The sequence below is a fragment of the Achromobacter sp. Marseille-Q4962 genome, from assembly GCF_943737005.1.
Lineage (GTDB): Bacteria > Pseudomonadota > Gammaproteobacteria > Burkholderiales > Burkholderiaceae_B > Achromobacter.
In genome coordinates this window covers 110,856-167,014 of the sequence record NZ_CALSFU010000006.1, presented here as the reverse complement: position 1 = coordinate 167,014, position 56,159 = coordinate 110,856, and the positions used below count along the sequence as shown (strand labels likewise).

The window sequence follows — 56,159 nt, the reverse complement described above, 5'->3', positions numbered from 1 at the left end:
TGGTGGAGTTTCCGCACCTGGTGGCGCTGCGCCGCCTGCTGCTGCGCCGCCTCGGGCGGGAAAGCACAGCGGCCGGACTGCTCTTTATTAAAAATAAGTCTCATTTATAATCAGGACTTCCCCTTTCGGGAGTCGTCCATGCAGCACGCTTCCCCGGCCGGCGCGCCCGCGGCCCCGCCATCGGTGCTTTCCAACCCGGTCAGCGACACCCTGCGCATTCCGCTGGCCGCCCGCGCCTTCGGCGACGCCATGTTTCCCGCCCTCGCCGTCAACGACGCCGCCGCCCGGCAGGCATTGCGGCGCCTGGGCGACGACGGCCAGCGCTGGCTGCGCGACCGCCAGAGCGTCTACGGCGTGCTGGCGCGCACCCGTGCCTTCCAGGACCTGGCGCAGGCCTATCTGGCGCGCGAACCCGCGGGCTGCCTCGTCAACCTGGGCTGCGGGCTCAGCGATTACTTCCAATGGCTCGACAACGGCCAGGCGCGCATGGTCGACGCCGATCTGCCGGAAGTGATCGCGCTGCGCCGCGAATGGCTCGGCCAGCCCGGACCGCGCCGCACGCTGGCGGAATTGGATCTCTGCCAGCCCGGCTGGTGGGACCGCCTCGGCCTGCCATCCGGGCCGGGCCAGGCGCCGGTGTTCCTGATGAGCGAGGGCGTGCTGATGTACCTCCAGCCGCAAGCGGTGTCCGCCATTCTCGCCGAGGTCGGCGAGCGCGCGCCGGCCGGCTCGGTATTCGCCTTCGACGCCATGTGCTGGCTGGCCGCCGGACGGGCGCGCCGCCATCCTTCCGTGCGGCACACGCGGGCGGAGTTCGGCTGGGGCCCGCGCCGCCTGGCCGACCTGACACGCCCGCATCCGCGCCTGCGCATGGCCGCGGCCCGCAAGGTCATGGAAGGCTATGGGTTTCCCTATTCCGCCTTCGGGCCGCTGTTCCGCCTGGTCTGCGGCGTGCCTTTCTATGCCGTGTATGAACTGCATGCGCGCGACGGCGCATCGTGAGGATTCCGCCATGAACCACATCATCCGCACCGAACAGGGCCTGCAGGCGCAGGTCGGCGCGCGGCCGGCCGTGGCCGACCTGAAAGTCATCGACCACCTTGATGCCTGGGCGCGGCGCTGGCTGGCCGCATCGCCGCTGGCCTTCGCCGCGTTCTGCGACGAGCGGGGCGTGGACGCGACCCTCGCGGGCGGCGCGGCCGGTTTCGCGCGCGCGGACACGCCGGGCCGGCTCAGCCTGCCCTGGCGTCTGGTCGACGACCCGGACCTTGCCGCGCCGGGCCGCGGCGCGGGCCTGCTGTTCCTGATTCCCGGCCTGGGCGAAACCTTGCGCATCAACGGCGTGGTGGCCCATGCGACGGGAGACGAGATCTTGGTCGATGTCCACGAGTGCTATGCGCATTGCGCCAAGGCGCTCCTGCGCTCGGATTTCTGGCGCACGGAAACCGCGCAGGCGCCGCAAGAAGGTGCGGGGTTGGACAGCCATGATTTCATCTCCGCCGCCCGCTTCCTGGGGCTGGCAACGGCGGATGCCCGCAACCGCGCCGACCTCAGCCCGAAGGGCGATCCGGCGGGAATGCTGGCGCGTCCCTTCGACGGCGGCATACGCTACGCGGACCGCCCCGGCAACCGGCGCATGGACAGCCTGTACAACCTGCTCGCCCGCCCCCGGGCGGCGGCGCTGCTGCTGGCGCCCGGCAGCACGCTGGTGGCCCGCGCACAGGGACGGACGGAGATCACGGCCGATCCCGCCGTGCTGGCGGAGTTCGCCGTGCAGGGCAAGACGCCGCGGCTGGCCGTGAGCCTGTATGCGCCTCGCATCGCGCTGCGCGAAAGCGCGGCGCTGGCGCGGGCGCGGCTGTGGGATGCGCCCGCGCCAGCGCCGGACATCGACCCGGCCGCCGTTTTCGCGGCCCACGTGAAGCTCAATCGCGGCGGGGGATGGCGGGCGGCGCTGGCGCGCGGAATGGTTTCCGTGCCCGGACTGATGCGCAAAGGGCTGGAGGAAGACTACAAGCGCAATCTCTATTGAGCCGGAATGCGGCGGGCGGGATGCCGCCAGGAGCCGGTCCCGGGTTTTCCCGCATCTCCGCGGCCGGTTTGCGTACACTGGGGGCCTTCGGGCGCGACGGGGCGGAAACACGCTCTCGCTTCGCCTCCCGGCATCCCGTCCGCATACGCTGAACCGCCGCAATGATCACCGCCACCCTCAAGCCAGGAAATCCCGCCGATTCCTCCGTCCTGCTGCCCGTCCTGTCGCTGATCGGCGCCATGGCTTCGCTGTGCGTGGGCACCTCGTTCGCCAAGTCGCTGTTTCCGCAGGTGGGCGCGCAAGGCACCACGGCCTATCGCATCCTGGTGGGCGCAGTCATCTTGCTGGCGTTCTGGCGGCCGTGGCGCTTTCCACTGAAGCGCCGCGACGCCGCCAAGATCGCGGTGTACGGCGTGACCCTGGCCTGTATGAACCTGAGCTTCTACATGGCCCTGCGCACGCTGCCGCTGGGCGTGGCGATCGCCATCGAGTTCACCGGGCCGCTGACGCTGGCCGTCGCCATGTCGCGGCGCGCCATCGACTTCGTGTGGATCGCCTGCGCGGCGGCGGGGCTGGTGCTGCTCGTGCCCACCGGGCAATCCGCCCATGGCCTGGACCCGGTGGGCATTGCCTATGCCCTGGGCGCGGCGGTGTGCTGGGCGCTGTATATCGTCTTCGGCAAGATCGCGGGCAATGTGCATGGCGGCCAGGCAACCTCGCTGGGCCTGACGGCCGCGGCGCTGGTGGCCGTGCCGGTGGGCGCGGCGCACGCGGGCGCGGCGCTGCTCGACCCCGGCCTGCTGCTGGCCGGCATCGGCGTGGGCGTGCTTTCCAGCGCCTTGCCCTATTCGCTGGAAATGATCGCGCTGAAGCGGCTGCCCAAGAAGACCTTCGGCGTGCTGTTGAGCATGGAGCCCGCGATGGGCGCGCTGGCTGGCGTGGTCGTGCTGCACGAGCACCTGTCGTCCACGCAGTGGCTGGCCATCGGCGGCATCATCGCGGCCTCGGCCGGCTGCGCGGCCACGGCGCGGCGCCAGGCCCGAAAATAACAGGGCGGCCGGGCCTGCGCGGGGTTCAGCCGCGCGCGGCCCGCAGCCAGCGCAGGCCCGCCGTGGTGCTGTCCGCGGGTCGGTATTCGCAGCCTATCCAGCCGCTGTATTCGAGTTCGCGCAGCACGCCGAAAATCCAGCCGTAGTCGAGTTCGCCTCGGTCGGGCTCCTGGCGCAGCGGCACGCCGGCGATCTGCAGGTGGCCCACCCGGCCCGTGGGCAGGTATTCGCGCAGCCGCGTCGTGACATCGCCTTCGACGATCTGGCAGTGGTACAGGTCCATCTGCACCTTGAGGTTCGGCGCGCCGACTTCCTGCACGATGGCGTGCGCGTCCTGCTGGCGGTTCAGGAAATAGCCCGGGATGTCGCGCGTATTGATGGGCTCGATCAGCACCGTGACGCAGGCCGAGGCCGCCTGGGCGGCGGCCCAGGCCAGGTTTTCGAGATAGCAGTCGCGCATGGCGGCGCGCGAGTCGTCGGGGCCCGCCAGCCCCGCCATGACGTGCACGCGGGGGCACGACAGGGCGGTGGCGTAGGCCAGGGCCTGGTCGATGCCGGCCCGGAACTCCGATTGCCGGCCGGGCAGGGCCGCCAGCCCCCGCTCGCCGCGCGCGGCCACCCCGGCCGGCGCATTGAAGAGCACCTGTTTCAGGCCGTTGGCCTCCAGGCGCTCCCGCACGAAAGCCGCGGGCGCCTCGTAGGGAAACATGCATTCCACGCCCTCGAAACCGTCGGCGGCGGCGGCCGCGTACCGGTCCAGGAACGCGTGCTCCGGGTACAGCATGGACAGGTTGGCGGCGAACTTCAGCATGGCGGACTCCGGCGAGGGTGTGTGACGCCATCAAGCATAGCGGCAAACACCGGCTTCGCGCTCGGGCTCAGTATGTGAGACGCATGCCCAGCAGCACGCTGCGGCCCGGCAGCGGCGCCACCGACGAAATGAACGACGCATGGTTGTACGCCAGCCGGTTCAGCAGGTTGGTGCCGCGCAGATAGACCTCATATCCCGTTGCGCCCGCCTTGCCGCGATAGGCCACCACGGCGTTCACCATGTTGTAGCCGGGCGTGCGGTCTTCGTAGGCGGCGATGTCTTTCTGCGAGAACACGCGGGCGTATTCGATGCTGCCGGACCAGGCGTCCCACTTCACGTTGCCGCGCAGGCCGGCGCGGGCGGCCGGAATGCGCGGCAGGTCGCCCTCCCCGCCCGTCAGGCGGCCGCGCACGTAGTCGCCGAACAGCGCGGCCGAGAACACGGGGGTGAACTGGTGGCGCAGCTCGCCTTCGACCCCGGTGAACTCGGCATCGCGCTGGGCGTACTGGATGAGGCGGAAGTCTTCGTAGCGGTCCAGCGTGTCGGCGTAGATGTAGTTCTTCACGCGGTTGTGGAACACGCTGGCGCTGAAGGTGGTGTCGCCCGCATGCTTGCGCAGCGTCAGGTCGATGTTGCGGGAGGTTTCGCGGCCCAGGCCGGGATCGCCGATCTCGTAGGTGTTGGTGGCCAGGTGCACGCCGCGCGCGTAGAGCTCCTGCGCCGTGGGCAGGCGCTGCGAGCGCGACAGCGACAGCGCCACCGAGTACTGGGGCGCGAAGTTCCAGATGGCCGCCGCCGACAGCGAAGCGCCCGACAGGCTGCTGCGCCGCTGGCCGCCTTCGGGAGACACGCGCTGCCAGTCCTGTCGGGCGCCGAGCTCGAAACGCCAGTCGTCGAGCTTGTACTCTTCGAGCAGGAAAACGCCGTGCGCGCGCGTCTTGCTGCGCGGCAGGAAAGCCTCCTCGCCGTCGGCGCGGAAGTCGCTGTACGAAGTCTGCATGCCGACAACGCCGCGCCAGCCCGCCACGGACTTGTGCTGCAGCTCCAGGCGCAGATCGTAGCCGCGGTTCTTGAAGCGCGTGCCGACCTCGCCGCCTTCGATCTCCTTGTGCTGGTAGTCGGTGTAGCCGCCGCGCAGGCGGATCTTCTCGAAACCGGCGAACGGGTCGGCGTATTCGGCGCGCAGGTCGGTGCGGTTGCTGCGCAGCTTCACGTAGGGCACGCCATGGCCTTCCTCGTGGCCGTGGTGATCGTGGTGCTCGTGCTCGTCGTGGCCGTGGCCGCCGCAATGCAGGTGCGTGCCGTGCGGATGGCAGCTTTCGTACTCGTGGTTGTGGCCCGGCAGGCCGTATTCGCTTTCGAGATGGGTGAAGGCCACGCCCACGTAGCCGCGCGGCGCCACCCAGGACATGCCCACCGACCCCTGGGTGGATTCGCTGTAGGAGCCTTCCAGCTTGCCGCCCGGCCAATGGGGCACGTCGTAGTCGCTGGTGCGGCGCTTCATGCCCTCCACGCGCACCGCGAAAGCGTCCTGCCCCGCCGTGACGCCAACCGCCCCGGCGCGCTCGCGGGTGCCGGTGGCGCCGCGGATCTCCGCTTCGGCCTCGATGCCTTTTTCGGGCACATAGGTGGGAATCTTGCGGTCGACCACGTTGACCACGCCGCCGATGGCCCCGCCGCCGTAGAGCAGCGCGGCCGGCCCGCGCAGCACCTCGATGCGTTCGGCCAGCAGCGGTTCGGTGGTGACGGCATGGTCGGGCGAAATGGCCGAGGCGTCCATGAGCTCGGAGCCGTCGGACAGCACCTTGACACGCGGCGCGGTCTGGCCCCGGATGACCGGGCGGCTGGCGCCCGCGCCGAAGGTGTCGCTGTGCACGCCGGGCAGCCCGTCCAGCGTGTCGCCGAGGGTGCCGGCGCGCTTTTCGACCAGTTCGCTGCCTTCGAGTACGGAAGCGGGCTGTGCGGTGCTGTTCAGGTCCAGCCCCAGGGGGTTGGCCGAGACAGTGATGGGCGCAAGCGCGGCGGGTGCGCCGGCGCGGCGGGTGTCGGCGTCTTCGGCCTGCGCGGCCGACCCGAGCAGCAGCACCGCCATGGCGGCCGGCCGGAGTCGCGCTGCGCGGGACCGCGCGCGGCGGTCGTGCATGACGTGGGGGCGGCGGTGGGAAGCGATCCCGGACATACGGTTTCCTTGAAAACGTTATATCATTACAAAATTGGATATGGATGATATAACGTTTCAATATCGGCCGGCAATGCCGTAATTGCCGCAATCCGCGACCGGACCCCGCGACCGGACCCCGCGTATCATAGGCACGCCGCCGCCATCCGCCGCCGCGGCAGGATCCCGCCGCCATGAGCTTCGCCCGCCTGCCTCCGCCCCCCACGCTTACCGATACCGTCGCCAAGCGCCTGCTGGCGGAGATCGACGCCGGCCGCGTGCGGCCCGGCGAGAAGCTTCCGACCGAGCTGCGGCTGGCCGAACAGTTCGGCGTGAGCCGCACGGTGATCCGCGAGGCCGTGTCCCGCCTGCGCCAGGACGGCGTGGTGGAGGCGCGCCAAGGCAGCGGCGTGTACGTGGCCGCCGGAGGCGGCAAGCGGCCGCTGCGCATCGACGCGGCCGAGCTCGGCTCGCTGCGGGCGGTGCTGCACATCGTGGACCTGCGCCGCGCGCTGGAGACCGAGGCCGCCGGCCAGGCCGCCCTGCACCGCAGCGAAGCGGACATGTCCGACATCGACGCCGCCCTGGCGGAACTGGACCGCGCCGTGCAGGACGGCGGAGACGGCGTGCGCGAAGACGTGGCGTTCCACCGCCGCATCGCGCACGCCTCGGGCAACCCGTATTTCCTGGCCACGCTGAATTTCGTGAGCCAGTACCTCGAAGCCGCCACCCGCGTCACGCGCGGCAACGAAGCGCGGCGTCCCGACCTGATGCGCGCGGTGCAGGACGAACACCGCGCCATCGTGGAAGCGATACGCGCCGGGAACGCCGAGGGCGCACGCGCGGCGGCACGCCGCCATATGGAAAACGCCGCCGGCCGGCTGCGCCAGGCGCACGAGGCCGCGCCCGGCAGGCCGCGCGCGGCAGGCTGAGGCCGGCGCTCAGCGCAGGCGCCGCACCGTGCTGTTGACGTAGACCGGGCCCTGGACGTGATGGCCCGTCATGACGTTGGTCTGGTAGCGCTGCATCGTCCCGTCCAGCGAGCCCGGGTCCAGCACCGCCCGCATGGTGGCGAAACCCGCCGAATCGACGCGGCCGGGCGCCTTGCCTGTGGCGTAGAAACGGCGCTTGCCCGCATCGAGCGGCGCCTGCAGCACGCCTCCGCTGGCGGTGACGTCCAGCACCAGCTTGCCGTCGCGCAAACGCGCCGAGCCATACGCGCCCAGCTCGGCGTCGTCGAGCAGCAGGCTGCCCGCAAGCGCGTAGTCGCCCGAGGGCAGCGGCTGTGCGTAAAGACGCAGCACGTATGATGGTTCGCCGTTGCCGTCATCCACCGTCCAGCGGTACTCGCCCGCAGGCCACGCCGCGGCCTGCACGCTCGCGGCGGACGCCGCCGCGGTTGCCGGCCCAGCCGGCGCGCCGGCCAGCAAGGCGCACCAGCATATGGCGAGGCAGGCCCGGATGATCGAGTTATTCATAATCGTCTCCTTGAATCAATCGATGGCTGTCAGCGCCCCGCACCGCCGCCCGCCCGCGCGGTCCTCCGGGAGCGGGGAAGCCGCTGACGGTTCCTTCCCGGAAGAAGCCCGCGCGGCGGACGGCCGGGCGCTCGGTTTCAGTACTTGACCCGCACATTCAGCATGACGCTGCGCGGCTCGCCGTAGGCGTTGCCCATGTCCGCGTTGCCCAGCCGCTGGTAATAGACCTTGTCGAACAGGTTGTTCACGTTCAGGCCCAGCGAAACGTGGTCGCTCATGCGGTAGCCAATGCGCGCATTCCAGATGGCGTATCCGCCCTGCGAAACGCGAACCGCGCTGCCGCTGACCGGCCCCTGCATCGCGCTTTCGGTGTAGATGCCGCTCTGCAGATTGACGCCGCCGCCCACCGACCAGCGGTTCCATTCGCCCGGTAGGCGGTAGGTCGTCCAAAGCCGGAACAGGTGCTTGGGCGTGAAGGTGCGGAACGAAGCGCCCTGGCTGCTGCTGTCGCGCAGATAGCGCGTGGTGTTGAAGGTGTAGCCGGCGGCAACTTCCCAGCCGGGCGCAAGCCGGCCCGAGACTTCAGCCTCCACGCCCTGGCTGCGCACCTTGCCGCTGGATTCGTAGCAGCAGTCGCCGGTTTCCGGGTAGTCGGGGTCGCGCTGCGCGCGGTTGCGCTCGATGATGCGAAAGACCGCCAGCGAGGTGTTGAGCCGGCCGTCCAGCCATTCGCTTTTCAGCCCTGCTTCGTAGTTGGCGCCCACCACGGGCGGCAGCGCGCGGTCGTCGGCGGTGCGCAGGTCGCTCTGCACGCGGAAGATGTCGGCGTAGCTGGCGTAGGCCGTCCAGTGCGGGTCGATGTCGTACACCAGGCCGGCGTAGGGCGTCATGCGCCCATGCTCGCTGACGGCGGGGCTGGCCGCGCCGGTGACGAGATTGTCGGTCTGCGTGCGCCACCAGCTCATGCGCGATCCCAGCACCAGCGTGAGCGGGTCCGCCACTTTCAGGCGCGCCATGGCGTAGATGCCGGACTGGCGCGTCTTCACTTCGCTCTTGCTGTCCCACTGCGGGTCGGCAGGCTCCGGATAATCGGCCGGGTCGAAGTCGAACACATCCACCGGCCGGGTCGCGAAACCGGGCAGCGCATAAGTGTTGTAGGCGCGGGCGCGACGGTCGTACCAGTTGCCGCCCAATACAAGTTCGTGGCGGCGGCCCAGCGCCTCGAACGCCCCCGACACCATCAGGTCGATGCCCAACTGCTGGTTGCGGTACTGGTTGCCGCCGCCGTAGAGACGCGGGCCGAGCCCGGTCTGGCGGTCCACCCCGCCGCGCACGTAGGCATATTTGAGCTTGCTGGTTTCTTCGGCGCGGTTCACGTTAAGCTGCACGGTCCAGTCCTGCGAGAGGCGATGGCGCAGCTCCGCGAACACCTGGGTGTTCTCGAAGTCCCACCGGTTCCAGTCGGCGCCCAGGTAGGTGCTGCGCTTGCGGTCCAGCGGGCCGCCGTCGGCGTAGCGCGGCTGGTGCATCATGTAGGGCAGCCAGTCGCGCTTCTGGTAGCTGCCGCCCAGGGTAAGCAGCGTGTCGGCGCCCAGGTCCGCTTCCACGATGCCGTAGTAGACCTGCTTCTGCGATTGGGCGACGTCGTAGAAATACTTGCGGTCCTCGTATGCCGTAGCCACGCGGCCGCGCACCGAACCCGAGTCATTGAGCGGCGCGGACAGGTCCAGCTCGCCGCGATAGTTGTCCCACGACCCCGCGCTGGCCGATCCGCTGAACTGCAGGTCGCGCGTGGGACGCTTGCGCACGAGGTTGATGACGCCGCCCGGCTGCCCCGCGCCGTTGAAGAGGCCCGCCGCGCCGCGCAGCAGCTCCACGTGGTCGAACATGAGCAGGTCGGGCTGAGCCCATGAAGCGCCGCCCGTCTGCATGGGCACGCCGTCGTACTGGAAATACTCGATCTGGAAGCCGCGCGAATAGAACTGCGGAATGGCCGCGGTGGCGGCCAGGTCGATGGTGATGCCCGGCATCTGCGCCATGGCGTCTTCCAGCGAAGCGAGGTTCTGGTCCTCCATGCGCTGGCGCGTGATGACGGACACCGATTGCGGGATCTCCCGCATCGGCAGCGGCAGCTTGCCGCCCACGGTGGCGCTGGGCGCGGTGTACGAGCCGCTGCCTTCGGTCACGCCCTCGGCCTGGCCCTGCACCAGCACGGGCGCGAGCACGGCCGCCAGGCCCTGGTCCGCGTCGTCCTGCGCCACGCGGGTTCCGGATTGCGACTGCGCGTGCGCGGCCGCGCACAGGGCAAGCAGCGCCGCGCCGCAGGCCCGGGCGCCGGACGCGGGCCCGCCGCGCCGCCGCCGGCGCGGGCGGGCGCTCCTCTTTTCGATACTCAAGATTTCCCTCCGGTCTACAACCGTTTAATAAGATTGATAATCATCTTCAACGGTCAGGAGCGGAGCAACCGGAAAGGCTTTCGATTTCGGAATTAAGGCTTTCGATTTCTGGCGCGGCGCTCGCGCGCGGCATCAGCAATAGGCACTGGGGCTGGCGCCGAACCGGCGCTTGAAGGCCACCGAGAAATGCGCGGGTCCGTACCCTACGTGCCAGGCGGCCTCGGATACGCTGAGGCCGCCATTGAGGATGAGCTCGCGCGCGCGCAGCAGGCGGGCCTCCTGCAGAGAACGCGCCATGCTGACGCCGAATTCGCGCCGGTAGGCCTCGTCGAGGCGGCGCGTGTGCAGCCCGAGCGAGCGCGCCAGCTCGGCGGCCGAGGGCGGCTGGCGCAGGTCGGAGAGCAGGCAACGGCGGGCCTCGTGGGCGGCGTCGCGCTCGCGGGCCGCCATGCCCGCGGGCGCCGGCGGCGCCTCGCGTCCGGCCTGGACCTGGGCCAGCGCCAGCGCCGCCAGCTCCAGCCCCTTGGCGGCCAGGTAGAGGCTGCGCGCCGCGCCCTGATAGGCGCAGACCCGTAGCTGGTCGGCAACGCGCCGCGCCTCGGGGCCAGCCGGGCCGTACCACAGCGCCGGACCTTCCGCCCCTGCCGGCCGGCCCAGGCGCGCCAGCATGCCCGGTTCCACGCCCAGCTCGGTCCACATTGAGGCCGCCGGCAGAGTCACCATCGCGTAGCGCTGGTCCACGCCCTCGGAAAAGGCATCCGCGCCCCACACCGGCCTCGCGCTCCAGACCAGGCACAGCGCGGGGCCGGACAGCCGCAGAAGCGGCGCGTCCTCGATGCGGCTGTCCACCCTGCCGTCGAGGAAGATCACTTTCAGTCCCTGGTAGAACGGCTCTTCGCGCCACTGCGTGGCCGCAGGGCGGAATACCCCGGCGCGCACGGCCAGGCCGCCAGGCACACTGAAGGCGGCGTCGACGCGGCTGTGCGCCGCCGGGCGTTGCGCAGGCATGGCAGGCTCCAATTTATTGAGAATAATTATTATTCAATAAAATGGCGCGCCGCTCAAACCGCGCGTTCAGGCGCCCGGCCGCTCCCAGCGCCGCTGGATGGCTTTGGCGGCCACCACGCCGTCGGCCATGGACGTGACCACGCAAGGGTGCATGCGGTTGGCCACTTCGCCGATGGCGTAGATGTCCGGCAGGCTGGTCTGGGCGGTGGCGAAATCGGTGCGGATGTAGCCGCGTTCGTCGCGCGCGAGCTTCAGGCTGTCGGCGAAATCGGCCTGCGGCTCCCAGCCGTAGAACACCAGGATCAGGTCGTAGCGGCGGCCATCGACGCTGCGCGCGGCGGGATCGACCTGGTAGGGCCCCACGCGCACGCCCTGGGCGCCCGCCCGCATCACCCATTGCTGCTGGGCGCGCACGCTGCGGGCGTAGAGATGCACTTCGCGCGCGCCCCGGTTGCGCACGTAGACGTAGTTCTCGAAGGCGTTGTCGCCGCCGCCCAGCACCGCCACCGACAGGCCGGAATAGTCCTGCGCCACGATGGGAGAGCCGGGCCCGATGAGCACGCCCGGCCAGCGCTCGCCTGCCGGATATCCCGGCAGGCCCTTGGCGCGCACGCCCGAGGCGATGACCAGGGCGCGAGCGCGCGCCAGCGCCGGGCCGGCGCCCCCGCCGTCGAGCGCCACCTCCACGCCGCCCTTGCACGGACGCACGCCGGTGGCGCGGGTGCCCAGCCGCAGCGGCACGCCCGCCGCGCGCACGCTGGCCTCGATGTTGTCGGCCACCTGCTGGCCGGTGGCGCCGGGCAGGGCCGCGATCCAGTCGTCGGCGAACGGGTTGTCCCGCGTCAGCCCGCCGGGCCGCGCGGCGGCCTCCACCAGCAGCGGCGACAGGCCCAGCCGGGCCAGCCAGATCGCGCAGGACGCCCCCGCCGGGCCGCCGCCTACAATGACCGCATCGTGCATTTCGTGCATTTCACCCCTTGCATCTCGCCCCGGCCGCCCCGGCGGCCGGACATGGCGGAATTGTAGCCAGCGGCGGCCGCGCGCCCGGCCGCCTTACAATCCTGCCTGTCCCACCCTGGTTTTCATCATGCCTACACGCCGCATCATTCTTTCCGGACTGGCGCTCGACGCCCGCATCGGCATCCTCGAACACGAGCTGCGCGCCACGCAGCCGCTGCACGTGGACGCCGAGTTCGACGTGGACATCGCGCGCCCCGTGGACGACCACGACATCCACAGCGTGCTGGACTACCGCCGGCTGCGCGAGGCCATCGTGCAGGAATGCACCCAGGCGCACGTGAACCTCATCGAGACACTGTCCGAACAGGTGGCGGCGCGCCTGCTGGCCGACTTCCCGGAAATCCGCGCGCTGCGCCTGCGCATCAGCAAGCCCATGGCCTTCTCGGACTGCGCCGCGGTAGGCGTGGAAATCCAGCTCGCGCGCTAGGACGCGCCGACTCTTCCGCATCGAGCCGCCATGAACGACATCGCTACTCCCGACACACTCGCCCCGGCCGGCCTCGGCCGGGACGGCGCCGCCCCCGGCGCCCGCGCCCAGGAAAAGGCCCGCCACGAGGGCAACAAGCTCACCAAGCGGCTGGCCCGCGAAACCACGCGCGCCATCGCCGACTACAACATGATCGAGGCGGGCGACCGCGTCATGGTGTGCCTGTCGGGGGGCAAGGATTCCTACTCGCTGCTGGACATCCTCATGCAGCTCCAGAAGCGCGCGCCCTTCCCCTTCGAGCTGGTCGCGGTGAACCTGGACCAGAAGCAGCCCGGTTTCCCGGCCGACGTGCTGCCGGACTACCTGCGCGGGCTGGGCGTGCCCTTCCACATCGAGACACAGGACACGTATTCCATCGTCACGCGGGTGCTCGAAGAGGGCAAGACCATGTGCTCGCTCTGTTCGCGGCTGCGGCGCGGCATTCTGTACCGCGTCGCCTCGGAGCTGGGCGCCACCAAGATCGCGCTGGGCCACCACCGCGACGACATCCTCGCCACGTTCTTCCTGAACCTGTTCTACGGCGGGCGCGCCAAGGGCATGCCGCCCAAGCTGGTGTCCGACGACGGCCGCCACACGGTGATCCGGCCCCTGGCCTATGTGCCCGAGGCCGACCTCGTCGCCTACGCCGAACTCAAGCAGTTCCCCATCATTCCGTGCAACCTGTGCGGTTCCCAGGAGAACCTCAAGCGCAAGGAAGTGGGCCGCATGATCCAGGAGTGGGACCGCAAGCACCCCGGGCGCTCCTGGAATGTGTTCAACGCGCTGTCGCGCGTGGTGCCCTCGCACCTCATGGACCGCGACCTGTTCGATTTCGTGAACCTCAGGCCGGACGGCAAGCCCGACGCCAACGGCGACACGGCCTTCGACGAGGTGGATCCGTCGGCCGACGCCTGCGGCCCGGCCGCCCCCGCCGAAGGCGGGGGCATTGCCGAGCAGAAGCTGGTGTTCCGGCGCGGCTAGGGCGATCAGGCGTTGAGCACGCGCACGGGCTTGCCGTCGCGCCAGGCGCGCACGGCTTCCAGCGCGTTGCGATAGAACGCCTGGAAGTTCTCGCGGCTGACATAGCCCAGGTGGGGGGTGAGGATGACGTTGTCGAGGTCGCGCACCGGGTCGGTGGGCGAAAGCGGTTCCTCGGGATAGACGTCCAGCCCCGCGCCCGCGATGCGGAACTTCACCAGCGCGTCCATCAGCGCGTCCTGGTCGACCAGCCCGGCGCGCGAGGTATTCACCAGGTAGGCCGTGGGCTTCATGGCCGCCAGGGCGGCGGCGTCCACCACGTGGCGCGTGCGTTCGCTCAGGATGAGGTGCAGGCTGACGACGTCGGAGGTGGAAAAAAGCTCGTGCTTGTCGACGCGGGCCACGCCCGCCTCGCGCGCGCGCTCGTCGGTCAGGTTGGGGCTCCAGGCCACCACGTCCATGCCGAAGGCCAGGCCCACCTTGGCCACCGCCGTGCCCAGCTTGCCCAGCCCCACCACGCCCAGGCGCTTGCCGGCCAGGGGCTCGGGCATGTCGGTCTGCCACATGCCCCGGCGCATGGCCGCGTCTTCGGCGGGCAGGTGCTTGAACAGGCCCAGGATGTGCGCCCAGGCGAGTTCCGCCGTGGCCGTGTTGGCGTCGGGGCTGCCCGGCGCGCCGCTGACGACGATGCCGCGCTCGGCGCAAGCCTGCATGTCGATGGCATTGTTGCGCATGCCCGTGGTGACGAGCAGGCGCAGATTGGGCAGCGCGCGCACGCGCGCGGCCGGGAACGGCGTGCGCTCGCGCATGGCGACGATCACGTCGAAGGGCGCCAGCAGGCTGTCCGCCTGGCCGGGCGGCAGCGCGTTGTTGAATATCTCCACCTCGGCATCGCTGCCCAGCGAGGTCCAGTCCGCATAGCGGCGGGCCACGTCGTGGTAGTCGTCCAGTATCGCGATCTTCAATGCTGTCTCCAGGAAAGCCGGCCCTTGCCCGCCAGCCGCCCTGGCCGGCTCCGCGCGCCGGTCAGTTCAAACGCGCCTTGATCTGGTCCAGCGGCAGCGCGCCGCTCACGCGCGATCCGTCGGCGAAAAACAGCGTGGGCGTGCCGCGCACCATGAGCCGCTGGCCCAGGGCCAGCAGCTTGTCCTCGGGCGCGTCGCACTGGGCCGTGGCGGGACGCTTGCCGCGCAGCATCCAGTCGTCCCAGGCCTGGCCAGGGTTGTCGGCACACCACACGTCGCGCACCTTCGTCTTGGAGTCGGGCGAAAGAATGGGGTAGAGGAACGTGTAGATGGTGACGTCGCTCACGTCTTCGAGCGTCTTGCGCAACTGCTTGCAGTAGCCGCAGTTCGGATCCTCGAAAATGGCCACTTTGCGCGCGCCGTTGCCCTTGACCTGCTTGATGGCCAGGTCCAGGGGCAGGTCGGCGAAGGACACCGCCGACAGCCGTTCCAGCGACTCGCGGGTCACGTCGCGGCGCGTCATGGCGTCGATGAGGGTGCCGTCCATGACCCAGGTGACTTTCTCGTCGGTGTAGATCAGGTCCATGCCCAGCTGCACTTCGAAAAGCCCGTAGGGCGTGCGGCGCACGGCCGTCACCGCCATGCCCGGAAAGCGCTGGCCGAGCCGCTCCTTGACGGCCTCGCTCGCCGGATCGGCCGGGGCGACCTGCGAAGTGGAGACGCTCTTGGCGTCGCGGGACGCGGGGGCCTGGGTGGTGGAATAGACCTTGTCCTCCCCGGCCGCCTGCGCGGCCGGAAACGGCGCGGCGGCGGCGGCCGCAATGAGGCTGGCCGCCAGCAGGGAAGAAATGCGCGGTTTCATGCAAGCTCCTGTACGTATTGCGGTGTTCCGCAGGCAAGCGTAACCGATCCGCGGAATCGCCGTCGCCGGCCGCCTCGCCCGCGGTCCGCCTCGCCCGCGGTCCGCCTCGCCCGCGGTCCGCCTCAGTTAGCCGAAGCGCCCGCGATGAGCCGGCGCTTGACGAACGGCGCCTGCTCGACCCAGTGCATGCCGGCGTTGCGCAGCCAGGCCAGCGGCGCAGCCCGGGAGCCGAACAGCTTGTGCAACCCGTCGGTGGCCAGCCGCATGGCGAGCACGGGCTCGGCGCGCGCGCGCTGGTATCGGTGCAGCACCCGCAGGTCGCCCGCCTTGCGGTAGGGTTCGCGCCCGGCCACGATGCGCGCCAGCGCCTCCACGTCGCCCAGGCCCAGGTTCAACCCCTGCCCGGCCAGCGGATGCAGGCGGTGGGCGGCGTCGCCCGCCAGGGCGATGCCGGGCGCCGCCATCTGCGCGCGCTCGAGTGTGAGCGGAAACCCATGCAACGGGCTGCGCACCCGCAGCCCGCCCAGGCGTCCGTGCGTGGCCTGCTCCAGCAGGGTTTCGAGGCGGGCGCGCTGGGCATCGGCCGGCAGGGCCAGCAATTCGGCGGCCAGGGCGCTGCGCATGGACCACACCATGGAAACCTGCGGACCGCCGGCCGTGTCGGGCATGGGCAGCAGCGCCAGCACGCCGTCGTCGCGGAACCACTGGATGGCCGCGCCCTGGTGCGGCCGCCCGGCGTCGAGGTGAGCCACCAGGCCCGTGTCTTCATACGACACCGCCTCGTGCTTCAGCCCCGCGGCCTCGCGCAGCGGCGAGGCCGCGCCGTCCGCGCCGACGAAAAGCTCGGCCTCGATGCGGCCCGAATTCGCGGTTTCGACGGCGCCTTCGGCATAGCCCGCGCAGCGGTCTTCCAGCCACGGGATGCCGAACATGCGCACGGCCTGGATCAGCACCCGCTCGATCTCGCCGGATTCGACGATCCAGGCCAGTTGGGGCAGCGCCGCCTGCCAGGCGTTCAGGCGCACCAGGCCGTCGCCGTCGCCATGGATTTCCATGGATTGCACGGACGCGATCCGGGCGGCGGGCAGGGCGTCCCAGACGCCCAGCCCGGCCAGGAAGCGCTGGCTGGCCGGCGAAATCGCATAGACGCGCGGATGGTACTGGTTGGGGTCGGCCGGCGGCACGGCCGCGCGCGGGGCCAGCACGGCGACGCGCTGGCCCCGGCGGGCGAGCGCCAGGGCGGTGGACAGGCCGACGATGCCGGCGCCGCAGACGACGATCTGGTAGTTCATCTTGCAGAAGGCTCCCCTGCCTGCCTGGGCCACAGCAGCCACATCTGGCCGCGCTGCTTCATGCGCCCGGCCATCTGGCCGGCCTCGTCGCCGTAGCCCCAATAGAAGTCGGCGCGCGCCGCGCCGCGGATGGCCGTGCCGGTGTCCTGCGCCAGCACCAGTCGCTGCAGCGGACGGTCGGACGCGGGATACGTGGTGGACAGGAACACCGGCGTGCCCAGGGGCACGAAGCTGGTGTCCACGGCCACCGAGCGCTGCGGCGCCAGCGGGATGCCGTAGGCGCCCTTGGGTCCGAGCTCGGGGTCCGTCACCGCTTCTTCGCGGAAAAACACCACGGCCGGATTGGCGTTCAGCATTTCCTGCACGCGCCGGGGATTGCGCTGCGCCCAGGCGCGGATGTTCTGCATGGAAGCCTGGTCGGGCGGCAGCTCGCCCCGGTCGATCAGCCAGCGGCCGATGGAGACGTAGGGCTGGCCGTTGTGGTCGGCGTAGGCCACGCGGATGGTCGAGCCGGCGTCGGGGCCGTCGGTCAGCAGCACGCGGCCCGAGCCCTGCACTTGCAGGAAGAAGTTGTCCACGGGGTCGTTTACCCAGACCACCACGGGCGGCCGGCGGCTGGAGGATTCGATGGCGGCGCGGGTGTCGTAGGGAACCACGCGCTTGCCGTCCAGCTTGCCGCGCACGCGCTTGCCCGCCAGCTCGGGATACACCGAACCCAGGTCGACGGTCAGCAGGTCGTGCGGCACGCCGTACAGCGGCCATTGGTAGGGCCCGCCCTGCCGGCGCGAACCGCGCACCAGCGGCTCGTAGTAGCCGGTGACGGTATTGACCGCGGGCTTGCCGTCGGTTCCCGCCAGACGCCAGGGCTGCAGGTAGGTCTGCAGGAAGCGGCGCACCGCCGCGCCGTCGCCGGGGGCCGGCGCGCGCGCGGGGTCGACCGCGGCCGCACAGACCGGCTGCCAGGCCCGCGGCGTGGCGCGGGCGGGCGCGGCCAGGTTGCCCGAAGTGGGACGCATCAGGCCGCGGCAGTCGCGCAGGAAGAGCGGCCAGAAACGGGACAGGTCATCGCTGGTCCAGCCGGGCAGCTCGGACCAGTTCACGGGCTTGTACCGGCCCGCCAGGGTGCGCGGCGCGGTGTCGGGCAGGGCCGACAGCGGCGGCACCACCAGCGGCCCTTCGGCGGCGGGCGCGCCGGGGCCGGGCTGGCCGGGCTCGGGCGGGATTTCCGTCAGGGAGGAACACGCCGCCAGCACGAGCGGCAGCATGGACAGGCTGAGAAGGCGCTTCATTGAAGATGAACGAACGGACGGGGTGCGACAGGCCATTCAGTGCAGGGTGCGCGGCATGGCCAGGACGAATTCGGGAATCGGCACTTCGAACGGGATGCCGTTCTCGCCGACGCAATGATAGGTGCCGCGCATGGTGCCGACCGGCGTGGGCAGCGGACAGCCGCTGGTGTATTCGAACGTTTCCCCCGGCGCCAGCAGCGGCTGCTGGCCCACCACGCCCAGGCCGCGGACTTCCTGCACGCGCTGGTTGCCGTCGGTGATGATCCAGTGCCGGCTGATGACCTGCGCGGGATGCTCGCCGGTGTTGGTGATGCGGACGGTATAGGCAAAGACGAACTGGTGCTCGCCGGGATCGGACTGGTCGGGGACGTAGCGAGGCGTGACGGAGACGCTGAGGTCGTAGGGTTTCACAGTCCTTTCCTGGGTGACGGGAGCGGGCGCCGGCCCCGGGGCGCCCCGGAGGCGGGACGCCGTTGCCGGCGCCGTTGCCGGACATGCCGGCCGGAGCCTTGCCCGGCGTTGCGGCTCAAACTGCAATAATGGCACATTATGCCCTCCCCGATCCCGAACATCATGTCCCGTTCCCAGGCCTCCACCCGCATCACTCCCAGCATCCTGTCGGCCGACTTCGCCCGCCTCGGCGAGGAAGTGCGCAACGTCGTCGCCGCCGGCGCCGACTGGATCCACTTCGACGTCATGGACAACCACTACGTTCCGAACCTGACGATCGGGCCCATGGTGTGCTCGGCCATCCGCCCGCACGTCGAGGTGCCCATCGACGTCCACCTGATGGTCGAGCCGGTGGACCCGCTGGTGCCCATGTTCGCCCAGGCCGGCGCCGACTACATCAGCTTCCATCCCGAGGCCAGCCGCCACGTGGACCGCACGCTGTCGCTGATCCGCGAACAGGGCTGTAAAGCCGGGCTGGTGTTCAACCCGGCCACGCCGCTTTCCTACCTGGACTATGTCATGGACAAGATCGACCTGGTGCTCATCATGTCGGTCAACCCGGGCTTCGGCGGCCAGAGCTTCCTGCCCTCGGCCCTGACCAAGCTGCGCGAGGCCCGCGCCCGCATCGACGCCTGGACCCGCGCCGGCGGCCAGGAAATCCTGCTGCAGGTCGACGGCGGCGTGAAAATCGACAACATCGCCGAGATCCGCCGCGCCGGCGCCGACACCTTCGTGGCCGGCTCCGCCATCTTCGGCAAGCCGGACTACGCCGGCATCATCAAGTCCATGCGCGAACAGATCGCCCTGGGCGAAACCCTCTCGGCCTGACCATGCACACGACCGTCTTCCGCGCCGCCCTCCTCGACCTGGACGGCACCCTGCTCGACTCCATTCCCGACCTTGCCTTCGCCGCCAACGCCATGCGCGTGGAGCTGGGCATGGCCCCGCTGCGCGAGGACGTGGTGGCCACCTTCGTGGGCAAGGGCGTGGACAATCTCGTGCGCCGCAGCCTGGCCGGCAACCTGGAAGGCGCCGATCCCGCGCCGCCCGAATTCGCGCGGGCGCGCGACGCGTTCTACCGTCACTACCATCTCGTCAACGGCGAAAAAGCCATGGTCTACCCCGGCGTGCTGGAGGGCCTGAAGCATCTGCGCGGCCAGGACCTCAAGCTGGCCGTCGTGACCAACAAGCCCACCGAATTCACGCTGCCGCTGCTGCAGCGCACCGGGCTGGCGGGCTTCTTCGAGGCGGTGGTGTGCGGCGACACCTGCCCGCGCCGCAAGCCCGACCCCGACCAGATCCTGCACGCCTGCGAGCTGCTGGGCGTGCGGCCCGCCGAGGCGGTCACCATCGGCGACTCCATCAACGACGCCCAGGCCGGCCGCAGCGCCGGCACCCAGGTGCTGGTGGTGCCTTACGGCTACAACGAAGGCCGCGACGTGCGGGAACTGGATGCCGATGGTATAGTTGACACGCTTGTCGACGCCGCCCAATGGGTTGCGCTCTGGAACCAGAACCGCAACGCCGCCAAGGCGCGCTCCTGACGGGCGCCGCAAGAACACATTGCACCCCCTCATACGAACATCGCACGGCAACCATCCATGTCCGCTTCCCTCCAGAACCAGATGCTCGGCGCCTCGTGGCGCTGGTGGCGTTTGTCTTCCGGGTGGCGATGATTCCCTTCCCGGCCCTGGACGCATAGCCGCCTAGCGCCGAAGCTGTCTGAAACAGCGCCAAGCCCGGAACCAGCAACCTGGACCGGGCTTTTTCGTTGCATGCCCGGTCCCCCGCAAATCACAGCAAGCCACGAGATCCGACATGACCGAAATCGAATTCAAGGCCCTCGCCGCCCAAGGCTACAACCGCATTCCCCTGGTGGCGGAAACCTACGCCGACCTGGACACTCCCCTGGGCATCTACCTCAAGCTCGCCCATGCCGGCCCCCACGCGGGCCGCATGACCTGCCTGATGGAATCCGTGGTGGGCGGCGAGCGCTTCGGCCGCTACTCGTTCATCGGCCTGCCCGCCCGCACCGTGATCCGCGCCAGCGGCACCCTCACCGAAGTGCTGGTCGACGGCAAGGTCGCCGAAACCCACGAGGGCGACCCGCTGGCCTTCATCGAGCAATACCAGTCCCGCTTCAAGGTGGCGCTGCGTCCGGGCATGCCGCGCTTCTGCGGCGGCCTGGCGGGCTACTTCGGCTACGACACCGTGCGCCACATCGAGCCCTGCCTCGGCCCGGCCGTCAAGCCGTTTCCCGCCGGCATGGAAGGCGGCACGCCCGACCTGATGCTGATGCACGTGGACGAGCTGGTCATCGTCGACAACCTGGCCGGCCGCATCTACCTCATGGTGTACGCCGACCCTGCCCAGCCCGAGGCCTACAGCCGCGCCCAGCAGCGCCTGCACGACCTGCGCGCCCGCCTGCGCCGCCCCGTGGACATTCCCTACAGCCACGCCAGCATGCAGACCGAGGAGCGGCGCGACTTCAAGAAAGAGGACTACCTCGCCGCCGTGCGCCGGGCCAAGGAACACATCGCCGCCGGCGACCTCATGCAGGTGCAGATCGGCCAGGTCATCGCCAAGCCCTTCCGCGACTCGCCCCTCTCCCTCTACCGCGCCCTGCGGTCCCTCAACCCCTCCCCCTATATGTACTTCTGGAACTTCGGCGACTTCCAGGTGGTGGGCGCCTCGCCGGAGATCCTGGTGCGCCAGGAGCGCGTGGTGGAGAACGGCGAGGAAAAATCCCAGATCACCATCCGTCCCCTGGCCGGCACGCGCAAGCGCGGCGGCACGCCCGAGGAAGACGCCGCCCTGGCCGCGGAGCTGCGGGCCGATCCCAAGGAAATCGCCGAGCACGTCATGCTGATCGACCTGGCCCGCAACGACGTGGGCCGCGTGGCGCGGGTGGGCTCGGTGAAAGTCAGCGACACCATGGTCATCGAGCGCTACTCGCACGTCATGCACCTGGTGTCCAACGTCACCGGCGACCTGAACCCGGGCATGAGCAGCATGGACGTGCTGCGCGCGGCCTTCCCCGCCGGCACGCTCACCGGCGCGCCCAAGGTCGAGGCCATGAAGATCATCGACGAGCTCGAGCCCGTGCGCCGCGGCATCTACGGCGGCGCGGCCGGCTACCTCAGCTACGGCGGCGAAATGGACGTGGCCATCGCCATCCGCACCGGCGTCATCAAGGACGGCACCCTGTACGTGCAAGCCGCCGCCGGCATCGTGGCCGACTCCAACCCCGAAGCCGAATGGGCCGAAACCGAGGCCAAGGCCCGCGCCGTGCTGCGCGCCGCCGAACAGGTGCAGCACGGGCTGGACGAGCCGATCTGAGGCGCGCCTGCCCGCCGGCGGCCTTTCCATCACGCTCGGCCGGTTCGCGCATCGGGCGCCGCGCATCCCTGGCGGGACCATGCGGCCCGGGCGGCCGGGCCGGCGCAGGTTCAGCCTTGCAGATAGACCATCTGCGTGTGCATGTACTCGTACAGCCCATGCTTGCCGTCCGCGCCGCCGATGCCGGATTTGCGCACGCCGGCGTGGAACCCCTGCATGGCCTCGAAGTTCTCGCGGTTGATGTAGGTTTCGCCGAAGTCGATGTTGCGCACGGCGTGCATGGCCTGGGCCAGGTCCCGCGTGTACACGGACGACGTGAGGCCGTACTCGCAATCGTTGGCCAGGGCGATGGCCTCGTCCAGGTCGTCCACTACCTGGATGGGCAGCACGGGCCCGAAAATCTCTTCGCGCATGATGGGCATGTCGGCCCGGCAGTCGGCCAGCACGGTGGGCAGGTAGTGGAAGCCCTGGCCGAGGTCGGCGCGCGCGCCGCCGGTGACGATTCGGGCGCCCTGCGCCACCGCGGCCTCCACCTTGGCCGCCACCTTGTCCAGCGCCTGCCGGTTGATGAGCGGTCCCATGTCGAGATCCCGGCTGGCGCCAGGGTCGCCAAAGCGCGTCTGCGCCATGGCGGAGGCGATGCGGTCGATGAACGCGTCGGCGATGCGGCGCTCGACGTACACACGCTCGGCGCAATTGCATACCTGGCCGGTGTTGATGACGCGCGAGGCGCGGATGGCGTTGACGGCCAGGTCGAGGTCGGCGTCGGCCAGCACGATGGCCGGCGCCTTGCCGCCCAGTTCCAGGTTGAGCTTGGTGAGGTTGCCGGCGGCAGCGGCCATGATGCGCGAGCCGGTTTCGACGCTGCCGGTGAAGCTGATCATGTCCACGCCGGGATGCGCGCTGAGCGCCGCGCCCACGCGGCCGCCGCCATGCACCACGTTGAACACGCCCGCCGGCAGGTCGGCCTGCGCCGCCAGCTCGGCGAAGGCGTGGCAGTTGTTCGGCGTTTCTTCGCTGGGCTTGATGACGATGGTGTTGCCCGTTACCAGCGCGGGCGCCATCTTGCGCGCAATCAGGAAGAACGGAAAGTTCCAGGGCAGGATGCCGGCCACCACGCCCATGGGTTTGCGGAACAGGAAAATGTGCTCGCCCGGCCTGTCGCTGGCGACGATTTCCCCCTCGATGCGGCGGGCCCATTCGGCCATGTAGTCCAGGTAGTCCGCGGTGAAGTTGACCTCCACCTCGGCCAGCGGCGCGGTCTTGCCCTGCTCCTGCACGATCGTGCGGGCCAGTTGCGGCGCATTGGCGCGGATGCGCTGGGCGATCTTGCGCAGGTAGCCCGCGCGCTCGATGGCGGGGCGGGCTGCCCACGCCTTCTGCGCCGCGCGCGCCGCCTCCAGCGCCTGCCCGGCCTGTTCGGCGGAAGAATCCGGCACGCGCGACAGCAGCGTTCCGTTGGCGGGGTTGACGACGTCGAGATACTGGGCGGCGGGCTCGAAGCGGCCGTTGATGAAATTCGGGTGCAGCGGTACGGAGGCGGTCATCGCGGTTTCCTGGTGAAAGCGTGAGTCGAAGGGCGCAAGCGGCCGGCGTCAGTAGGTGCGCGGCGAGGCGCCGTCCGCGGGTTCGCCGCGGTGGACGGCCAGGTTGTCGCGCGCGGCGCGGCAAAGCAGGCTGATGTCTATGCCCACGGCAATGAAGCGGCAGCCCCAGTCGCGGTAGCGGCGCGCGTCTTCGGGGTCGGGCGCCAGGATGCCGCAGGCCTTGCCCGCGGCGTTGGCGGCCTCGATGACGCCGCGGATGCAGGCCTGCACTTCCGGATGGCCGGGATTGCCGGGATGGCCGAGGTTGATGGACAAATCGGCGGGGCCGATGAAAACGGCGTCCACGCCTTGCGTTGCCGCGATCCCGGCGGCCTGCCCGGCCCCCGCGCGCGATTCGATCTGCACGATCAGGCACAGCGATTCGTGCGCGGTCCGCAGGTAGTCGGGCACGCCGTCCCAGCGCGTGGCCCGCGCCAGCCCGCCGCCGACGCCGCGCACGCCATGCGGCGGATAGCGCATGGCCCGAACGATCTCCTCGGCCTGGGCCGCGCTTTCCACCATGGGAATCATCAGCGTCTGCGCGCCGATGTCGAGCAGTTGCTTGATCAACGCCTTGTCGTCGCTGACGGCCCGGACGACGGGCGCGCTGTCGCAGGCGGCCAGCGCCTGCAGCTGCGCCAGGATGGTGGGCACCGTGTTGGGTGCGTGCTCGCCGTCGATCAGCATCCAGTCGTAGCCCGTGGACGCCACGATTTCCGCGGCATAGGGGTGGGCCATGCCGGCCCAGGCGCCGTATTGCAGCTCTCCCAGGCGGGCCTTGAAGCGGTTTTTCGGCATCATCATGCGAGTCTCCGGCGGTTCCGCCGGCCGCCGAAGCGGGCGCCGGAACCGTGCATATCGGTCAATGGGTGTAGGGGCGGTGGAGCGGGCAGTCGGGGTTGAGCGCGACGCCGAAACCAGGCTGGTCGAGCGCCGAGACGCGCATGCGGCCGTTCTGCGGAACCGGCTCGCCCAGCAACTGCGGGTGGAACATCGGCACCACCTCGTCGGCCTGGGGCGCCATCATCAGGAATTCCGCGAACGGGCTGTTCTGCCGCGTGGCGACGAAGTGGTAGCTGTAGACCGAGGAGCCGTGCGGAATCACGAGCGCGTTGTGGGCGTCGGCCAGGGCCGAGATTTTCAATAGCTCCGTCAGGCCGCCGCACCAGCCCACGTCGGGCTGGATGATGTCGCAGCAACCCATCTCCAGCAACATGCGGAACCCCCAGCGGGTGGCCTCGTGCTCGCCGGTGGTGACCAGCATGCCCGGCGGCGCATTGCGGCGCAGCGCGGCGTAGCCCCAATAGTCGTCGGGCGGCAGGGCCTCTTCGATCCACTTCAGGCCGAACTCGCGCGCGCCGTGGGCGAGCCGGGTCGCGTAGTTGAGATCGAGCGACATCCAGCAGTCGAACATCAGCCAGAAATCGTCGCCGACGCGCTCGCGCATTTCGGCCAGTTTTTCCAGGTTGCGGCGCAGGCCCGCTTCGCCCTCGGCCGGCCCGTGCTGCAGGGGCATCTTGCCGCCGATGAAGCCCAGCTTCCTGGCCAGGTCGGGCCGCGCGCCCGTTGCGTAGAACTGCAGCTCGTCCCGCACCGCGCCGCCCAGCAACTGGTGCACGGGCTCGCCGCGCACCTTGCCCAGCAGATCCCACAGCGCCAGGTCCACGCCGGAGAGGGTGTTGATGGCGATGCCCTTGCGCCCGTAGTACATCGTGGCGTTGAACATCTGGTCCCAGATCAGTTCGATGTCGGTGACGCGCGCGCCTTCGACGAAGCGGGCCAGGTGTTTCTCGACGATGTAGGCCGCGGGCTCGCCGCCGGTGGTCACGGCAAAGCCCACGGTGCCGTCGTCGGCCTCGACCTCGACCACCAGCGTGCCCAGCACGTTTATGCCGAACGCCCTGCGGCTCTGCCGATATTGCGGGTATTTGCTCATCGGCGTGGCGATGTGGTCGTCGATCCAGTGGCCGTCGCCCTGGTCGTGATAATCGGCGCCGCCGCCGCGCAGGGTGTAGGCTCGGACGTGCTTGATGCGAGGAATGTTCATGAAATCTCCTGAATGGGAATCGAGAGGGCGGGGCCTCAGGCCAGAACCGCCTGCTTGGCGTTCAGGCGCAGCCGGATGCCGGCGACCAGCGCCGCCGCGACCACCGTCAGGGCCGCGAGCAGGTACAGGCCCGCCGAGGCGGAGGCGAACGTCTTTTCCGCCCAGGTTTTCAGCACCGGCGCGATGAAGCCGCCCACCGCGCCCAGCGAATTGATCAGGGCGATGCCCCCGGCCGCCGCGCTGCCCGAGAGAAAACGCGAGGGAAAGGTCCAGAACACCGGCTGGACCGAAATGAAGCCGGCGGCGGCCACGCACAGCGCCGCCATCGCGAAGAACGGCGACGACAGGGCAACCGAGCAGGCGATGCCGACGGCGCATGCGGCCAGGGTCAGCGCCGCGACCCGCGCATGCTGTCCGGTGCGGTCGGCCAGGGCGGGAATCTTCCATGCCGCCAGCACGGCGCACAGCCACGGAATGGCGGCCACCAGGCCCACCATGAAGCCCACCTGGCGGCCCATGAGTCCGGCCACCTGGGTGGGCAGGTAGAAGACCACGCCGTACACGCTGGCCTGGATCAGCAGGTAGATCGCGCCGAGGTACAGCACACGGGGCTGGAGCATCAGCGCCAGCAGGCTGCCATGCGCCTGCTTCTGCCGCTCTTCCTGGTCGAGCACGGACTGCAGCTCGCCGCGCTGCTGCGCCGAGAGCCATTTCGCGTCGGCAGGCCGGTTGTCGAGATAGAAGTACGCCCACACGCCCACGGCGCTGGCCATCAGGCCCTCCACCATGAACATCCATTGCCAGCCGTGCAGCCCCCACGCGCCGTCGAACTCCAGCAGCAGGCCCGACAGCGGGCTGCCGAAGATGAAGGCGAGCGGCGCGCCGAAGTAGAAGAACCCCATGGCCCTGGCCCGTGTGGCGGCGGGGAACCAGTAGGTCAGGTAGAGGATCACGCCGGGAAAGAAGCCGGCCTCGGCCACGCCCAGCAGGAAGCGCAGCACATAGAACGTGGTTTCGTCGTGGGCGTACATCATCGCCGCCGAGATCAGCCCCCAAGACACCATGATGCGGCACATCCACATCCGCGCGCCCACGCGGTGCATGATCAGGTTGCTGGGCACTTCGAGCAGCGCGTACCCCACGAAGAACACGCCGGCACCGAAGGCGAAAGCCGCATCGCCGATTCCCGTGTCGGCCTGGAAGGCCGCCTTGGCGAAGCCCACGTTGGCCCGGTCCAGGAAGGCCAGGACGTACATCAGCAGCAAAAAAGGCAGCAGGCGCCACGACACCTTGGCAAGCGTGGCGGAAGATACGTTGGTCGGCATGGTCTGTCTCCTTTCTTTTTTGGGGCGGCGTCCGGCCACGCGCCATCGGCGCGCGCCGACGGCGCGTGCGAAACCGCGCGCATCGCGCTGCGGGCAATGCGGGAAAGCGGTGCTTTGCTGCGGGGAACTAGGCGCGGCGCGGTTGCGGCGCGCGCGGCGCGGGGCCGGCGGGTAATGATCCGATGCTGGACATGCTGTCTCCTGGCGGCGAAGGCGGTTCGCGCGCTGTTATGTGCCCACATCGTAGTGGTGTATGTTGATGCCCTTCCAATCGTTTTTTTGCACATACCGATACCTTGCAGGTATCGAAGGAACGAGCGTGGCTTCCGACGCCCCCATGCCCTTGCGCAGCCTGTTCAACCGCCTGCGTTACCGCCATCTGCTGATGCTGGTGACGCTGGGCTCCAGCGAAAACCTGCACCGCGCCTCGCAGGCGCTGGGCATCTCGCAGCCCGCGGCCACGCGCATGCTGCGCGACATCGAGGCGATGTTCGGCTGCGAGCTCTTCGAGCGGCTGCCCAAGGGCACGCGCCCCACGACGCTGGGCCGCGAGCTGCTGCGGTTCGCCCAGGCCTCGCTGACCAGCCTGGACCGATGCGCCGAAGAGCTGGCCGCCCGGCAGCAGGGAGGCTACGGCTACCTGTCCATCGGCACCATCGTGGGCGCCGCGCCCGGCCTGGTCATGGACGCCATCGCGCAGACCAAGGCGCGCTATCCGCAACTGCGCATCCGCATCATGGGAGACACCAGCGACCAGGTCATTTCCCTGCTCGAGCAGCGACGCATCGACATCGCCATCGCCCGGCGCAGCGACGCCACCGACGACGCCCACTACAGCTTCCAGCCGCTGGGCAACGAGCGCCTGCTGGTGGTGGTGCGGCGCGACCATACGCTGGCCCGGCGGCGCAAGCTGGCGCTGGAAGAGCTGGTGCGCGACTGGCCCTGGATCCTGCAGCCCATGAGCAGCCCCGCCCGGCTGGCGTTCGAGCAGACCCGGCAGGCCCAGCAATTGCCGCCCCCGCAGGACGTGACCGAATGCAGCTCGGTGTATTCGATGCAGCAGCTCATCCAGCTCACCGACGCGGTCATGGTGCTCTCCGAGAGCGCCCTGCGCGACTATCTGGAAATGAAATTGGTGGTGGCGCTGCCCGTGGCCATACCCGCCGAGCTGGCGCCGTTCGGCATCATCCTGCGCAAGAACGAAACCATGACGCGCGAACAGGCCCGCTTCGTCGACCTGCTGCAGAAGCTGGCGCGCAGCGCGGCCCCGGGCTGAAGGGAATACGCGGCCGGCCCGATCCGCACCTGTTTTTCCATTCGACAAAGCCGCGCGGCGCAAGGTAGAATTCCCGGCAAGCCAGTCGCGGCGCAGTCCGCCCGGCCCTTTTGAAATCCGCTCGTCTATCCCATGATTCGCACCGTTTCGATCCTCGCAGCACAGTGGTGGCGCTTCCGCTAGGAAGCGGCACGTTGTTGCGGTTCGAAACTGCACCTTGCCGCCGTCGCCGGTGGCAGGTTTCGAAATCAGTCTATTCCCCCCCCGGCATGGCGGCTCCGACAAACAGGAGATTGCCCGTGCTTTCCGCAGATTCCCTCTTCAGGCCCAGCGCATCGGCACTGCCGAGGCCGGCGCATTCCCCATTGCCCGCGTTCCCCTTCGCCGGGGCCTGAGCGCCTCGCCATCCCCCCATTCCCATTGAGGTTGCAACGACATGCTGCTGATGATCGACAACTACGACTCCTTCACCTACAACCTGGTGCAGTACTTCGGCGAGCTCGGCGAGGACGTGCGCGTGGCGCGCAATGACCAGATCACGCTCGACGAAATCGAGGCGCTGAATCCCGACCGCATCTGCGTTTCGCCCGGCCCCTGCTCGCCGGCCGAGGCGGGCATCTCGGTGCCGGTGATCCGGGCCTATGCGGGCAGGAAGCCCATCCTCGGCGTATGCCTGGGCCACCAGGCCATCGGCGCGGCCTATGGCGGCAGGATTGTGCGGGCGCAGCAAATCATGCACGGCAAAACGGTGGCCATCACGCACCGGGGCTCCGACCTCTTCACCGGCCTGCCCAGCCCCTACACCGCGATCCGCTACAACTCGCTGACCATCGACCCGGACACGCTGCCCGCATGCCTGGAAGTGACGGCCACCGCCCCGGACGGCGACATCATGGGCGTGCGCCACAAGACCCTGCCCATTTACGGGGTACAGTTTCATCCCGAGTCGGTGCTCAGCGAACACGGCCATGCCCTGCTGCGCAATTTCCTGAACCTGGCCTGAATAAGGACGCATCGTGACCATTTCCCCCACCGAAGCCTTGACGCGCTGCATCGAACACCGCGAAATCTTCCACGATGAAATGCTGCACCTGATGCGCATGCTGATGCGCGGCGAAATGACGCCGCAGATCGCCAGCGCGCTGCTCATGGGCCTGCGCGTCAAGAAAGAAACCATCGGCGAGATCACCGCGGCCGCCCAGGTCATGCGCGAATTCGCCACGCCGGTGATCACGCCCAATCCGCAGGATCTGCTCGACATGTGCGGCACGGGCGGCGACGGCAGCCACACCTTCAATATTTCCACCACCGCGATGTTCGTGGCCGCGGCCGCGGGCGTGCCCATCGCCAAGCACGGCAATCGCAGCGCCTCGTCCTCCAGCGGCAGCGCGGACGTGCTGGAGGCGTTGGGCGCCAACCTGGCGCTCACGCCCGACGAGGTAGCCGAGTGCATCTCGGCCACGGGCATCGGATTCATGTTCGCGCCCGCCCACCACGGCGCCATGAAAAACGTGGCCGCCATCCGCAAAGAACTGGCGGTGCGCACCATCTTCAACATCCTGGGCCCGCTCACCAATCCGGCCGGCGCGGCCAACCAGCTCATGGGCGTGTTCCACCCCGACCTGGTCGGCATCCAGGTGCGCGTGCTGGAGCGCCTGGGCTCGCGCCACGTGCTGGTGGTGCACGGCAAGGACGGCATGGACGAGGCATCGCTGGGCGCGGCCACCATGGTGGGCGAGCTGAAGGATGGAGAAGTCAGGGAATACGAGATCCATCCCGAAGACTACGGGCTATCCATGATGTCCAACCGCAGCATCAAGGTGTCCAATCGCGAACAATCGCGCGAACTTGTCATCGAGGCGCTGGACAATGTCGAGGGAGCCGCCCGCGACATCGTCGCCCTCAATGCGGGTCTCGCCATCTACGCTGGCAACAAGGCCGATTCCATTCCCGGGGCCTTGGCGCTAGCATTTGAAATGATTTCCACCGGCGCGGCGCGCGCCAAGCTGGAGGAATTCTGCGCTTATACCCGGAAATTCCAGAAATGAACGATATTCTCGCGAAGATCCTCGCCATCAAGGCCGAGGAAGTCGCTGCCGCCCGCCAGATGCGCAGCGAGGCCGAAGTCCTGCGCGAGGCGCAGGCGCGCCAGGACGTGCGCGGCTTCGCCCAGGCCATCGAAGACAAGATCTCCCAGGGCAAGCCCGGCGTGATCGCCGAAATCAAGAAAGCCTCGCCGTCCAAGGGCGTGCTGCGCGAAAGCTTCAACCCGGCCGAGATCGCCGCGTCGTATGCCGCCAACGGCGCGGCCTGCCTCTCGGTGCTCACCGACGTGCAGTTTTTCCAAGGCTCGCACGACCACCTGCGCCAGGCGCGCGCGGCCTGCCCGCTGCCCGTGCTGCGCAAGGATTTCGTGATCGACCCCTACCAGATCATTTCCGCCCGCGCCATGGGCGCCGATTGCGTGCTGCTCATCGTGGCCGCGCTCAGCCCCGGCCAGCTGCGCGAGATGGAAAGCCTGGCCATGGAGCTGGGCATGGATGTGCTGGTCGAAGTGCACGACGCCCGCGAACTGGACGTGGCGCTCACGCTCAAGACGCCGCTCCTGGGCATCAACAACCGCAACCTGCGCACGTTCGAAACCAGCCTGAAAAATACCCTGGACCTGCTGCCGGCCGTGCCGGCCGGCAAGCGCGTGGTCACCGAAAGCGGCATTCTCAAGCCCGAAGACGTGCGGCTCATGCGCGAACACGGCGTGCACGCCTTCCTGGTGGGCGAGGCATTCATGCGCGCGGAAGATCCAGGCGCGGAACTCGCCCGCCTGATCGCGTAGCGGCCGACGCGCCCGCGGCCCGCCTCAGCGCTCCCGGGCCAGGCCCAGGGCGGCAGCGCGGCGGTACAAGGTGCTGCGGTGCACGCCCAGGGCGCGCGCGGCGGCGCTGACGTTGCCGCCGTGCGCCTGCAGCGCCTGGCGGATGGCGCTGGCTTCCATTTCTTTCAGGTTCGGCGCGGCGGGCGGCGGCGCGGCGCGCAGTTCCGCCGGCAGCATATCGCGCGTGGCCGCGCCGCCCGGGCCGGCCAGCACGCGCAGCGTGCGCAATACCGCCGCCATCTGCCGGTAATTTCCCGGCCAGCGGTAGGCCGCCAGCAGGTCTTCGATATCCGGCGGCAGGGCCGGCGCGGGCCCCGGCCCGCCGTGCAGGCTCTCCCACCATTGGCGCAGCAGCCCGCGCAGGTCGGCGCGGGTGCGCAGGGGCGGCAGCTCCACGGTGTACTCGGCGATGCGGAAATACAGGTCGGAACGCACCGGCGCATCGGGGCTGCCTTGCGCCAGCGGCCGGTGCGTGGCGCACACCAGCGCGAAATCCACCGCCACGGGACGCGCCGCGCCCAGCGGCGAGACTTCGCGCGTCTGCAGCACGCGCAACAGGCGCGCTTGCAGCGCCAGCGGCATGTCGCCGATTTCGTCCAGGAACAGCATGCCGCCGTGCGCCTGCCGCAGCAGCCCCTTATTGCCCTGTCGGCGCGCGCCGGTGAAGGCGCCGTCCTCGTAGCCGAACAGTTCGGATTCGATCAGGCTCTCGGGCAGCGCGGCGCAGTTCACGGCCACGAACGGGCCCTGCGCCCGCCGGCTGCGTGCATGCAGCGCGCGGGCAAAGACTTCCTTGCCGACGCCGGTTTCGCCCTGCAGCAGGATGGAAACGCCCGCATCGCACAGATGCACGGCGCGCGCCAGCGCCTCCAGGGCGGGCGCGTCGAAACTCGCCAGGGGCATGCCGTTGCGTGGCGCCGCGGGCGGCGCGGCCGGCTCGCGCGGCGGCGCCGGCGCGCGCTCGCTGGGCCAGCGCAGGCGCGCATGGAACACGGCGCCCCGGTGCGCGCGCAGCCTGCCGCCCGAAACCGGGCAGCGCGCCAGATCGCCCTCGAAAAGATCGCCGTAGCGGTACACGCCCAGCGCCGTGGGCGGCAGATCGAGCGCCTGCAGGGCGATCCGGTTTGCCGCCACCAGTAGGCCGTCGTGAAAAGCGAGCAAAGCTTCGCCTGGAGCGCCCAGCCCGGCTGGCCGGGCGTGCAGCGCCAGCACGGCGCATTCGGAGTGCGCGTCGAGGAACAGCCTGTGCTCGACCCGGTCCGCCGCGGCCTGCACGCAGGCCAGCACGTCGGGCCGCGCGGCGCCGGCCTGGCTGGAGAGGTCCAGCACGCCCAGCGGCCGGCCGGCGCCGTCCATGATCGGCACGGCAGCGCAGGTGAGGATGCGGTTGGGCTCGAAATAATGCTCGGCGCCATGCACGGCGATGGCGCGGCCCTCGACCAGCGCGGTGCCGATGGCGTTGGTGCCGGCGGCGGCCTCGTCCCAGGATGCGCCCGGCATGAGCGCCACGCGCGAGGCCCGCTGCGCAAAGCCGGCGTCGCCTTCGGTATCGAGCACCAGCCCCTGCGCGTCGCACAGGATGACCAGGCCGCCGCTGGCTCCGGCCTGCCGCTGCAGGGCGGACATGGCCGGCGCGGCCAGCCGGCGCAGGGCCTCGTTGCGCTCGCGCGCTTCGCGCAGCTCGGCCTGGGTCATGAGTTCGGCGCGCCGCGCGCCGCGCATGTCGAAGCCCCGTTCGGCGCAGCGCCGCCACGAGCGCAGGATGGGTTCGGCCACCAGGCCGCCGGGCACGGCGCCCTGCGTATGGAAAAGCTGTCGCGCCTGCGACAGCCACGGCGGAGAGTGGGACTGGGCCATGCATGTCTCCTGGGACGGCGTTCTGCGACACCTGTTCCGCGACAGCGTCGCAAAAAGCGACACCAGCGGGCGCGTGGAAGCCTACTTTCGCACGCGCCCATGCGGCTGTCCAGCCGCCCACGGACATGGCATGCGTTTTGCTTCGTGACAGTCAGGCGGGCGCTCGCCGCCGCCCCATTCCAACCATATCGGAGACAAACGCCATGGACATCGCAACCCGCGTCACGCCCGGCACCTACGGCACCCCCATCGACATCAAGGAGCAATACGAGAATTTCATCGACGGACGCTGGCAACCGCCGGCCAGCGGCCAGTATTTTGACAACGTGACCCCGATTACCGGCGAAACGCTGAACCGCAGCGCCCGCTCGAACGAGCGCGACGTCGAGCTGGCGCTGGACGCCGCGCACCGCGCCGCACCCAAATGGGCGGCCACCCCGCCCGCCGAGCGCGCGCGCCTGCTGCTGCGCATCGCCGACATCATGGAAGCCAACCTGGAGCGGCTGGCCGCCGTGGAAACCTGGGACAACGGCAAGCCCATCCGCGAAGCCCGCGCGGCCGACATTCCCCTGGCCATCGACCACTTCCGCTACTTCGCCTCGGCCATCCGCAGCCAGGAAGGCAGCCTCTCGGAAATCGACGCCGACACCGTGGCCTATCATTTCCACGAGCCGCTGGGCGTGGTGGGCCAGATCATTCCCTGGAACTTCCCCATCCTCATGGCCGCATGGAAGGTGGCTCCCGCGCTGGCCGCCGGCAATTGCGTGGTGCTCAAGCCCGCCGAGCAGACGCCGCTGGGCATCATGGTGCTGGCCGAGCTGATCGCCGACGTGCTGCCCGCGGGCGTGCTCAACATCGTCACGGGCTTCGGGCTGGAAGCGGGCAAGCCGCTGGCCTCCAGCAAACGCGTCGCCAAGGTCGCGTTCACGGGCGAAACCACCACGGGCCGCCTCATCATGCAGTACGCGTCGCAGAACATCATTCCGGTCACGCTGGAGCTGGGCGGCAAGTCGCCCAACATCTTCTTCGACGACCTGGGCGCCGAGGACGACGACTTCTTCGACAAGGCCATCGAGGGCTTCGTGATGTTCGCGCTGAACCAGGGCGAGGTCTGCACCTGCCCGAGCCGCGCGCTGATCCAGGAATCGCTGTACGACCGCTTCATGGAGCGGGCGCTGGCGCGGGTGGCGGCCATCAAGCAGGGCAACCCGCTCGACGCCGACACCATGCTGGGCGCGCAGGCGTCCACCGAACAGCTCGAGAAGATCCTGTCGTACCTGGACATCGGCAAGCAGGAAGGCGCGGAGGTGCTGGCCGGCGGCGAACGGGCGCGGCTGCCCGGCGCGCTGGAGAACGGCTATTACGTGCAGCCCACGGTCTTCAAGGGGCACAACAGAATGCGCGTGTTCCAGGAAGAAATCTTCGGGCCGGTGGTGGCCGTGACCACCTTCAAGGATGCCGACGAGGCCCTGGCCATTGCCAACGACACGCTCTACGGCCTGGGCGCGGGCGTGTGGTCGCGCGATATCAACACCTGCTATCGCATGGGCCGCAGCATCAAGGCGGGACGGGTGTGGACCAACTGCTATCACGCCTACCCGGCCCATGCGGCGTTCGGCGGATACAAGCAATCGGGCATCGGGCGCGAAACGCACAAGATGATGCTCAACCACTACCAGCAGACCAAGAACCTGCTGGTCAGCTACTCGCCGAAGAAGCTGGGCTTCTTCTGAGCGGGCGCGTGCCGGGCGCTTCGGGGCTGCCCCGCGGCGCCCGGCCGGGAGAACGAGCATGGCAGAACACACGCCGCGCGTGGTGGCCACCGACGAGGCGCGCCGCCTCATCAAGACCCTGCGCGCCAAGCACGGTCCGCTGATGTTCCACCAGTCGGGCGGCTGCTGCGACGGCAGCTCGCCCATGTGCTATGCGCAGGGCGAGTTCCTGGTCGGCGGCTCGGACGTGCTCCTGGGCGAGCTGGAGGGCTGCCCGTTCTACATGGGCGAAGACCAGTTCGCCTACTGGGAGCACACGCAGCTCATCATCGACGCCGTGCCGGGCCGCGGCGGCGCGTTTTCGCTGGACAGCGCCGAGGGCATGCGCTTTCTGCTGCGCTCGCGCCTGTACACCGACGAAGAATGGGCACGGGTGGCGCCCGTGAGCCGGGCCGGCTAGGCCCGGTGCGCGCGGCGGGTGGCGGCCGCGCGCCGGCTCCGGGGGCTGGGGCGCGTCAACCCTGGGCGCCCGGCTTTGCGCCGTCCCCGGGCCGGGCACCGGGCGCGGCCTGGCCAGACTGTTTCCACTGGAACGACACGCGCCGGATGCGGGCGGCGCGGAACTGGGTGATGGAGCGGCCGCCCGGCATGGGCGCGCCGCGCAGGGAACTGCTGGCGTTCTTCATTGCAATACGGAAGGTTGGGAAAAAATCAGCTCGCCCGGGCGGCGGGCGCCCAGGCGGTGGCGGGCGAAGCCCGGCGGGTCCAGTCCAGGGCGTCTTCCAGGCGGTCGTTGCCCCAGAACATTTCGCCGTCCACGAAAAACGTCGGCGCGCCGAAGATGCCCAGGTTGCGCGCCCGGTCCACCTGCCGGCGCAGCGTTTCCTTGACGCCCTCGCTCTTGGCGCGGGCGATGAGCCCGTCGGCGTCCAGGGAGAGGTCGAGCAGCAGCTCGCGCACCACGTCTTCGGACTGGATCTCGCGGTCGTGCTGGAAATTGGCGCGGAACACCGCCAGGCAGAAGTCGCGCCCCCAGGATTCGTCCTGCCCCAGGATGGCAATGCGGGCGGGCAGCACGCTCATGCGCGGAAACAGCCGCGGGCGGCGGTAGACGACGCCGTACTTCTCGGCCAGGCGCGCAATGTCGCGCATCATGTACGCCCCCTTGCCGGGAAACAGCCGGAACGGCGAGTCGTTCCAGCCCTGGGCCTGGAAAATCGGGCCCAGCAGGAACGGACGCAGGTCCACCGTCACGCCCGACTTGCGCGCCAGGTCGCCGATGCGCTCCATGGCCAGGTAGCTGTAGGGGCTCGCGAAGTCGAACCACATCTCGATGCGGGGCGCGAGGGGCAGCGGTGCATTCATGGACAAAGCTCCAGGTGGCCGGCGGGCTGGGAAACGAGGGCGACCTGCGCGTCGGGCAGGCCGCTGAGCACGACGTCGCAGTCGCTGCCGACAGTCAGCGCCTGGCCCGCGCGCAGCACGCTGTCGTCGGCGCGCTGGTATTCCGACACCCAGAGCAGGCCGGCCCGGCACTGGATGCGCGTGCCGGCGGCGCGCCGCAGCCGCACCACCGATCTGCCGTTCAGATGCAGTGACATTCCTTCGGAGCAAGAGAGCTGGATCATGGCGCGCCTCCGGCCGCATTGACGGCCCCGGCGGCGGACGGCGCGGGCCATTCCGCACCGTTTCCGTCGCATGAGTGATATTGAACGCCCGGCGGGCTATATTGCTCAAGCGACATTTGCGCGCGCATCGCATGAGTAACAGGAATGTCATACCCCCTCGCCAAGCTGCCTCCGCTGGATCTGGTCAAAGGCTTCGTCGCCGTGGGGCGTCACATGAGCATTACGCAAGCGGCCCGCGACCTGCACGTGACCCAGTCGGCCGTCAGCCGGCAGATCCGGGCCCTGGAGGCGCATCTGGGCGTCGCGCTGCTGGTGCGCGGCTTCCGCAGCGTGACCTTCACGCCCGAAGGCGCGCAGCTGTTCCGCATGGCCGACGCCTGGCTGGGCGAGCTGGGGGAACTGGCGCAGGAGCTGCGTGCGCCCCAGCGGCGCACGCCGGTCACCATTACCACCACCATCGGCGTCGCCTCGCTCTGGTTGCTGCCCCGGCTGGGCGGTTTCCAGGCCGCCCACCCGGACATCGACGTGCGGGTGGCGGCCGACAACCGGGTGCTGGACATCGACCGCGAGAGCGTGGACATCGCCATCCGCTACAGCCCGCGGGAGGCCGTGCCCGAAGACGCCGTCTGGCTGTTCGGCGAATCCGTGGTGCCGGTGGCGCACCCCATGCTGAACGTGCGCGCCCTGAACGCGGCCGAACTCGCGCGGCACGTGCTGCTGGAATTCGACGACCCCACCCGGCCCTGGCTGCAGTGGCAGGAGTGGCTGGCCGCGCGGCGCCTGGGCCGGGCGCGGCCCAAGAGCATGCTGCGGTTCAACCAGTATGACCAGATCGTGCACGCCGCGCTGGCCGGCCACGGCATCGCGCTCGGCCGGCTCGCCCTCATCGCCCCCATGCTGGCGGACCGCCGGCTGGTCGTCGTGGGCGACCCCGCCGACGCCGCCGAACACGCTTACTGGCTCGTGCGCAATGCCCGGCGCAGCGCGCCGGACACCGCCGTGGTGCTGCAATGGCTGCTCGAACAAGGACAGGCAACGGCGCGCGACCTGCCGCGCGCGCCGGCGTAGCCGCGCCGGCCCCGGAACCCGAGCGCGGGCCGGCGCTTTTTTCAGCGCCGGCTGGCCCCCGGGATCAGTCCACCCGCACGCCGGCCTGCCCCGCCCGCATTTCGCCCACCACGGCCGCCTGCGCGAAGCCCTGGTCGCGGAAAACGGCCAGCACCGCCTCGGCCGACTCGGGCGCGCAGGCCACGAGCAGGCCGCCCGAGGTCTGGGGATCGGTGAGCAGCGCCCTTTCGGTGTCGCCCACGCCCGGCCCCAGCCTGACGGACTCGCCGTACGACTTCCAGTTGCGCCCCGACGCGCCGGTCATGACGCCTTCGGCGGCCAGCGCCTGCACGCCGGGCAGCCACGGCAGGGAATCCAGCCGCAGGCAGGCCGACAGGCCCGCGCCGCGCGCCATTTCGAGGGCGTGGCCGAGCAGGCCGAAGCCGGTGACGTCGGTGATGGCGTGCACGCCGTCCATGGCGGCCAGCGCGGCGCCCGGGCGGTTCAGGCGCGTGGTGGTTTCCAGCATGAGGCGGTAGCCCGCCTCGTCGAGCCGGTTTTTCTTCAGCGCGGCCGACATGATGCCCACGCCCAGCGGCTTGCCCAGGATGAGCACGTCGCCGGCGCGCGCGTCGGCGTTGCGCTTGAGCCGGCCGGGGTGCACCAGGCCCATGGCGGCCAGGCCGTAGATGGGCTCGACCGAGTCGATGCTGTGGCCGCCCGCCACCGGGATGCCGGCGTCGGCGCACACGGATTCGCCGCCGCGCAGGATGTCGGCGATGACGCCGTGCGGCAGCACGTTGATGGGCATGCCCACGATGGCCAGCGCCATGATGGGCGTGCCGCCCATGGCATAGACGTCCGACAGCGCGTTGGTTGCGGCGATGCGGCCGAAGTCGTAGGGATCGTCCACGATGGGCATGAAGAAATCGGTGGTGGCGATGAGCGCCTGCTCGTCGTTGAGCCGGTACACCGCGGCGTCGTCCGCCGTCTCGGTGCCCACCATCAGGTTCGGATAGCTGGCCGCAGGCCCGAAACGCGCCAGCAGCTCCGACAGCACGCCCGGCGCGATCTTGCAGCCGCAGCCGCCGCCGTGCGACAGCGAAGTCAGGCGCGGCGTCGCCGACGCTGCATCCTCGGTCATTTCGTTCTCCCGTATATGAACCGGGAAAAGAATAGCATCGTGACCGGACGCCGTGACCAGACACCGTGACCAGACACCGTGACCGGACGCCGCGACCGCCAGCCCCGGCCGCCGGCGCGGATGGCGGAAGGCAGCAGGAGTCGAACCTACCTGGGAGCGTCTGACGCCCCCAACTGGGTTTGAAGCCCAGCCGTGCCACCGGACACGAATGCCTTCCGTGCGATGCCTCGCGGGGAGGCAAAGGCCCGCCTATGATACCGGGTCAGTCCCCCGCGTAGGCGGTTTCGTTGCGCAGCACGTGCGCGTCGCGCAACCGGCGCGTGTAGCCCACGCGGTCGAAGTGCTCAAGTATCTGGATGGCGCGCTTGCGGCCCAGGCCCGTGGCGTCGCGGAACGCCGCGGCATTCAGGCCGCCGGGGCGCGCGGCCAGCCCGGCGGCCAGCTCCGCCAGGCGGCGCAGCGTGTCGCGCGGATAGAACAGGTCGCGCACCACCTGTCCCACTTCGCCCCGGCGCAGCAGCTTGCGCAGGAGCTGGCGCACGCGCTCTTCGGGCACGTCCTGCATGCGCGCCAGGTCGCGCACCCAGGGCGGATCGTAGCCGCCCTCGGCCAGCAGCGGCAGCAGCCGGCGCGCCAGCGCATCTTCTTCGGGCGACAGCGTGCTGGCGTGGCCCGGCAGGTGCAGCCAGGGGCCGTTGCGCGCCACGCGCCCTTCGTCGCGCAGCGCGTCGAGCAGCGCGTTCCACAGGGCGTCGCAGGCGCTGGGCAGCGCCATGCGCCGCAGGCGGCCGGCGCTGGGCCCCGGCTCGTCCGGCGCGCCCTGGTGGAAGGCCGCCAGCGCCGCCTCCACGTGCCGGCGCAGCGCCTGCCAATGGCCGGCGTCGATGAGGATGCGCGGCGCCTGCGGATTGCGCGGCGTCAGCCAGAGGGCGCCCGGCGGCGCCTGCAGGCCCTGCGCAGGCATGCCGGCCAGACGCTGCAAGGCGGCTTCGTCCAGTCCTTGCGGAGCCTGGGCCAGCAAGGGCCCGAGGCCGCCGCCGGCAAGCATCGCGGCCACCGCCTGCAGCCACAGCAGGCGGGCCGGCGCGCGGCGCTTGCGGTCGGGCGCGTTGGGGTCCAGCACCTGTCCCCCGCCCACGGTGCGCGTGGCCTGGGCGTTGCGCACGATGTAGCGGTCGCCCGCCATGGCGCAGACGGGCTCGTCGAACACGAGCTGGACCCAGCCCTGTTCGCCGGGCGCCAGCGATTCCGCCGACAAGGGCACGGCATGCGCCAGGTAGCGCGCCGCGCCGATGTGCACGTGCAGGGGCGACCAGGCCCGCACCGGGCCGTCGGCCGATGGCAGCAGCGCGAGCGCCGCGTCGATGTGGCGCGAGGGCAGGAAGCAGCGCGCGTCGGCCACCCAGTCGCCGCGCGCCACTTCCTCGCGCGACACGCCGGCCAGGTTCAGCGCGCAGCGCTGGCCCGCCGCGCCGGTTTCGCTGGGCCGGTTCTGCGCATGAATGCCGCGCACCCGCACCCGCTTGCCGGCCGGCATGAGGCGCAGGTCGGCGCCTTCGTCGGCCGCGCGGGCCACGCCCGCGTGCGCGGTGCCCGTGACCACGGTGCCGTGGCCGGACAGCGTGAACACGCGGTCCACCGCCAGCCGGAACAGCCCGCCGGCTTCGCGCGCGGGCTGCGCCTGGGCCGCGCCGTGCAGGTGCGCCCTGAGCGCGGACACGCCCTCGTCGCCGTCGCGCGCGGCGCACACGGCATAGACGGGCGCGTCCGCAAGAAAGGTGCCGGCCGCCAGGGCGGCGATCTGGGCGCGCGCCGCGTCCAGTTGCGCGGCGTCGGCGCGGTCGGCCTTGGTGAGCGCCACCGCGCCGCGCGTCACGCCCAGCAGCGACAGAATGGCCAGGTGCTCGCGCGTCTGCGGCATGACGCCGTCGTCGGCCGCCACCACCAGCAGGCCGAAATCGATGCCCGTGGCGCCGGCCGCCATGGTGTGCACCAGTTTTTCGTGGCCGGGCACGTCGATGAAGCCCAGCACGTCGCCATTGGGCAACGGCGTGTAGGCATAGCCCAGTTCGATGGAAATGCCGCGCGCCTTTTCTTCCTTGAGCCTGTCGGTATCCACGCCGGTCAGGGCGCGCACCAGCGTGGTCTTGCCGTGGTCGATGTGCCCGGCGGTGCCGACGATCATGCGGATTCTCCGCCCGCGCCGGCCATGGCCGCGAGCTGCTCGCCGAAAGCCGGCGCATCTCGCGCCTCCAGGCAGCGCAGGTCGAGCCAGAGCGCGTCGTCGGCGATGCGGCCGATGACGGGTCGCGGCAGCGCGCGCAGCCGCGCCTCCAGGCGGTCGAGATGACGGCCCGGCCTGCCCTTGCCCGCGTAGCGCGCCGCCAGGCCGTAGCTCGGCAACTGGTCCACCGGCAGCGCGCCGCTGCCGATCTGGCTGAACATGGGCATGGCCTCGACCTGGTAGGCGGGGCCGGCCGCCTGCGCCAGCTGCGGGCGCAGCTCCTCGGCCAGCGCCTGGATGTCGCGCTGCGGCCGGGTCAGCAGGCGCAGCGCCGTCAGGCGCTCGGCCAGGAACTCGGGCGCGCGGTACAGCGACAGCACCGGCTCCAGCGCGGCCAGCGTCAGCTTGCCGACGCGCAGCGCGCGCTTGAGCGGGTTCTTCTTGATCTTGCGGATGAGGTCGGCGCGCCCCACCAGCAGGCCCGCCTGCGGGCCGCCCAGCAGCTTGTCGCCGCTGAAGGTGACCAGGTCGGCGCCCGCCTCGATGGTTTCGCGCACGGTGTCTTCGCGCGGCAGGCCGTAGCGGGTCAGATCGACCAGGGTGCCGCTGCCCAGGTCCACCGTAGCCGGCAGGCCGCGCGCATGCGCCATGCCCGCCACCTCCGCCACGCTCACGCTCTTGGTGAAGCCGGTGACGGCGTAGTTGCTGCAATGCACCTTCATGAGCATGGCCGTGCGCGGGCCGATGGCGTTCTGGTAGTCGGCCGCGTGCGTGCGGTTGGTGGTGCCCACCTCGACCAGCCGTGCGCCGGCGCGCTTCATGATGTCGGGGATACGGAACGCGCCGCCGATTTCCACCAGTTCGCCGCGCGACACCACCACCTCGCGGCGGTCGGCCAGGGCATTGAGCATGAGCAGCACGGCGGCCGCGTTGTTGTTGACCACGGTGGCGGCCTCGGCGCCGGTCAGCTCGCAGAGCAGCGGCTCGATGAGGTCGTCGCGGTCGCCGCGGTCGCCCGTCTCAAGGTCGAATTCCAGGTTGGCGGGCGCGGCCAGGGCGCGCGCCACCGAGGCCACGGCCTCGTCGGGCAGCAGCGCGCGGCCGAGATTGGTGTGCAGCACCGTGCCGGTCAGGTTGTAGACCTCGCGCAGGCGCGGCCGGGCCGCCTCGGCCAGCGCGCCGGCGACCTGCGCGGCCACCGCCGCCTCGTCCAGCGCATGGCGGTCCACGCCGCCCGACAGCGCGCGTTCGCGCAGGCCGGCCAGATGGCGCCGCAAGGCCTCCACCACCTGGGTGCGGCCATGGGCGTCCAGCGCGGCGCGCATGGCAGGCGCGTTCAGCAGGCGGTCCAGCGAAGGAATGTCGGAAACCGCCGCGGGCGCGGCGGACAGTTCGCCGGCCATCAGGTTTCCTCCGCGGCGCCGTGCCAGAGCAGAGGATTGCCGCTGGCGCGCGCATAGCCCGCCTCGCCCACCAGCACGTCCAGCATGAGGCTGGCGAGATCGTCGGCCACCGGCTCCACGTCGAGATCCTTGTCCTGGTAGAAGATTTTGCGGTAGGTGTGGCAGCGGTCGCAGGTTTCCGCCTTGATGGCCTCGGAGCGGCCCTCGATGGCCTGGTAGGCCACGGTTTCCATGTCTTCGCAATGCGAGCACTTGACGCGCACCATGTGCCACTGCGTGGCGCACAGGCTGCAGCACAGGTAGCGGTAGCCCTCGAACTGCCCGCCCACGCGCACCACGCTGGCCACCGGCAGGCTGCCGCAGACCGGGCACACGCCGAAGGGGCTGGCCACTGGCAGCTGTTTTTCGTCGAAACGGCTGGCCAGGCTGGTCCAGTACACCTGCAAGGCCGCCATGACGAAGGGCGCGGCGGCGCTGTCCACGCCTTCGTCCTGCTCGGCCAGCACGGCGTCGGCCAGGTCTTCGATGGCCTGGGGACGATCTTGCAGCGCGCGGCGCAGGCTGGCGCAGACCTCGCGCGCCTCGGCGGGCGTGTCCGCGGCCGCGGACACCTCATCGAGCAACTGCCGCAGCATGCCGCGCCAGGCCGGGTCGCGCTCCCAGCCCACCGCCTGCAGCGGCGGCATGCCGTGGGCCTGGGCGAGCGAAATGCGCTCCCCGGAGGCGCCGGGCGGGTCGGCGTCCGCCAGGGCGCGGTGCTGGGCCTCCACCAGGGTGGCCATCAGCCGCAGGTAGTCGCCCACCGGGCTGTCGGCCGCGAGCCGGCGCAGGCGCGCGGCGCGCGCCGCGAAGACCGTGCCGCGCTCGGGCAGCGCGATGCGGGGAATGGCGTTGTGATCGAGCGTCTCGATCTCGCCGCGCGGAAGAATTCGCTGCAATGGCGTCTCCTGAAAAACAAACACGGCTGCCTGCCCCTGGCCGGGGCAGGCAGCCGCGCGATCCGGCCGTGCGCGGGCGGGCGCGCCCGCGGGCCGGTCCGGTTACTTGCGTATCTGTTCGCGGAACCAGGCGCGATGGTGCTTCCAGGCCCATCCCGCCGTCACGAACCCGCGCAGCATGGCCGTAAGCGAACCCTTGACCCAGATCGCGGCGTAAATATGCACAATGATCGCGCAAATCAGCACCAGCGCACAAACGGCGTGCAGCACGGAAGCGGCCCGGATGACTCCGATGGGGAAATAGAACGCGAAATACTCGCGCCAGATCACGATGCCGCTCGCGAAAAGCCCCAGCATGCACAGCACCAGCACGAAGAACAGCAGCTTCTGGCCGGCGTTGTACTTGCCCACCTCGGGCAGCCTGTCTTCGCGGTTGTCCATGACGTCGTCGAGCTGGCGCAGCCACTGCCGGTCGTTCTTGGTGAGCAGGTTGTGCCGCCACATGTGGATGGCGAAGACGAAGAAGCAGACGAACATCACCAGGCCGATGAACGGATGCAGGATGCGCGTCCAGGGGCCGCCTCCGAAGAGGTTGGTGAGCCAGTACAGCGACGGATGGAAGAGCGCCAGGCCGGACAGCGCGAGCAGGATGAACGTGAGCGCGATGATCCAGTGGTTGGTGCGCTCGCCCGGCGTGTAGCGCCGGATGCGGCGATAGCGGTTGATGTCACTCATGGCGCGCCTCCTCTTCGGCCCTGCGCTCGTCTTCTTCGCCGACCTCGTTGCGGCCCACGCGGGCGTAGTGGAAGAAGCCGGCCAGGGCCGTCAGCGCCATGACCGCCACGCCCAGGGGCTTGGCGATGCCCTTCCACAGCGACACCAGCGGGCTGATCTGCGGGTCCTTCGGCAGGCCGTGATACAGCTCCGGCTGGTCGGCGTGGTGCAGCACGTACATGACGTGCGTGCCGCCCACGCCCTGCGGGTCGTACAGCCCGGCGTGCTCGAAGCCCCGGGACTTCAGGTCTTCGATGCGCTCGGCCGCGTGCTGCTTCATGTCTTCCTTGGTGCCGAACACGATGGCGCCGGTGGGACAGGTCTTGACGCAGGCCGGCTCCTGGCCCACCGCCACGCGGTCGGAACACAGGGTGCACTTGTAGGCCTTGTGATCCTTCTTGGAAATGCGCGGGACGTTGAACGGGCAGCCGGTGATGCAGTAGCCGCAGCCGATGCAGTTCTCCTCGTGGAAATCCACGATGCCGTTGTTGTACTGGATGATGGCGCCCGGCGAGGGACAGGCCTTCAGGCAGCCCGGATCCTCGCAGTGCATGCAGCCGTCCTTGCGGATCAGCCACTCCAGGTCGCCCTGCGGGTTCTCGTACTCCGAGAAGCGCATGACGGTCCAGGAATGCTCGGTCAGGTCGGACGGGTTGTCGTAGACGCCTACGTTGACGCCGACCTCGTCGCGCAGGTCGTTCCATTCCATACAGGCGGCCTGGCAGGCCTTGCAGCCGATGCACTTGGAGACGTCGATCAGCTTGGCCACCGAGCCGCCGGACGGTTCCCGCACGCCGGGCGGAGGCGTGGTGGTGGCGGAGCGCCGCTTGATGTCCAGGGATTGCAATGACATATCAGTTCTCCATAACGCCGCGCGGTGATCGCGCCGCTCGAGACCGGCGCAGCTCCGCGGGGCCGCGCGGAGCCGGCTTCGCCGGGCCGCAGCGGCGCCCCCTCGAGGGGGAGGCGCGCAGCGCCTCGGGGGTGGTCTTCGTCCTCATGCCTTCTCGACCTTCACCAGGAACGACTTGAATTCCGGCGTCTGGGAATTCCCGTCGCCCACGAACGGCGTCAGGGTATTGGCGATGAAGCCCGGCTTGGCGACGCCCACGAAGCCCCAGTGGATCGGGATGCCCACGTGGTGCACCGGCTTGCCTTCCACGGTCAGCGGCTTGATGCGCTTGGTGACCAGCGCCACGGCCTTGATGTAGCCGCGGTTGGACGACACCTTGACGCGCGCGCCGTTGGCGATGCCGAGCTCCTGGGCCAGCGCCTCGCCGATCTCCACGAACTGCTCGGGCTGGAGAATGGCGTTGATGCGAACGTTCTTGGTCCAGTAGTGGAAGTGCTCCGTGAGGCGGTACGTGGTGCCCACGTAGGGGAAGTCCTGCACCTTGCCCATGGCGGCCAGGTCGTCCTTGAACACGCGGGCAGCCGGGTTGCTGGTGACGCCCTTGGCGTCCGGATACAGCGGGTTGTAGCCCAGCGGCGTCTCGAACGGCTCGTAGTGCTCGGGGAACGGCCCCTCGGCCATGCCGGCGCGCGCGAAGAAACGCGCCACACCCTCGGGGTTCATGATGAACGGCCCCATGCCGGCTTCGGGATTCTCGTCCAGCTTGAAGTCGGGAACGTCGGCGCCCGCCCAGGACTTGCCGTTCCAGTACACCACGCTGCGGCGCGGGTTGAACGGCTTGCCGGAGAGATCGCAGGAGGCCCGGTTGTACAGGATGCGGCGGTTGGCCGGCCAGGCCCAGGCCCAGTTCAGGGTCTGGCCGATGCCGGTGGGATCGCTGTTGTCGCGCCGCGCCATCAGGTTGCCCGTGGGCCCCCAGCAGCCGGCGTAGATCCAGCAGCCGCTGGCCGTGGAGCCGTCGTCGCGCAGCTCGGCAAAGCCCGCCAGCTGCTCGCCGGCCTTGCGGATGATGCGGGTCGGATCCTTGGGGTCGGCCAGATCGACCAGCGCCTTGCCGGAGTATTCCTTGGCCAGTTCCTCGGCCGTGGGGCTTTCCGGGTTGCTATAGGGCCAGTCCAGGTTGACGATGGGATCCGGGTAGGTGCCGCCCTCTTCCTGGTACATCTTGCGCAGGCGCGTGAAGAGCAGCGACATGATCTCGATGTCGCTCTTGGCCTCGCCCGGCGGCTCCGCGCCCTTCCAGTGCCATTGCAGCCAGCGGCCCGAGTTCACCAGCGCGCCGTCCTCCTCGGCGAAACAGGTGGTGGGCAGGCGGAACACCTCGGTCTGGATCTTGGACGGATCCACGTCGTTGGACTCGCCCGCGTTGCGCCAGAATTCCGAGGTCTCGGTGGCCAGCGGGTCCATGATGACGAGGTATTTGAGCTTGGAGAACCCTTCCAGCAGCTTGCCCTTGTCTGGCGCGGCGGCCAGCGGGTTGAAGCCCTGCGCGAGGTAGCCGTTGATCTTGCCCTGGCGCATCAGCTCGTACACCTGCAGCATGTCGTAGAGCTTGTCCAGTTTGGGCAGGTAGTCGTAGCACCAGTTGTTCTCGGCGGTGGCCGCGCGGCCCCACCACGACTTCATCAGGCTGACGTGGAACTTGCCGTAGTTCTGCCAGTAGCTGAGCTGGTTGGGACGCAGCGGCTTCTGCGTGCGCGTGGCAATGTACCCGGCGTAGTCCTGCTCCGGCTCGTTGGGCAGCGTGAGGTAGCCCGTCAGCAGGTTGGACATCAGCCCCAGGTCGGTCAGGCCCTGGATGTTGGAGTGGCCGCGCAGCGCGTTCATGCCGCCGCCCGCCACGCCGATATTGCCCAGCAGCAACTGCACCATCGCGCCCGTGCGGATGATCTGCGAGCCGATGGAATGCTGCGTCCAGCCCAGCGCGTACAGGATGGTGGCGACGCGGTCTTTGGTGGCCGTGGACGCCAGCAGCTCGCACACCTTGAGGAACTTGTCGCGCGGCGTGCCGCAGACGCGCTCGACCATCTCCTCGGTGTAGCGCGAGTAGTGCTTCTTCAGGAGCTGGTACACCGTGCGCGGATGCTGCAGGGTGGGGTCGGTCTTGACGTAGCCGTCCTCGCCGCGCTCGTAGTCCCAGCTGGACTTGTCGTAGCTGCGTTTCTCGGCGTTGTAGCCCGAGTACAGCCCCGCGTCGAACGCGAAGTCCTCGCGCACGATGAACGAGAAGTCCGTGTAGTTGCGCACGTACTCATGCTGGATCTTGTCGTTTTCCAGCAGGTAGCGGATGACCCCGCCCAGGAAGATGATGTCGGTGCCGGTGCGTATGGGCGCGTAGAAGTCCGCCACGGATGCCGAGCGCGTGAAGCGCGGATCCACGACGATCAGCTTCGCCTTGTTGTGGGCCTTGGCCTCCGTGACCCACTTGAAACCGCAAGGGTGGGCCTCGGCGGCATTGCCGCCCATGATGAGCACTACGTCCGCGTTCTTGATGTCGACCCAATGGTTCGTCATCGCTCCACGGCCAAACGTCGGGGCAAGACCTGCCACCGTCGGGCCATGTCAGACACGAGCCTGGTTGTCGAATGCAAGCATCCCCATGCTGCGCACGGTCTTGTGCGTGATGTACCCCACCTCGTTGCTGCTGGCCGAGGCGGCCAGCATGCCGGTGGTGAGCCAGCGGTTGACCGTCTTGCCGTCCGCGGTCTTCTGCTCGAAGTTCGCGTCGCGGTCGGCCTTCATGAGTTTGGTGATGCGGGTCAGGGCTTCGTCCCACGACATGCGCACCCACTTGTCGGAACCGGGCGCCCGGTATTCCGGGTATTTGAGCCGGTTCGGGCTGTGGATGAAGTCGATCAGGGCGGCGCCCTTCGGACAGAGCGTGCCCCGGTTCACCGGGTGGTCGGGGTCGCCTTCGATGTGCACGATGCTGGCGCGGGCGTTCTTGGCGCCGTCGCCCAGGCCGTACATCAGCACGCCACAGGCAACCGAACAGTAGGGACAGGTATTGCGCGTTTCCGTCATGCGCGCGAGCTTGTACTGGCGGACCTCGGCCATGGCCGTGCCGGGAGCCGCTCCCAGCAATGCCAGGCTGGACCCCGCCAGCGTCGCACCCGTCACCTTGAAGAACTGGCGGCGGTTCATGTTGACCATGAATCACTCCTCTCCTGGTGGGACTCGGAAGGCGGGCATCCGGATGAAAAGCCCTACACTTTCCAAGGATTTATTACGGAGTATAGGCGTAGCGCACGGGGCGCGCCAATCCGCCGCAGCCCCAGGGTTCGAGATGGAAATGACACCTATTCCGAAGCCGCCGCAAACGCGCCGCGGACCGCTACCATAGGCTTTTTTCACTTGCCGCGATTACGCCATGGACGATGCTTTCAGCCACCAACTGTCGATGACCATCCTGATGACGCCGGACATGGCGAATTTCTCGGGCAATGTGCACGGCGGAACCATCCTCAAGTATCTGGATCAGGTGGCCTATGCCTGCGCCAGCCGCTACGCGGGGCATTACGTGGTCACCCTTTCGGTGGACCAGGTGGTGTTCCGCGAGCCCATCCATGTGGGCGAGCTGGTGACCTTCCTGGCCGCGGTGAACTTCACCGGCCGCACCTCGATGGAAATCGGCATCAAGGTGGTCACCGAAGACATCCGCAAGAAATTGGTGCGCCACACAAACAGCTGCTACTTCACCATGGTGGCGGTGGACGAAGACGGCAAGCCCGCCGAGGTGCCGCCGCTGCAGCCGGCCACGCTGGAGGAAAAGCAGCGCTTCGAGGCGGCGCGCCTGCGCCGCGAGCTGCGTCAGGAAATGGAGCGGCGGCACGCGGCCATCAAACGCAAGACCACGCACGAGGGCTGAGGCGGCCGCCTGCGCGAGCCGCCGCTTCAGACGCGCTCGGCCGACGGCGGCAGGGGCTGGGCGGCGGGCGACTCGTCCGCGCGGTCGCGGCCCAGCATGCGCCGGATGCCCAGCCATTGCTGCGACCAGAAGCCCTGGCCGTAGTCGCGCCCGCCGCGCTCCGGCAGCTGGTCGTGGATGCCGGTAGGCCCGTAGCCCACGCCGAAGCGCGCGGTGCGGAACAGCACGTCCCACACGGGAAACAGCGCCGCGAAGTTGTAGCCGCCGGCCGGGCCGGGGCGGGAGGCGTCGTAGGCGATGGAATGGTGGTGGCGATGAAAGCGCGGGCTGACCAGCAGGCGCTCGCCCACCGCGCCGAAATGCAGTCGCAGGTTGGCGTGCGACAGGCTCTGCGCCAGCTGGGTGATGGCCACCACCGCCACGAACTGCGCGGGCGGCACGCCCACGAGCTGCGACACCAGCACCACCACGGCGTCGCGCAGCAGGTCGTCGAGCAGGTGGTTGCGGTCATCGCTCCACATGGTCATCTGGCGCTGGCTGTGGTGCACGGCGTGCAGGGCCCAGAGCCAGCCGTAACGGTGCTGGGCGCGGTGGTAGAAGTAATCCACCGCGTCGAACACGAGCAGGTACATGGCCAGGCTGACCCAGGCGTTGTCGGTCACGCCGGGCCAGATATGGTCCAGCGGCTGCGGCGCGAACCCCCACACATGGAGCTGGCCGAACACGCTGTCCCAGAGCGGATCCACCAGGAAGAACAGGGCGAGGCGGAACGCGCCCAGGCGGTGGATGAGGGTGTAGAGGATGTCGATGCCGATCTGGCGACGGTCGGTGACGGGCTCGACCGGGCGCAGCCGCTGCAGCGGGCCGAACACCAGCACGATGACGGCGATCTGCGCCGCGCCCACCAGCAGCCACATGGTGGCGTCGTAAGCGTCTTCGATGTAGTTGCTCAGCCCCAGGTGGAACAGCGCGGGCTGCACCAGGGTTTCAAACAGCCATTGCTGGCACTGGCCGAAGAGTTGACTCAGCGTATCCATATCAGCGGTGCTTGGCGATCCAGTCGCGGTAGGCCGGATGCGTGTCCAGGGTGGCGAAACAGAACCCCTTGCCCTGCAGGCCGACGATGAGGGGTTCGAGCACGGCGGGCGCCCAGGGATCCTGGCGCGACCAGATGCCCAGGTGCGCCAGCAGGATATCACCCGGCCGGATATTGCGCAGCGCCTGCTCCAGCAGGCGCGAATTGGGGAACTTGTCGCTGGGCAGCTCGTCGCCCAGGAAGCCGGCGCTGGACCAGCCGACGTGCTCGTAGCCGCACTCGCGCGCGGCCGCCAGCAGCGCCGGCGAGGTCTTGCCGCCCGGCGCGCGGTAGAGCGGCAGCATGGCGCGGCCCGTCATCTGCCGGAAGCGCTCGGCCGAACGCCTGATCTCGCCGCAATACTGCGCCGCGGTGTAGGTGTCGCGCTTGCCGGCATCGGGCCCGGCGCTGGGCTTGACGCGGAAGCGGCCGCCGGGCAGGTCGCCCTGCCAATAGACATGGTCGTAGGTGTGCGAGCCGAAGACGTGGCCTTCGGCGGCGCGCGCCTTCCACCAGGGCGCCCACTGGTCGTCCAGGCTGCTGCCGTTGGTGAGCGTGCGCTCGTTGGCCAGGAAGAACGTGACCTTGACGTGATGGCGGGCCAGCACGTCGGCCACCAGCGGCGCCACGCCCATGTGGCCGGTGTCGAAGGTGAGGTACACCGGCTTGTCGCAGACCGCCGGCGCGGCCGCCGCGACGGACGGCAGCGCCAGGGCCAGGCAGAGGATGGCGCCGGCGCGCCTAGCGGGTCGCCACATGGTTCAGCGTCCAGACGCCGTGGGGCGATTTGCCCACATTCACCTGGTTCACCACTTTCTTCTGGGCCAGGTCCACCACGGTCAGCTTGCGCGCCCAGCGCGAGGTGACCAGCAGAGTCTTGCCGTCGGCCAGGATGTCCATGCAGTCCGGCCCGCCCGGCACCGCGAACGTGTCGGTGACGGCCAGGGTCTGCATGTCGATGCGGCTGATGGAATTGGCGGTGCGGTTGCTCACGAACAGGTGGCGGTGGTCGCCCTGCGCGCGGAAAGCGTGCGCGCCGGGCGCCGTCTTGATGCGCGCCTTGAGCCTGGCCGGCCCGTTGCCGACGTCGTAGGCCTCGACGTAGGAGTCGCCGGTCAGCGCCACGAGCAGCGTTTTCTGGTCGGGCGTGAGGAAGACGTCGGCCGGCGTCTTGCCCACCTGCACCGTCCACTTCGGCGTCTGCGTGTGCAGGTCGATGGCGATGAGCTGGTCGCTGTCCTGCAGCGTGACGTAGGCCGTGGTGCTCTTGGCGTCGATCATGATGTGGCTGGGCGTCTTGCCCGCCGGAATGCGCTTGACCAGCTTGAGGTCGAAGCCTTTCTCGCGCGGCAGCCATTCATAGATGTCGATGTGGTCCAGCCGGTTGGCGGCCGTCACGAACCACTTCATGTCGGGCGAGAACTGGAGCTGGTACGGATCGACGATGCCGGTCAGGGTGCGCTGCACCTCGCCGGTCTTGGGGTCCATGAGCGTGATGGAATCGCCCGTGGCGTTGGCCACCATGAGCGACTTCTCGTCGGGAGTGAGGTACAGGTGGTGCGGTTCCTTGCCCGTGGGCACGCGCCGCAGTTCCTTGTACGTCGCCGGGTCGATGATGCTGACGCTGGCGTCCAGGGAGTTGAGTACGAAAATGGGGGCAGACGCCGCCGCGGCGCTCAGCGCCATCCCCACGCCCAGCAGGGCGTAGCGGGCAAAACGCAAGGGATTCAATTTCAAGGTCCGGCAAAAGGGATCGGCGATGATCCGAGTGCCCGCCATTTTGGCATAGCCGCCTGTCAAAAAGGCAACAGCGCGGGCGCCGGAAACAAACTTCACGAGCTGTTGCGGGACCGCAACAGAAGCCGCGCCGCGCGCCCTGCCCCAGCAGGGGTGGAGCGCCCGGCGCGCCGGTCATATACTGGCTTGGCCCGGCTTTCCTTTTTGCGAAGGAGAAGCATCATGTACAGGCATCTGCTCATTGCCGTCGACGGCTCGCTGCTGTCGGAATCGGCGTTCCATCGCGGCCTCGTTTTCGCCAAGGAAATAGGGGCCCGCATCACGGTGCTGCGGGTCATTCCCGAAGATCCTCTCGCGATCTACCAGGGAGAGATGCTGGCGGTGTCGGAAAGACAGCTCGCCGGCCACGCCCGACAGAATGCGCAAAGCTACCTGGACGGCCTCGAATTGGAAGCGCGCCACGCGCTGGTGCCCTGCACGCCCGTCATCGCGGTCAACGACCATCCGCACGCCGCCATCGTGGAAACCGCCCAGAAAGAAGGCTGCGACCTCATCGTCATGGGGTCGCACGGCCGCCACGGCATGGCGGGTTTCCTGCTGGGCAGCGAAACGCAGCGCGTGCTGGCGCACACCCGCCTGCCCGTGCTGGTGCTGCGCGACGGGAACGCGCGCGCCTGAGCCGGCCGGGCCGCTTTCCCGCCGCCGCAATGCTCAGGCGGCCGCCGCGAGGGGATGCTGGAAGGTGAAGCTGTCGGCGTACATGTGGTCCAGGCTCGCGCCGCGCTGCGCGAACAGGTGCCTGGCCTCCTGGATCATGCCGGGCGCGCCGCACAGGTAGAACGCGTGCTCGGAGAGGTCTTCGTGGTCTTCCAGCACGGCATGCTGCACGTGGCCGCGCCGCCCGCGCCAGCCGTCCGCCGGCCGGGACAGCACCGGCACGAAATTGAACTCGTACAGGCGCGGCGCCCAGCTCTCGATCTGCTCGCGCAGGTACAGGTCGGCCTCGGTGCGCATGCCCCAGTACAGCGTGATGGGCGGGCAGTCTTCACTGTCGAGCAGCGATTCGAGGATGGCCTTGATGGGCGCGATGCCCGTGCCGGTGGCCATCATTATCATCGGCCGCCAGTCTTCCTCGTGGTAGCTGAACACGCCCAGCGGCGCCTCGATCTCCACCGCCGCGCCGGGCCGGGCCTGGCCCAGCCAGCGGTCGGTATAGAAGCCGCCCGGAATGCGGCGCACGTGGAAATCCAGCCGCCCGACGCCGGACGCGGAAGCCATGGAGAAGCTGCGGGTCTGTCCACCGGGCAGCACCACGTTCATGTACTGCCCCGGCACGTATTCCAGGTCTTCGGGCACGTCCAGGGTCAGGTGAATCACATCGTCGCACAGCGGCTCGATGGCGCGCACCGTCGCCGGCAGCCGTCGCGGCTCGGGGAAATCCCGCCTGCCGCTCGCCGCGCTGATGCACAGGTCGGACAGCGGCCGGGCCTGGCAGGCCAGCGCGTAGCCCTGCTGCGCTTCTTCCTCGGTGAGCGCCATGGGGAACTCTTCGTAATCCACCGCGCCGGATTCCAGCTTGATGCGGCAGGTGCCGCAACCGCCGAAAGTACATTCGTGCGGCAGCCGCACGTCCGCCCGCCCGGCGGCCTGCAGCACGGATTCCCCCGGCTCCACGGAAAAGGACTGGTCGCTGCCCAGTATCTGCACACGGTATGCCATATTGATTCCTGCCTGCTGCGCGCGGCGGGCGGAGCCTTGCAGAGGCCCGGCCCGCCGGCCGGTTCATTTCTTGATGTCGGCCTGCACGGTCACTTTCATGCCGCGCGGCTCCAGCAGCTCGGCCAGCGCGGCGAGCGCCGCCAGGCCGGCCTTGGTGTCCTGCTCGCCGTTGCCGCCGCTCAGGCCCACGCCGCCGATGACCTCGTCATCGACCACGATGGGAAACCCGCCGACGAACACCGCGAACCGGCCCTCGAAGCTCCACTGGATGCCGAAGGCCTCGTTGCCCGGCAGGGCCGGCCCGTTGGGCGGGGTGTTGAACAGATGCGTGGAACGCTTGTGGCCGGCCGCGGTGAATGCCTTGTTCCAGGCGATCTGCGGTCCGGTGATGCGCGCGCCGTCCATGCGCTCCAGCGCAATGGGATAGCCGCCGTCATCGACGATGCAAATGGACTCCAGCACCCCGATCTCCTGCGATTTGGCGATGGCGGCGCGCACCATCACGCGCGCCTCTTCGAGTTCCAGCCGGTAAACCTGTTTCATGGATAGCCTCTTGGGAATGTCAGGGAAGACACGGGCCCGGGACGTGTCGGCACGCCCTAGCCCGCGCGGTAGACGGTCTTGATCTGCGTGTAGAACTCCAGCCCCACGCGGCCCGACTCGCGGAAAGTGGACGTGCTGGAATGCTTGAGGCCGCCGAACGGGGCATTGATGAGATTGCCCGTGGTGGTGCGGTTGATCTTCACCGTGCCCGCCTGGATGTCGCGCGCGAAGCGGTGGGCATGGCGCGCGTCGGTCGTGGCGATGGCGGCCGACAGGCCGTATTCCGTGTCGTTGGCTTTGGCGATGGCGTCTTCGTAGCCGTCCACCTCGATCAGGGCCAGCACGGGGCCGAAGATTTCCTCGCGCGCGATACGCATCTGCTGCGTCACGTCCGTGAAAAGCGCCGGCGTTACGTAGTAGCCCTTGCCGTAGGCCCCTTCCACGAGCCGGTCGCCACCATGCAGGTGGGTGGCCTCCTGCTTGCCGATGGCCACGTAGCTCAGCACATTGTCCAACTGCTGGCGCGTGGCCAACGGGCCCAGGTCGAAGCTGCCTTCCAGCCCGTTGCCGATGGTGAGCGACTTCATGCGCGCCAGCAGCTTCTCGGTGTAGGCCGGCAGCACGCGCTTGTCCACCAGCACCCGGCTGGTGCCGGTGCAGGCCTGGCCGCTGAGCGAGAATCCGCCTTTGATCGCCAGGTCCACGGCGCGCTCCAGGTCGGCGTCGGCCAGCACGATGAGCGGGTTCTTGCCGCCCAGCTCCATCTGGGTACGGGTCGTCAGCCCGGCGGCGCGGTGGATCTGCTCGCCCGCGGCCGTGGAGCCGGTAAAGGAAATGGCGCGCACTTCCGGCGCGGCTGTCAGCGCCTGGCCCACGGCCGAGGCCGGCCCGGTAATGAAATTCAGCACGCCGGCCGGCAGCCCCGCCTGCAGCAACGCCTCGGCCAGGCGCAGGCCGGAAAGCGGCGCATCGGACGAGGGCTTGAACACCACCGTGTTGCCGGTGATGAGGGCCGGCGCGATCTTGCGGGCGGGAATCGAAATCGGGAAATTCCAGGGCGAGATCACCGTCACCACGCCCAGCGGCTCGCGCTGGGTGTAGACCACCATGTCGGGATCGTCGTTGACGAAAGTCTCGCCGGTAAAAGACTGGCCCTCCACGGCATAGAAACGCAGCGTCTGGGCCGAGCGCATCACCTCGTCCCTGGCCAGATTCAGGCCCTTGCCTTCTTCGCGCGTGAGTTCGCGGCCGAATGCCTCGGCATGGTCCTCCAGGTACTGGGCGGCGCGCAACAGGATGGCGGCGCGCTTGCTGACCGGGGTGTCGCGCCAGGCGGCAAAGGCAGCCTGGGCGGCCTGCACGGCGCGGCGCGCGTCCTCGGCGCCGGACACCTGGAAATGGCCCACGACGTCGCCGGTGTCGGCCGGGTTGACGTTGGGCGCGGTCTTGCCCGAGGCGCAAGCGACCCATTCGCCGCCTATGTGGTTCAGAAATACCTGTTGCGAGAGATCGTCCACGGAATGCTTCCTTTGCCGGCGCGGCCGGCGGTGCGGCGTCTGAGAATCGTGCTAATGAACATTGTATACTTTAATCCGTATGGCGCGATCCGTATTAACCCCCGGTTCCGCAGGGCCGGGGCCATGAAAAAAGGGGCCGCGAGGGGCCCCTTTGCCGTGCCCGCGCCGCCTAGCTCCAGATGAGCACCGCGCATATCGTGGAAATGACCAGCGCCACGACCACCGGCAGCAGCAGCGCCCGCACCAGCGACAGCACGTGCACGCGCGCAAAGCCCGCCACCGCGATCAGCGAAGACCAGGCGATCAGCGTGCCGCCGCCCGTCCACACCGCGCCCATCTGGCCCACGGCGGCCAGGGTGGCCGGGTCCACGCCCACCACCGGCCCCAGCGCCCCGGACAGCGTGCCCGTCAGCGGCAGGCCGGCGAAGCCCGAGCCGTCGATGCCCGTGATCATGCCCACCAGAAGCACGCCGAAGGCCACCAGGAAATGGTTTTCGGGAATGAAGTGCTGCGCCGCCGAGATGATCTCGAACAGCAGGCCCGGCGCCTGCGCCTGCGGCACGCCCAGAATCTGCGCCGCCGTCTCGTTGGCGCCCACGAAGAAAAAGCCCGCGATCGGCAGCACCGAGCCCATGGCCTTGAAGGCGAACACGAACCCGTCGGTGACGTGCTCGGGGCAGACGTCCAGCATGCGGCGCGGGCCTTCGGCCGCCAGCGTCACCAGCATCATCAGCACGAAAGCCACGCCGCCCACCAGGGCCGCCGCGTCGCCGCCGCGCAGCGCCGGCAGCGAGGGAAAGAGGCGCGGCAGCACCATCACGGCGATCACGCCCAGGAAGGCCAGCGGCGTCACCACGGCGAACAGGCGCGACCAGCGCACCCGGCGGCGCTCCTCGTCGGAACAGGGCGCGGCCGGCGGCAGCGCATGATCGGGCCCGGCCGTGCCGCGGGCGAGTTCCGCCTTGTCGAAAGAGCCGGAATGCTCGATGCGCTCCAGGCTGCCGTCCTGCGCGCGGGCCTGCCAGGCCCTCAGCAGCCCGGCGTCGGCCGGCACGATCTGGCGCCGCACCAGCAGGTAGGCGATGACCAGCGCCACCCCGCCCGTGATGAGCGACAGCACCAGCGCGCGATCGGCCACGGTGGCCGCGCTGACCGCCGCGCCGGCCGCCTTGGCGCTGATGCCGGGGGCCACCCCGATGACGTAATCGGACGAAAGCGCCATGCCTTGCCCCGCGATGGCGATGGCCATGGCGCCGGCCAGCGGCGGCAGCCCTGCGGCGATCGCCGCCGGCAGCAGGATGGCCGACACCAGCGGCACCGCGGGCGTGGGCCAGAAAAAGAGGGAGATCACATAGGTACAG

Annotated in this window: 51 protein-coding genes and 1 tRNA gene (2 of these 52 cut by a window edge); 19 read left to right on the top strand and 33 right to left on the bottom strand. The window is 69.5% G+C overall.

Going from position 1 to position 56,159, the window contains the following annotated elements:
- The 4 genes from NGJ44_RS07160 to NGJ44_RS07145 all read left to right on the top strand — a co-directional run.
- Window positions 1–110, top strand: partial view of an arsenic resistance protein gene (locus NGJ44_RS07160; protein ID WP_251863531.1) — the end only. Its footprint begins 928 nt before the window's first position; 110 of the gene's 1,038 nt are visible here — the last part of the coding sequence; its start codon lies beyond the left edge, outside the window; its stop codon occupies window positions 108–110.
- A 28-nt stretch (window positions 111–138) separates the two neighbouring features.
- Window positions 139–1,002, top strand: coding sequence for a class I SAM-dependent methyltransferase (locus NGJ44_RS07155; protein ID WP_251863530.1), 864 nt, complete (start codon window positions 139–141; stop codon window positions 1,000–1,002).
- Between the two features lie 10 nt (window positions 1,003–1,012).
- Window positions 1,013–2,032, top strand: a complete 1,020-nt coding sequence (locus NGJ44_RS07150; RefSeq protein ID WP_251863529.1) for a pyridoxamine 5'-phosphate oxidase family protein — start codon at window positions 1,013–1,015, stop codon at window positions 2,030–2,032.
- Between the two features lie 161 nt (window positions 2,033–2,193).
- The gene (locus NGJ44_RS07145; RefSeq protein WP_251863528.1) at window positions 2,194–3,081 is read left to right on the top strand and encodes an EamA family transporter; all 888 of its coding nucleotides are present in this window, start codon (window positions 2,194–2,196) and stop codon (window positions 3,079–3,081) included.
- A 25-nt stretch (window positions 3,082–3,106) separates the two neighbouring features.
- Here NGJ44_RS07145 and otnI read toward each other — a convergent pair whose 3' ends face one another.
- Both otnI and NGJ44_RS07135 read right to left on the bottom strand, forming a co-directional pair.
- Window positions 3,107–3,892 carry a 2-oxo-tetronate isomerase gene (gene otnI / locus NGJ44_RS07140; RefSeq protein WP_251863527.1) on the bottom strand — a complete coding sequence of 262 codons (786 nt, stop codon included), beginning with the start codon at window positions 3,890–3,892 and terminating at the stop codon, window positions 3,107–3,109.
- 67 nt (window positions 3,893–3,959) lie between these two features.
- A complete protein-coding gene (locus tag NGJ44_RS07135) occupies window positions 3,960–5,984 on the bottom strand; it encodes a TonB-dependent receptor domain-containing protein (protein WP_082308499.1) in 2,025 nt (674 codons plus the stop codon).
- Between the two features lie 260 nt (window positions 5,985–6,244).
- Between NGJ44_RS07135 and NGJ44_RS07130 the strand changes: the two genes are divergently transcribed.
- Window positions 6,245–6,982, top strand: a complete 738-nt coding sequence (locus NGJ44_RS07130; RefSeq protein ID WP_251863526.1) for a FadR/GntR family transcriptional regulator — start codon at window positions 6,245–6,247, stop codon at window positions 6,980–6,982.
- Window positions 6,983–6,991: 9 nt separating this feature from the next.
- On the opposite strand, the gene NGJ44_RS07125 is transcribed toward NGJ44_RS07130, so the two are convergent.
- The 4 genes from NGJ44_RS07125 to NGJ44_RS07110 form a co-directional block, all read right to left on the bottom strand.
- Complete coding sequence (locus NGJ44_RS07125; protein WP_251863525.1) at window positions 6,992–7,528, bottom strand: hypothetical protein; 537 nt, start codon at window positions 7,526–7,528, stop codon at window positions 6,992–6,994.
- Window positions 7,529–7,665: 137 nt separating this feature from the next.
- A complete protein-coding gene (locus tag NGJ44_RS07120; RefSeq protein WP_251863524.1) occupies window positions 7,666–9,924 on the bottom strand; it encodes a TonB-dependent siderophore receptor in 2,259 nt (752 codons plus the stop codon).
- A 132-nt stretch (window positions 9,925–10,056) separates the two neighbouring features.
- On the bottom strand, window positions 10,057–10,932 hold the full coding sequence (locus NGJ44_RS07115; protein ID WP_251863523.1) for a helix-turn-helix transcriptional regulator: 876 nt from the start codon (window positions 10,930–10,932) through the stop codon (window positions 10,057–10,059).
- A gap of 66 nt (window positions 10,933–10,998) precedes the next feature.
- Window positions 10,999–11,901, bottom strand: coding sequence for an NAD(P)/FAD-dependent oxidoreductase (locus tag NGJ44_RS07110; RefSeq protein ID WP_251863522.1), 903 nt, complete (start codon window positions 11,899–11,901; stop codon window positions 10,999–11,001).
- A 118-nt stretch (window positions 11,902–12,019) separates the two neighbouring features.
- Between NGJ44_RS07110 and folB the strand changes: the two genes are divergently transcribed.
- Both folB and ttcA read left to right on the top strand, forming a co-directional pair.
- Window positions 12,020–12,379, top strand: coding sequence for a dihydroneopterin aldolase (gene folB / locus NGJ44_RS07105; protein ID WP_053244957.1), 360 nt, complete (start codon window positions 12,020–12,022; stop codon window positions 12,377–12,379).
- 30 nt (window positions 12,380–12,409) lie between these two features.
- Window positions 12,410–13,399, top strand: a complete 990-nt coding sequence (gene ttcA, locus NGJ44_RS07100) for a tRNA 2-thiocytidine(32) synthetase TtcA (RefSeq protein ID WP_251863521.1) — start codon at window positions 12,410–12,412, stop codon at window positions 13,397–13,399.
- A gap of 5 nt (window positions 13,400–13,404) precedes the next feature.
- Here ttcA and NGJ44_RS07095 read toward each other — a convergent pair whose 3' ends face one another.
- The 5 genes from NGJ44_RS07095 to apaG all read right to left on the bottom strand — a co-directional run bounded on the left by NGJ44_RS07095 (window position 13,405) and on the right by apaG (window position 18,215).
- Complete coding sequence (locus NGJ44_RS07095) at window positions 13,405–14,361, bottom strand: D-2-hydroxyacid dehydrogenase family protein (protein WP_053244955.1); 957 nt, start codon at window positions 14,359–14,361, stop codon at window positions 13,405–13,407.
- Window positions 14,362–14,422: 61 nt separating this feature from the next.
- On the bottom strand, window positions 14,423–15,223 hold the full coding sequence (locus NGJ44_RS07090) for a DsbC family protein (RefSeq protein ID WP_053244954.1): 801 nt from the start codon (window positions 15,221–15,223) through the stop codon (window positions 14,423–14,425).
- A 122-nt stretch (window positions 15,224–15,345) separates the two neighbouring features.
- Complete coding sequence (locus NGJ44_RS07085) at window positions 15,346–16,515, bottom strand: UbiH/UbiF family hydroxylase (RefSeq protein ID WP_251863520.1); 1,170 nt, start codon at window positions 16,513–16,515, stop codon at window positions 15,346–15,348.
- Complete coding sequence (gene mltA / locus NGJ44_RS07080; protein WP_251863519.1) at window positions 16,512–17,804, bottom strand: murein transglycosylase A; 1,293 nt, start codon at window positions 17,802–17,804, stop codon at window positions 16,512–16,514. Before mltA ends, NGJ44_RS07085 begins: the two co-directional genes overlap by 4 nt.
- Before the next feature lie 36 nt (window positions 17,805–17,840).
- Window positions 17,841–18,215, bottom strand: a complete 375-nt coding sequence (gene apaG / locus NGJ44_RS07075) for a Co2+/Mg2+ efflux facilitator ApaG/CorD (protein WP_053244959.1) — start codon at window positions 18,213–18,215, stop codon at window positions 17,841–17,843.
- Between the two features lie 138 nt (window positions 18,216–18,353).
- Between apaG and rpe the strand changes: the two genes are divergently transcribed.
- The 3 genes from rpe (at window position 18,354) to trpE (ending at window position 21,593) form a co-directional block, all read left to right on the top strand.
- Complete coding sequence (rpe, locus tag NGJ44_RS07070; protein ID WP_053244960.1) at window positions 18,354–19,082, top strand: ribulose-phosphate 3-epimerase; 729 nt, start codon at window positions 18,354–18,356, stop codon at window positions 19,080–19,082.
- A gap of 2 nt (window positions 19,083–19,084) precedes the next feature.
- Window positions 19,085–19,798, top strand: a complete 714-nt coding sequence (locus NGJ44_RS07065) for a phosphoglycolate phosphatase (protein ID WP_251863518.1) — start codon at window positions 19,085–19,087, stop codon at window positions 19,796–19,798.
- A gap of 274 nt (window positions 19,799–20,072) precedes the next feature.
- A complete protein-coding gene (trpE, locus tag NGJ44_RS07060; RefSeq protein ID WP_251863517.1) occupies window positions 20,073–21,593 on the top strand; it encodes an anthranilate synthase component I in 1,521 nt (506 codons plus the stop codon).
- 110 nt (window positions 21,594–21,703) lie between these two features.
- Here trpE and aldA read toward each other — a convergent pair whose 3' ends face one another.
- The 4 genes from aldA to NGJ44_RS07040 are packed head-to-tail and all read right to left on the bottom strand — an operon-like array spanning window position 21,704 to window position 26,551.
- Window positions 21,704–23,140: an aldehyde dehydrogenase gene (aldA, locus tag NGJ44_RS07055; protein ID WP_251863516.1), complete on the bottom strand. Its 1,437-nt coding sequence runs from the start codon at window positions 23,138–23,140 to the stop codon at window positions 21,704–21,706.
- Window positions 23,141–23,188: 48 nt separating this feature from the next.
- Window positions 23,189–23,983, bottom strand: coding sequence for an HpcH/HpaI aldolase family protein (locus tag NGJ44_RS07050; protein WP_053244962.1), 795 nt, complete (start codon window positions 23,981–23,983; stop codon window positions 23,189–23,191).
- A 58-nt stretch (window positions 23,984–24,041) separates the two neighbouring features.
- Window positions 24,042–25,226, bottom strand: coding sequence for an L-rhamnonate dehydratase (rhmD, locus tag NGJ44_RS07045; protein ID WP_053244963.1), 1,185 nt, complete (start codon window positions 25,224–25,226; stop codon window positions 24,042–24,044).
- Between the two features lie 35 nt (window positions 25,227–25,261).
- On the bottom strand, window positions 25,262–26,551 hold the full coding sequence (locus NGJ44_RS07040; protein WP_251863515.1) for an MFS transporter: 1,290 nt from the start codon (window positions 26,549–26,551) through the stop codon (window positions 25,262–25,264).
- 319 nt (window positions 26,552–26,870) lie between these two features.
- Between NGJ44_RS07040 and NGJ44_RS07035 the strand changes: the two genes are divergently transcribed.
- The 4 genes from NGJ44_RS07035 to trpC all read left to right on the top strand — a co-directional run bounded on the left by NGJ44_RS07035 (window position 26,871) and on the right by trpC (window position 30,660).
- Window positions 26,871–27,827, top strand: a complete 957-nt coding sequence (locus NGJ44_RS07035) for a LysR family transcriptional regulator (RefSeq protein ID WP_235489589.1) — start codon at window positions 26,871–26,873, stop codon at window positions 27,825–27,827.
- A 436-nt stretch (window positions 27,828–28,263) separates the two neighbouring features.
- The gene (locus NGJ44_RS07030) at window positions 28,264–28,830 is read left to right on the top strand and encodes an anthranilate synthase component II (RefSeq protein WP_053244964.1); all 567 of its coding nucleotides are present in this window, start codon (window positions 28,264–28,266) and stop codon (window positions 28,828–28,830) included.
- 13 nt (window positions 28,831–28,843) lie between these two features.
- Window positions 28,844–29,875 carry an anthranilate phosphoribosyltransferase gene (gene trpD / locus NGJ44_RS07025; RefSeq protein WP_251863514.1) on the top strand — a complete coding sequence of 344 codons (1,032 nt, stop codon included), beginning with the start codon at window positions 28,844–28,846 and terminating at the stop codon, window positions 29,873–29,875.
- The gene (gene trpC / locus NGJ44_RS07020) at window positions 29,872–30,660 is read left to right on the top strand and encodes an indole-3-glycerol phosphate synthase TrpC (protein ID WP_251863513.1); all 789 of its coding nucleotides are present in this window, start codon (window positions 29,872–29,874) and stop codon (window positions 30,658–30,660) included. Before trpD ends, trpC begins: the two co-directional genes overlap by 4 nt.
- A gap of 24 nt (window positions 30,661–30,684) precedes the next feature.
- Here trpC and NGJ44_RS07015 read toward each other — a convergent pair whose 3' ends face one another.
- Window positions 30,685–32,556, bottom strand: coding sequence for a sigma-54-dependent Fis family transcriptional regulator (locus NGJ44_RS07015; protein ID WP_251863512.1), 1,872 nt, complete (start codon window positions 32,554–32,556; stop codon window positions 30,685–30,687).
- Window positions 32,557–32,759: 203 nt separating this feature from the next.
- Between NGJ44_RS07015 and adh the strand changes: the two genes are divergently transcribed.
- Window positions 32,760–34,289 carry an aldehyde dehydrogenase gene (gene adh / locus NGJ44_RS07010; RefSeq protein WP_053246628.1) on the top strand — a complete coding sequence of 510 codons (1,530 nt, stop codon included), beginning with the start codon at window positions 32,760–32,762 and terminating at the stop codon, window positions 34,287–34,289.
- 58 nt (window positions 34,290–34,347) lie between these two features.
- Window positions 34,348–34,728: a DUF779 domain-containing protein gene (locus NGJ44_RS07005; protein WP_251863511.1), complete on the top strand. Its 381-nt coding sequence runs from the start codon at window positions 34,348–34,350 to the stop codon at window positions 34,726–34,728.
- Window positions 34,729–34,979: 251 nt separating this feature from the next.
- On the opposite strand, the gene NGJ44_RS07000 is transcribed toward NGJ44_RS07005, so the two are convergent.
- Together NGJ44_RS07000 and NGJ44_RS06995 are read right to left on the bottom strand one after the other, a co-directional pair.
- The gene (locus tag NGJ44_RS07000) at window positions 34,980–35,633 is read right to left on the bottom strand and encodes a 2-hydroxychromene-2-carboxylate isomerase (RefSeq protein ID WP_053246626.1); all 654 of its coding nucleotides are present in this window, start codon (window positions 35,631–35,633) and stop codon (window positions 34,980–34,982) included.
- On the bottom strand, window positions 35,630–35,869 hold the full coding sequence (locus tag NGJ44_RS06995) for a DUF2917 domain-containing protein (RefSeq protein ID WP_082308552.1): 240 nt from the start codon (window positions 35,867–35,869) through the stop codon (window positions 35,630–35,632). The genes NGJ44_RS07000 and NGJ44_RS06995 overlap by 4 nt, the downstream gene beginning before the upstream one ends.
- A gap of 171 nt (window positions 35,870–36,040) precedes the next feature.
- Between NGJ44_RS06995 and NGJ44_RS06990 the strand changes: the two genes are divergently transcribed.
- Complete coding sequence (locus NGJ44_RS06990) at window positions 36,041–36,964, top strand: LysR substrate-binding domain-containing protein (RefSeq protein WP_251863510.1); 924 nt, start codon at window positions 36,041–36,043, stop codon at window positions 36,962–36,964.
- A gap of 64 nt (window positions 36,965–37,028) precedes the next feature.
- Here the strand turns inward: NGJ44_RS06990 and selD are convergent, their stop codons facing one another.
- The 8 genes from selD to fdnG all read right to left on the bottom strand — a co-directional run bounded on the left by selD (window position 37,029) and on the right by fdnG (window position 47,492).
- Window positions 37,029–38,087: a selenide, water dikinase SelD gene (selD, locus tag NGJ44_RS06985; RefSeq protein ID WP_251863509.1), complete on the bottom strand. Its 1,059-nt coding sequence runs from the start codon at window positions 38,085–38,087 to the stop codon at window positions 37,029–37,031.
- 121 nt (window positions 38,088–38,208) lie between these two features.
- A tRNA-Sec gene (locus NGJ44_RS06980) sits at window positions 38,209–38,304 on the bottom strand.
- A gap of 45 nt (window positions 38,305–38,349) precedes the next feature.
- Window positions 38,350–40,272 (bottom strand): selenocysteine-specific translation elongation factor, encoded by a 1,923-nt coding sequence (selB, locus tag NGJ44_RS06975; protein WP_251863508.1) that lies wholly within the window; start codon window positions 40,270–40,272, stop codon window positions 38,350–38,352.
- Window positions 40,269–41,714 (bottom strand): L-seryl-tRNA(Sec) selenium transferase, encoded by a 1,446-nt coding sequence (selA, locus tag NGJ44_RS06970; protein ID WP_251863507.1) that lies wholly within the window; start codon window positions 41,712–41,714, stop codon window positions 40,269–40,271. The genes selB and selA overlap by 4 nt, the downstream gene beginning before the upstream one ends.
- A complete protein-coding gene (gene fdhE / locus NGJ44_RS06965) occupies window positions 41,714–42,652 on the bottom strand; it encodes a formate dehydrogenase accessory protein FdhE (protein WP_251863506.1) in 939 nt (312 codons plus the stop codon). The genes selA and fdhE overlap by 1 nt, the downstream gene beginning before the upstream one ends.
- A 102-nt stretch (window positions 42,653–42,754) precedes the next feature.
- Window positions 42,755–43,387 carry a formate dehydrogenase subunit gamma gene (locus NGJ44_RS06960; protein ID WP_053245607.1) on the bottom strand — a complete coding sequence of 211 codons (633 nt, stop codon included), beginning with the start codon at window positions 43,385–43,387 and terminating at the stop codon, window positions 42,755–42,757.
- Window positions 43,380–44,279 (bottom strand): formate dehydrogenase subunit beta, encoded by a 900-nt coding sequence (fdxH, locus tag NGJ44_RS06955; protein WP_053245606.1) that lies wholly within the window; start codon window positions 44,277–44,279, stop codon window positions 43,380–43,382. Before fdxH ends, NGJ44_RS06960 begins: the two co-directional genes overlap by 8 nt.
- Window positions 44,280–44,423: 144 nt before the next feature.
- Complete coding sequence (fdnG, locus tag NGJ44_RS06950; RefSeq protein WP_152968099.1) at window positions 44,424–47,492, bottom strand: formate dehydrogenase-N subunit alpha; 3,069 nt, start codon at window positions 47,490–47,492, stop codon at window positions 44,424–44,426.
- Between the two features lie 217 nt (window positions 47,493–47,709).
- On the opposite strand from fdnG, the gene NGJ44_RS06945 reads away from it, so the two are divergent.
- Window positions 47,710–48,207 carry an acyl-CoA thioesterase gene (locus NGJ44_RS06945; RefSeq protein ID WP_251863505.1) on the top strand — a complete coding sequence of 166 codons (498 nt, stop codon included), beginning with the start codon at window positions 47,710–47,712 and terminating at the stop codon, window positions 48,205–48,207.
- Between the two features lie 26 nt (window positions 48,208–48,233).
- Here the strand turns inward: NGJ44_RS06945 and NGJ44_RS06940 are convergent, their stop codons facing one another.
- The 3 genes from NGJ44_RS06940 to NGJ44_RS06930 are packed head-to-tail and all read right to left on the bottom strand — an operon-like array spanning window position 48,234 to window position 51,004.
- Complete coding sequence (locus tag NGJ44_RS06940; RefSeq protein WP_053245603.1) at window positions 48,234–49,244, bottom strand: sterol desaturase family protein; 1,011 nt, start codon at window positions 49,242–49,244, stop codon at window positions 48,234–48,236.
- A 1-nt stretch (window position 49,245) separates the two neighbouring features.
- A complete protein-coding gene (locus NGJ44_RS06935; protein ID WP_053245236.1) occupies window positions 49,246–50,040 on the bottom strand; it encodes a polysaccharide deacetylase family protein in 795 nt (264 codons plus the stop codon).
- Complete coding sequence (locus NGJ44_RS06930; protein WP_502802116.1) at window positions 50,024–51,004, bottom strand: YVTN family beta-propeller repeat protein; 981 nt, start codon at window positions 51,002–51,004, stop codon at window positions 50,024–50,026. Before NGJ44_RS06930 ends, NGJ44_RS06935 begins: the two co-directional genes overlap by 17 nt.
- A gap of 237 nt (window positions 51,005–51,241) precedes the next feature.
- Here NGJ44_RS06930 and NGJ44_RS06925 point away from each other — a divergent pair, with 237 nt between their 5' ends.
- On the top strand, window positions 51,242–51,697 hold the full coding sequence (locus NGJ44_RS06925; protein WP_053245235.1) for a universal stress protein: 456 nt from the start codon (window positions 51,242–51,244) through the stop codon (window positions 51,695–51,697).
- A gap of 33 nt (window positions 51,698–51,730) precedes the next feature.
- Here NGJ44_RS06925 and NGJ44_RS06920 read toward each other — a convergent pair whose 3' ends face one another.
- From NGJ44_RS06920 to NGJ44_RS06905, 4 genes are all read right to left on the bottom strand, one after another.
- Window positions 51,731–52,738 (bottom strand): 2Fe-2S iron-sulfur cluster-binding protein, encoded by a 1,008-nt coding sequence (locus NGJ44_RS06920; protein WP_251863504.1) that lies wholly within the window; start codon window positions 52,736–52,738, stop codon window positions 51,731–51,733.
- 63 nt (window positions 52,739–52,801) lie between these two features.
- Entirely contained in the window at window positions 52,802–53,281 is a 480-nt protein-coding gene (locus NGJ44_RS06915; RefSeq protein WP_053245233.1) for a GlcG/HbpS family heme-binding protein, read from the bottom strand.
- A gap of 56 nt (window positions 53,282–53,337) precedes the next feature.
- Window positions 53,338–54,798: an aldehyde dehydrogenase family protein gene (locus NGJ44_RS06910; protein WP_053245238.1), complete on the bottom strand. Its 1,461-nt coding sequence runs from the start codon at window positions 54,796–54,798 to the stop codon at window positions 53,338–53,340.
- Window positions 54,799–54,967: 169 nt separating this feature from the next.
- Window positions 54,968–56,159 carry the 3' portion of a hypothetical protein gene (locus tag NGJ44_RS06905; protein ID WP_251863503.1) on the bottom strand. The gene runs 341 nt beyond the window's last position, so only the last 1,192 of its 1,533 coding nucleotides appear in the window; the start codon falls outside the window, past its right edge; it ends in the stop codon at window positions 54,968–54,970.

Bases quoted from the DNA above. Each gene is read 5' to 3' on its own strand.
- trpC (WP_251863513.1), top strand. From the start codon at position 29,872: ATGAACGATATTCTCGCGAAGATCCTCGCCATCAAGGCCGAGGAAGTC.
- aldA (WP_251863516.1), bottom strand. From the start codon at position 23,140: ATGACCGCCTCCGTACCGCTGCACCCGAATTTCATCAACGGCCGCTTC.
- NGJ44_RS07015 (WP_251863512.1), bottom strand. From the start codon at position 32,556: ATGGCCCAGTCCCACTCTCCGCCGTGGCTGTCGCAGGCGCGACAGCTT.
- NGJ44_RS07125 (WP_251863525.1), bottom strand. From the start codon at position 7,528: ATGAATAACTCGATCATCCGGGCCTGCCTCGCCATATGCTGGTGCGCC.
- NGJ44_RS07150 (WP_251863529.1), top strand. From the start codon at position 1,013: ATGAACCACATCATCCGCACCGAACAGGGCCTGCAGGCGCAGGTCGGC.
- NGJ44_RS07005 (WP_251863511.1), top strand. From the start codon at position 34,348: ATGGCAGAACACACGCCGCGCGTGGTGGCCACCGACGAGGCGCGCCGC.
- NGJ44_RS07040 (WP_251863515.1), bottom strand. From the start codon at position 26,551: ATGCCGACCAACGTATCTTCCGCCACGCTTGCCAAGGTGTCGTGGCGC.
- NGJ44_RS06940 (WP_053245603.1), bottom strand. From the start codon at position 49,244: ATGGATACGCTGAGTCAACTCTTCGGCCAGTGCCAGCAATGGCTGTTT.
- NGJ44_RS07000 (WP_053246626.1), bottom strand. From the start codon at position 35,633: ATGAATGCACCGCTGCCCCTCGCGCCCCGCATCGAGATGTGGTTCGAC.
- NGJ44_RS06920 (WP_251863504.1), bottom strand. From the start codon at position 52,738: ATGGCATACCGTGTGCAGATACTGGGCAGCGACCAGTCCTTTTCCGTG.
- NGJ44_RS07110 (WP_251863522.1), bottom strand. From the start codon at position 11,901: ATGCACGAAATGCACGATGCGGTCATTGTAGGCGGCGGCCCGGCGGGG.
- folB (WP_053244957.1), top strand. From the start codon at position 12,020: ATGCCTACACGCCGCATCATTCTTTCCGGACTGGCGCTCGACGCCCGC.
- NGJ44_RS06960 (WP_053245607.1), bottom strand. From the start codon at position 43,387: ATGAGTGACATCAACCGCTATCGCCGCATCCGGCGCTACACGCCGGGC.
- NGJ44_RS06935 (WP_053245236.1), bottom strand. From the start codon at position 50,040: ATGTGGCGACCCGCTAGGCGCGCCGGCGCCATCCTCTGCCTGGCCCTG.
- selB (WP_251863508.1), bottom strand. From the start codon at position 40,272: ATGATCGTCGGCACCGCCGGGCACATCGACCACGGCAAGACCACGCTG.
- rhmD (WP_053244963.1), bottom strand. From the start codon at position 25,226: ATGAACATTCCTCGCATCAAGCACGTCCGAGCCTACACCCTGCGCGGC.
- adh (WP_053246628.1), top strand. From the start codon at position 32,760: ATGGACATCGCAACCCGCGTCACGCCCGGCACCTACGGCACCCCCATC.
- NGJ44_RS07090 (WP_053244954.1), bottom strand. From the start codon at position 15,223: ATGAAACCGCGCATTTCTTCCCTGCTGGCGGCCAGCCTCATTGCGGCC.
- NGJ44_RS07130 (WP_251863526.1), top strand. From the start codon at position 6,245: ATGAGCTTCGCCCGCCTGCCTCCGCCCCCCACGCTTACCGATACCGTC.
- trpE (WP_251863517.1), top strand. From the start codon at position 20,073: ATGACCGAAATCGAATTCAAGGCCCTCGCCGCCCAAGGCTACAACCGC.
- NGJ44_RS06925 (WP_053245235.1), top strand. From the start codon at position 51,242: ATGTACAGGCATCTGCTCATTGCCGTCGACGGCTCGCTGCTGTCGGAA.
- NGJ44_RS07030 (WP_053244964.1), top strand. From the start codon at position 28,264: ATGCTGCTGATGATCGACAACTACGACTCCTTCACCTACAACCTGGTG.
- fdxH (WP_053245606.1), bottom strand. From the start codon at position 44,279: ATGTCATTGCAATCCCTGGACATCAAGCGGCGCTCCGCCACCACCACG.
- NGJ44_RS07135 (WP_082308499.1), bottom strand. From the start codon at position 5,984: ATGGCGGTGCTGCTGCTCGGGTCGGCCGCGCAGGCCGAAGACGCCGAC.
- ttcA (WP_251863521.1), top strand. From the start codon at position 12,410: ATGAACGACATCGCTACTCCCGACACACTCGCCCCGGCCGGCCTCGGC.
- NGJ44_RS06990 (WP_251863510.1), top strand. From the start codon at position 36,041: ATGTCATACCCCCTCGCCAAGCTGCCTCCGCTGGATCTGGTCAAAGGC.
- NGJ44_RS07155 (WP_251863530.1), top strand. From the start codon at position 139: ATGCAGCACGCTTCCCCGGCCGGCGCGCCCGCGGCCCCGCCATCGGTG.
- selA (WP_251863507.1), bottom strand. From the start codon at position 41,714: ATGGCCGGCGAACTGTCCGCCGCGCCCGCGGCGGTTTCCGACATTCCT.
- NGJ44_RS07085 (WP_251863520.1), bottom strand. From the start codon at position 16,515: ATGAACTACCAGATCGTCGTCTGCGGCGCCGGCATCGTCGGCCTGTCC.
- NGJ44_RS07145 (WP_251863528.1), top strand. From the start codon at position 2,194: ATGATCACCGCCACCCTCAAGCCAGGAAATCCCGCCGATTCCTCCGTC.
- selD (WP_251863509.1), bottom strand. From the start codon at position 38,087: ATGACCGAGGATGCAGCGTCGGCGACGCCGCGCCTGACTTCGCTGTCG.
- NGJ44_RS07115 (WP_251863523.1), bottom strand. From the start codon at position 10,932: ATGCCTGCGCAACGCCCGGCGGCGCACAGCCGCGTCGACGCCGCCTTC.
- NGJ44_RS06995 (WP_082308552.1), bottom strand. From the start codon at position 35,869: ATGTCACTGCATCTGAACGGCAGATCGGTGGTGCGGCTGCGGCGCGCC.
- rpe (WP_053244960.1), top strand. From the start codon at position 18,354: ATGCCCTCCCCGATCCCGAACATCATGTCCCGTTCCCAGGCCTCCACC.
- NGJ44_RS07065 (WP_251863518.1), top strand. From the start codon at position 19,085: ATGCACACGACCGTCTTCCGCGCCGCCCTCCTCGACCTGGACGGCACC.
- mltA (WP_251863519.1), bottom strand. From the start codon at position 17,804: ATGAAGCGCCTTCTCAGCCTGTCCATGCTGCCGCTCGTGCTGGCGGCG.
- NGJ44_RS06945 (WP_251863505.1), top strand. From the start codon at position 47,710: ATGGACGATGCTTTCAGCCACCAACTGTCGATGACCATCCTGATGACG.
- NGJ44_RS07050 (WP_053244962.1), bottom strand. From the start codon at position 23,983: ATGATGATGCCGAAAAACCGCTTCAAGGCCCGCCTGGGAGAGCTGCAA.
- NGJ44_RS06915 (WP_053245233.1), bottom strand. From the start codon at position 53,281: ATGAAACAGGTTTACCGGCTGGAACTCGAAGAGGCGCGCGTGATGGTG.
- otnI (WP_251863527.1), bottom strand. From the start codon at position 3,892: ATGCTGAAGTTCGCCGCCAACCTGTCCATGCTGTACCCGGAGCACGCG.